Origin of the sequence: Parafrankia discariae, assembly GCF_000373365.1 — a bacterium.
GTDB classification, from domain to species: domain Bacteria; phylum Actinomycetota; class Actinomycetes; order Frankiales; family Frankiaceae; genus Parafrankia; species Parafrankia discariae.
Genome location: NZ_KB891221.1, coordinates 1 through 57,671, shown reverse-complemented (window position 1 = coordinate 57,671; position 57,671 = coordinate 1). Strand labels below are relative to the sequence as shown.

39 protein-coding genes and 3 pseudogenes are annotated in these 57,671 nt (G+C 72.2%); 23 read left to right on the top strand and 19 right to left on the bottom strand.

All coding sequences use genetic code 11. The features are described 5' to 3' along the window. Positions 1–13 precede the first annotated feature (13 nt). Positions 14–1,162: a UDP-glucose--hexose-1-phosphate uridylyltransferase gene (locus B056_RS0119165; RefSeq protein ID WP_051105672.1), complete on the top strand. Its 1,149-nt coding sequence runs from the start codon at positions 14–16 to the stop codon at positions 1,160–1,162. Then, positions 1,159–2,403 (top strand): galactokinase, encoded by a 1,245-nt coding sequence (gene galK / locus B056_RS0119160; RefSeq protein ID WP_018503479.1) that lies wholly within the window; start codon positions 1,159–1,161, stop codon positions 2,401–2,403. Before B056_RS0119165 ends, galK begins: the two co-directional genes overlap by 4 nt. A gap of 9 nt (positions 2,404–2,412) precedes the next feature. Here galK and B056_RS0119155 read toward each other — a convergent pair whose 3' ends face one another. Beyond that, the gene (locus B056_RS0119155; protein WP_020572582.1) at positions 2,413–3,558 is read right to left on the bottom strand and encodes a LacI family DNA-binding transcriptional regulator; all 1,146 of its coding nucleotides are present in this window, start codon (positions 3,556–3,558) and stop codon (positions 2,413–2,415) included. 293 nt (positions 3,559–3,851) lie between these two features. On the opposite strand from B056_RS0119155, the gene B056_RS0119150 reads away from it, so the two are divergent. From B056_RS0119150 to B056_RS0119130, 5 genes are read left to right on the top strand one after another with little or no spacing between them, the layout of a single operon-like run. Continuing rightward, positions 3,852–4,862 carry a U32 family peptidase gene (locus tag B056_RS0119150; protein ID WP_018503477.1) on the top strand — a complete coding sequence of 337 codons (1,011 nt, stop codon included), beginning with the start codon at positions 3,852–3,854 and terminating at the stop codon, positions 4,860–4,862. Next, a complete protein-coding gene (locus B056_RS0119145) occupies positions 4,859–6,022 on the top strand; it encodes a mandelate racemase/muconate lactonizing enzyme family protein (RefSeq protein ID WP_018503476.1) in 1,164 nt (387 codons plus the stop codon). The genes B056_RS0119150 and B056_RS0119145 overlap by 4 nt, the downstream gene beginning before the upstream one ends. Before the next feature lie 2 nt (positions 6,023–6,024). Continuing rightward, positions 6,025–7,068: a zinc-dependent alcohol dehydrogenase gene (locus tag B056_RS0119140; RefSeq protein WP_026239872.1), complete on the top strand. Its 1,044-nt coding sequence runs from the start codon at positions 6,025–6,027 to the stop codon at positions 7,066–7,068. A 20-nt stretch (positions 7,069–7,088) separates the two neighbouring features. Beyond that, entirely contained in the window at positions 7,089–8,531 is a 1,443-nt protein-coding gene (locus B056_RS0119135) for an aldehyde dehydrogenase (NADP(+)) (RefSeq protein WP_020572581.1), read from the top strand. A 3-nt stretch (positions 8,532–8,534) separates the two neighbouring features. Then, positions 8,535–9,446: an SMP-30/gluconolactonase/LRE family protein gene (locus tag B056_RS0119130; RefSeq protein ID WP_018503473.1), complete on the top strand. Its 912-nt coding sequence runs from the start codon at positions 8,535–8,537 to the stop codon at positions 9,444–9,446. 15 nt (positions 9,447–9,461) lie between these two features. Here B056_RS0119130 and B056_RS0119125 read toward each other — a convergent pair whose 3' ends face one another. Beyond that, on the bottom strand, positions 9,462–10,826 hold the full coding sequence (locus tag B056_RS0119125) for a glycoside hydrolase family 43 protein (RefSeq protein WP_018503472.1): 1,365 nt from the start codon (positions 10,824–10,826) through the stop codon (positions 9,462–9,464). Between the two features lie 531 nt (positions 10,827–11,357). Between B056_RS0119125 and B056_RS0119120 the strand changes: the two genes are divergently transcribed. From B056_RS0119120 to B056_RS37160, 7 genes are all read left to right on the top strand, one after another. Further along, a complete protein-coding gene (locus B056_RS0119120; protein WP_018503471.1) occupies positions 11,358–12,119 on the top strand; it encodes a DeoR/GlpR family DNA-binding transcription regulator in 762 nt (253 codons plus the stop codon). Positions 12,120–12,287: 168 nt separating this feature from the next. Continuing rightward, positions 12,288–13,454: an L-rhamnose isomerase gene (gene rhaI, locus B056_RS0119115; protein WP_018503470.1), complete on the top strand. Its 1,167-nt coding sequence runs from the start codon at positions 12,288–12,290 to the stop codon at positions 13,452–13,454. Then, the gene (locus B056_RS0119110) at positions 13,451–15,490 is read left to right on the top strand and encodes a bifunctional rhamnulose-1-phosphate aldolase/short-chain dehydrogenase (RefSeq protein ID WP_026239870.1); all 2,040 of its coding nucleotides are present in this window, start codon (positions 13,451–13,453) and stop codon (positions 15,488–15,490) included. The genes rhaI and B056_RS0119110 overlap by 4 nt, the downstream gene beginning before the upstream one ends. Positions 15,491–15,492: 2 nt before the next feature. Continuing rightward, positions 15,493–16,887 (top strand): rhamnulokinase, encoded by a 1,395-nt coding sequence (locus B056_RS0119105; RefSeq protein WP_018503468.1) that lies wholly within the window; start codon positions 15,493–15,495, stop codon positions 16,885–16,887. Between the two features lie 26 nt (positions 16,888–16,913). Further along, entirely contained in the window at positions 16,914–18,170 is a 1,257-nt protein-coding gene (locus tag B056_RS0119100) for an alpha-hydroxy acid oxidase (protein WP_018503467.1), read from the top strand. Between the two features lie 147 nt (positions 18,171–18,317). Then, on the top strand, positions 18,318–20,720 hold the full coding sequence (locus B056_RS0119095) for a glycoside hydrolase family 78 protein (RefSeq protein ID WP_018503466.1): 2,403 nt from the start codon (positions 18,318–18,320) through the stop codon (positions 20,718–20,720). 355 nt (positions 20,721–21,075) lie between these two features. Further along, positions 21,076–21,498, top strand: a complete 423-nt coding sequence (locus B056_RS37160) for a GntR family transcriptional regulator (protein ID WP_018503465.1) — start codon at positions 21,076–21,078, stop codon at positions 21,496–21,498. Between the two features lie 53 nt (positions 21,499–21,551). Here B056_RS37160 and B056_RS0119085 read toward each other — a convergent pair. The 11 genes and pseudogenes from B056_RS0119085 to B056_RS0119040 all read right to left on the bottom strand — a co-directional run. Further along, positions 21,552–21,812, bottom strand: a pseudogene (locus tag B056_RS0119085) (ABC transporter ATP-binding protein); the annotation flags it as partial. Positions 21,813–21,879: 67 nt separating this feature from the next. Continuing rightward, complete coding sequence (locus tag B056_RS40770; protein WP_084647189.1) at positions 21,880–23,448, bottom strand: ABC transporter substrate-binding protein; 1,569 nt, start codon at positions 23,446–23,448, stop codon at positions 21,880–21,882. A 120-nt stretch (positions 23,449–23,568) separates the two neighbouring features. After that, on the bottom strand, positions 23,569–25,230 hold the full coding sequence (locus tag B056_RS44515; protein ID WP_268258378.1) for a glycoside hydrolase family 3 C-terminal domain-containing protein: 1,662 nt from the start codon (positions 25,228–25,230) through the stop codon (positions 23,569–23,571). Further along, the gene (locus B056_RS45410; RefSeq protein ID WP_268258377.1) at positions 25,200–25,943 is read right to left on the bottom strand and encodes a glycoside hydrolase family 3 N-terminal domain-containing protein; all 744 of its coding nucleotides are present in this window, start codon (positions 25,941–25,943) and stop codon (positions 25,200–25,202) included. The genes B056_RS44515 and B056_RS45410 overlap by 31 nt, the downstream gene beginning before the upstream one ends. Continuing rightward, the gene (locus B056_RS0119070; RefSeq protein ID WP_018503462.1) at positions 25,940–26,998 is read right to left on the bottom strand and encodes a Gfo/Idh/MocA family protein; all 1,059 of its coding nucleotides are present in this window, start codon (positions 26,996–26,998) and stop codon (positions 25,940–25,942) included. The genes B056_RS45410 and B056_RS0119070 overlap by 4 nt, the downstream gene beginning before the upstream one ends. A gap of 14 nt (positions 26,999–27,012) precedes the next feature. Continuing rightward, complete coding sequence (locus tag B056_RS0119065; protein WP_020572580.1) at positions 27,013–28,266, bottom strand: glycoside hydrolase family 1 protein; 1,254 nt, start codon at positions 28,264–28,266, stop codon at positions 27,013–27,015. 51 nt (positions 28,267–28,317) lie between these two features. Next, on the bottom strand, positions 28,318–29,628 hold the full coding sequence (locus tag B056_RS0119060) for an ABC transporter substrate-binding protein (RefSeq protein WP_018503460.1): 1,311 nt from the start codon (positions 29,626–29,628) through the stop codon (positions 28,318–28,320). A 61-nt stretch (positions 29,629–29,689) separates the two neighbouring features. Continuing rightward, complete coding sequence (locus tag B056_RS0119055) at positions 29,690–32,554, bottom strand: ABC transporter permease subunit (RefSeq protein ID WP_018503459.1); 2,865 nt, start codon at positions 32,552–32,554, stop codon at positions 29,690–29,692. 6 nt (positions 32,555–32,560) lie between these two features. Continuing rightward, complete coding sequence (locus tag B056_RS0119050) at positions 32,561–34,843, bottom strand: ATP-binding protein (RefSeq protein WP_018503458.1); 2,283 nt, start codon at positions 34,841–34,843, stop codon at positions 32,561–32,563. A 114-nt stretch (positions 34,844–34,957) separates the two neighbouring features. After that, entirely contained in the window at positions 34,958–37,393 is a 2,436-nt protein-coding gene (locus B056_RS0119045; protein WP_018503457.1) for a glycoside hydrolase family 3 N-terminal domain-containing protein, read from the bottom strand. Positions 37,394–37,445: 52 nt separating this feature from the next. Continuing rightward, positions 37,446–39,929: a glycoside hydrolase family 2 TIM barrel-domain containing protein gene (locus tag B056_RS0119040; RefSeq protein WP_018503456.1), complete on the bottom strand. Its 2,484-nt coding sequence runs from the start codon at positions 39,927–39,929 to the stop codon at positions 37,446–37,448. A gap of 190 nt (positions 39,930–40,119) precedes the next feature. On the opposite strand from B056_RS0119040, the gene B056_RS0119035 reads away from it, so the two are divergent. Both B056_RS0119035 and uidA read left to right on the top strand, forming a co-directional pair. Continuing rightward, positions 40,120–41,115, top strand: coding sequence for a LacI family DNA-binding transcriptional regulator (locus tag B056_RS0119035; protein WP_084647191.1), 996 nt, complete (start codon positions 40,120–40,122; stop codon positions 41,113–41,115). Positions 41,116–41,282: 167 nt separating this feature from the next. Next, on the top strand, positions 41,283–43,070 hold the full coding sequence (gene uidA, locus B056_RS0119030; RefSeq protein WP_026239867.1) for a beta-glucuronidase: 1,788 nt from the start codon (positions 41,283–41,285) through the stop codon (positions 43,068–43,070). 22 nt (positions 43,071–43,092) lie between these two features. On the opposite strand, the gene B056_RS0119025 is transcribed toward uidA, so the two are convergent. Then, positions 43,093–44,412, bottom strand: coding sequence for a lactate racemase domain-containing protein (locus tag B056_RS0119025; protein WP_018503453.1), 1,320 nt, complete (start codon positions 44,410–44,412; stop codon positions 43,093–43,095). A gap of 100 nt (positions 44,413–44,512) precedes the next feature. Here B056_RS0119025 and uxaC point away from each other — a divergent pair, with 100 nt between their 5' ends. Genes uxaC through B056_RS37145 form a run of 3 tightly spaced genes read left to right on the top strand, consistent with a single transcriptional unit; the run spans position 44,513 to position 48,455 of the window. After that, a complete protein-coding gene (uxaC, locus tag B056_RS0119020) occupies positions 44,513–45,970 on the top strand; it encodes a glucuronate isomerase (RefSeq protein WP_018503452.1) in 1,458 nt (485 codons plus the stop codon). A gap of 32 nt (positions 45,971–46,002) precedes the next feature. Continuing rightward, positions 46,003–47,418, top strand: a complete 1,416-nt coding sequence (locus B056_RS0119015; RefSeq protein ID WP_018503451.1) for a mannitol dehydrogenase family protein — start codon at positions 46,003–46,005, stop codon at positions 47,416–47,418. A 41-nt stretch (positions 47,419–47,459) separates the two neighbouring features. Next, positions 47,460–48,455, top strand: a complete 996-nt coding sequence (locus tag B056_RS37145) for a LacI family DNA-binding transcriptional regulator (RefSeq protein WP_018503450.1) — start codon at positions 47,460–47,462, stop codon at positions 48,453–48,455. Positions 48,456–48,498: 43 nt separating this feature from the next. Here B056_RS37145 and B056_RS0119005 read toward each other — a convergent pair whose 3' ends face one another. Next, entirely contained in the window at positions 48,499–50,049 is a 1,551-nt protein-coding gene (locus B056_RS0119005) for a gluconokinase (RefSeq protein ID WP_051105671.1), read from the bottom strand. A gap of 268 nt (positions 50,050–50,317) precedes the next feature. Here B056_RS0119005 and B056_RS42885 point away from each other — a divergent pair, with 268 nt between their 5' ends. Then, positions 50,318–50,482: a hypothetical protein gene (locus tag B056_RS42885; protein ID WP_018503448.1), complete on the top strand. Its 165-nt coding sequence runs from the start codon at positions 50,318–50,320 to the stop codon at positions 50,480–50,482. A gap of 10 nt (positions 50,483–50,492) precedes the next feature. Next, positions 50,493–50,765, top strand: a pseudogene (locus tag B056_RS46075) (hypothetical protein); the annotation flags it as partial. Positions 50,766–50,992: 227 nt separating this feature from the next. Here the strand turns inward: B056_RS46075 and B056_RS0118995 are convergent. Both B056_RS0118995 and B056_RS0118990 read right to left on the bottom strand, forming a co-directional pair. Further along, positions 50,993–52,909, bottom strand: a complete 1,917-nt coding sequence (locus B056_RS0118995) for an ABC transporter ATP-binding protein (protein WP_018503447.1) — start codon at positions 52,907–52,909, stop codon at positions 50,993–50,995. Continuing rightward, positions 52,906–54,675, bottom strand: a complete 1,770-nt coding sequence (locus B056_RS0118990; protein WP_018503446.1) for an ABC transporter ATP-binding protein — start codon at positions 54,673–54,675, stop codon at positions 52,906–52,908. Before B056_RS0118990 ends, B056_RS0118995 begins: the two co-directional genes overlap by 4 nt. 136 nt (positions 54,676–54,811) lie before the next feature. Between B056_RS0118990 and B056_RS0118985 the strand changes: the two genes are divergently transcribed. Together B056_RS0118985 and B056_RS44505 are read left to right on the top strand one after the other, a co-directional pair. Beyond that, positions 54,812–55,282, top strand: a complete 471-nt coding sequence (locus tag B056_RS0118985) for a helix-turn-helix domain-containing protein (RefSeq protein ID WP_018503445.1) — start codon at positions 54,812–54,814, stop codon at positions 55,280–55,282. A 454-nt stretch (positions 55,283–55,736) separates the two neighbouring features. Next, complete coding sequence (locus B056_RS44505; protein WP_018503444.1) at positions 55,737–56,072, top strand: carboxymuconolactone decarboxylase family protein; 336 nt, start codon at positions 55,737–55,739, stop codon at positions 56,070–56,072. A gap of 416 nt (positions 56,073–56,488) precedes the next feature. On the opposite strand, the pseudogene B056_RS41995 reads toward B056_RS44505, so the two are convergent. Both B056_RS41995 and B056_RS0118970 read right to left on the bottom strand, forming a co-directional pair. Further along, a pseudogene (locus B056_RS41995) lies at positions 56,489–56,790 on the bottom strand (nuclear transport factor 2 family protein); the annotation flags it as partial. A 55-nt stretch (positions 56,791–56,845) separates the two neighbouring features. Continuing rightward, positions 56,846–57,661 (bottom strand): mycofactocin-coupled SDR family oxidoreductase, encoded by an 816-nt coding sequence (locus tag B056_RS0118970; RefSeq protein ID WP_018502434.1) that lies wholly within the window; start codon positions 57,659–57,661, stop codon positions 56,846–56,848. Positions 57,662–57,671: the final 10 nt, after the last annotated feature.

Sequence of the window (57,671 nt, the reverse complement as noted above, 5' to 3'; positions counted from 1 at the left end):
TGAGTGGCCCTCGATGAGTGGAACAGCCCGGGGGAGTGGCGTCCCGTCCACTCCCCACCGACGTTTCGATCCGTTGCGGGGGCGGTGGGTTCTGGTGTCGGCTGGTCGGGACCAGCGGCCGTGGTCGGGTGAGAGCCAGGTGGTCAGCCCGGTAGCGGTGGCGCGGCACGACCCGGAGTGCGGGCTGTGTCCCGGCAACCTCAGGGCGGCCGCCGGCCTCGACCGGATCCGAAATCCCGACTATGCCGGGCCGTACGTGTTCGCCAACGACTTCCCGGCGCTGCGACCCCCCTTGTCTGACGAGCGCCTGGAGATGCGGGCCGAGTCAGGAATCCCGCCCGGCCGGGCGGGAGGCGCCGAGGAGCTGCTGCGCGCGGAGCCCGAGGCCGGTGTCTGTCGGGTGCTGTGCTTCGGGCCGCGTCACGACCGGCACCTCGCGTCGATGGGCGACGGGGAGTTGGCGGCCGTTGTCGACCTCTGGATCGGCCAGGCCGCCGAGCTGGGCCGGGTGTGGCGGTGGGTGCAGATCTTCGAGAACCGGGGGGCCGCGATGGGTGCCTCCAGCCCGCATCCGCACGGCCAGGTGTGGGCGAGCGCCTCACTGCCGGACGAGCCGGCCGTGGAGGACGTCCTCCAGCGTGACTACCTGAGCCGGCACGGTCGCCGGTTGCTGGTCGACTACGCCGGAATCGAGCGCGCCGCCGGGGAACGGGTGGTGGCGGCCGACGGCGAGTGGCTCGCGGTCGTGCCCTACTGGGCGGTGTGGCCGTTCGAGACGATGCTGGTGCCCGTGCGCCCGGTCGCCAGCCTCCCCGAGCTGGACGGACCCCTTCGGGAGAGCCTGGTCGGGATGCTGCGGACCCTGCTGACGGCCTATGACGCCCTGTTCGGCGTGCCGTTCCCCTACTCGATGGGCTGGCACGGCGCCCCGGGGCCGGACGGTGCCGGACCGGACGGTGCCACTGCGGTCGCGCCGGCAGGGGCCGGGCACTGGCAGCTGCACGCCCACTTCTACCCGCCGTTGCTGCGTTCGCCGACCGTCCGCAAGTTCCTCGTCGGCTACGAGATGCTGGCCGGCGCGCAGCGTGACATCACCCCGGAGCAGGCTGCGGCGATGCTGCGGGCCCACGTGCCGGTCGTCGGACCGGGCCGGGTCCGATGAGCCGGCCCGGTGAGGATGGCGCGACGGCCGGGGGCATCGGAACGGGCGCGGCGGAGCGGGCCGTCGCGGCGTTCGTCCGGTGCCACGGGGCCCGGCCGGCCTACCTGGTCCGCTCGCCTGGCCGGGTGAATCTGATCGGCGAGCACACCGACTACAACGGCGGGCTCTGCCTGCCGGTGGCGATCGACCTCGAGCTGTGCCTCGCGTTCTCCCCGTCCCCGCTCGCGACTTCGGGCCACGGATTCGTCGAGGTGCTTTCCGAGCATCGCGCGGCACCGGCCCGGATCGGCCTGCCGCCTCCTCCGCCGCCTGAGCCCGGGTCGCCCGGCCGGGCCGGGGCCGCGCAGTCCGGATGGGCCGGGTACGTCGAGGGCGTCGTCGTGATGGCGGCGTCGGTCGCCGGCGCCGCCGCGTCGCGAGGCTGGTACGGGACGCTGGCCAGTGACCTGCCGCTCGGCGCCGGGCTGTCGTCGTCGGCCGCGTTGGAGCTTGCCGTGGCACGGGCCTGCGCGGTGGTGTGGGACACCGGCTGGGATCCGATCGGGGCGGCCCGGCTCGCCCAGCGGGCCGAGAACGGCTGGGTGGGCGCCGCCACCGGTCTGCTCGACCAGATCGCCTGCGCCGCGGCGACGGCCGGCCACGCTCTGGAGATCGACTTCCGTGATCTGACGGTGACCGCGGTCGCCGTCCCGGATTCGGTCGTCGTCGCGGTCGTGGACACCGGCACCCGTCGGGAGCTGGTCACCAGTGCCTACGCCCAGCGCCGGGCCGAATGTGAGCGGGCGGCGGCCGGGCTGGGCGTCGCGAGCCTGCGCGACCTCGGTGACCGGTTGCCCGCCGACGCGGCCCGCCGGCTCGACCCGGTGGCGTTGCGCCGGGCGCGTCACATCGTCACCGAGAACACGCGGGTACGGGAGCTCGCCGACGCGCTGCGCCGCGCGGACCTGCCACGGGCCGGCGCCGTGCTCCTCGACGGCCACCGATCGATCCGGGACGACTTCGAGGTGAGCGGTCCCGAGCTGGACGCCGCGGTCGAGGTCTGCCGGAACACCCCCGGCTGCCACGGCGCGCGGATGACCGGCGGCGGTTTCGCCGGCTGCGTCATCGCCCTGGTCGACGCGGACTCGGCGGCCGGCTTCGCCCGAGCGGTGGTCGGTCCCTACCACCGGAGGACCGGGAGGGATGCCGTGATCCACCTGTGTGTGCCGGTCGGCGGCACCTCGCTGGCGGACCCGCGCTGATGGCGAACGTCAGGGTGGCGGTGCCGTGCTGCGGCGCAGGACCAGCTCCGGCGGGATGACGACGTGAGCCCGGCCGGTCTCGCCGGTCTCGACCTGCTCCAGGAGCGAGCGCAGGCTCTGACGGCCGACCTCGGTGAAGTCCTGCCGGAGCGTGGTCAGCGGCGGTGAGAAGTACGCGGCTTCGGGGATGTCGTCGAATCCGACGACGCTGACGTCCTCGGGTACCCGGCGGCCGCCTTCGCGCAGGGCACGCAGGACGCCGAGGGCCATCTGGTCGTTGGCGACGAAGACGGCGGTCAGGTCGGGTTCGCGGGTGAGCTGGCGGCCGGCGGCGAAGCCGGCGCGGGCGGTCCAGTCACCGGCCAGCGGCGGGTGGACGGCAGCGCCGGCCGCCTCGAGCGCGGCGCGCCAGCCGGCGATCCGTCCGGCGCCCTCGTACCAGTCGGACGGTCCGGCCACGTGCCGGACGGTCGGGTGGCCGGCGGCGAGCAGGTGCTCGGTGGCGGTCCGGGCGCCGTGCTCCTGGTCCACCGAGACGGTGGCGATCTTTCCGTCGGGGCGCCCTTCGACGGCGACGAGCGGCAGGCGGGTCGCGACCGCGCTCAGCGCGTCGGTCGCGTCGAGAAGCGGCGCGATCGCCACGACCCCGTCGATGCCACCGGCGAGCAGACGCCCGAGGGCCTGCCGGACCGCGTCCGGATCGAGGGAGTGCAGACTCACCACCGTGACCTGGTAGTCGGCCGCCCGCGCCGCCTGTTCGACGGCGTACAGCGTGGACGTCGGCCCGTAGAGCGTGCCGGTCAGGGCCAGGACACCGAGGGTCCGGGAGCGGCCGGTGGCGAGCGCCCGGGCGGCCGGGTTCGGCCGGTAGCCGAGCTCGCGCAGGCCCGCCAGGACCCGCTCCCGGGTCCGTGGCCGGACACCCGGGTGGTTGTTGACGACGCGGGACACGGTCTGGTGGGAGACGCCGACGAGGCGGGCCACGTCGGTCAGGGCCGGTGGCCGGCCGGACGCGGGCCTCGTGCTCCCCACCTCGCCCGGCCCGCCCGGCCCGGCCAGCTTGACCTGTCCGCCCTGCTCGCCCTGTCCGCCTGGCTCGGACGCGCCGGGGACCATCTGCGGCGCTGGCTCGCCGCCCCGGTCCGCTCCGTCCAATTCGGTCCACCTTCGTCGCTCTTGACGTGCCGCTCTTCGTATCGCGTCACCGGGCGGATGGCGTCCTCGTCAGCTGCGCCGCGACCGGTCCGCTCGCTCCGTTATAGCCGGCCTGCACCCGCTGGTCGTTGGGCGCCGGGCTGGACGCGTCGCGCCGCCGGGCTTGACCGGCGAAATGTTAGCGCTAACATTTGTCCTCGCGGCCGTTGTCACGCACGGGCGGCCGCGCGCCGGCACCGGATCGCGTCGGTTCCGCCGGCCAACCTGGCCATGCACAGGAACGGGAGGCGCGGGTGCGACAGACGCGTGATTTCCTCCGCTCGCTCGGGCTGCCGGGCGCCGATCCCACCGACCTGCCGTCCAGCGGGAAGCGGTTCCCGGACGGCGCCCAGTACCGGGTGGAGATCCCGAGTGTGGAGGGGCCGGAGGCACTGGCGGCGGTGCTGGCCGAGGCGGACCGCCGGGGCGTCCCGGTCCACCGGGTCTCGCAGGGCAGCGGCGGGCTGCTGCTGACCGGCGGCGAGCTGGCGGCGCTGGCGGCCGCCGGGGCCGCGGCGGCCGTCGAGGTCAGCCTGTTCGCCCGGCCGCTGGCCGGCTGGGACACCGGGGCCGCCGCCCTGGCCCCCGGCAGCGCCGGCCTGGCCGCGCAGGCGCGGGGGACCGAACAGCTCGTGCACGTGCTGGAGGACATCCGCCGGGCCACCGAGGCCGGAATCCGCAGCGTCCTGGTCACCGACGTCGGGGTGCTGTCGGTCGCGGGCCGGATGCGGACGGCGGGTGAGCTGCCACCGGAGCTGATTTTCAAGGTGAGCGTGCAGATGGGCTGCGCCAACCCTGCGTCGATCCGCCTGGTCGAGCAGCTCGGCGCCGACACCTACAACGTGCCGACCGACCTGTCGCTGGCCCAGCTCGCGGCGGTCCGGGCGGCCGTGGACATCCCCATCGACCTCTACGTCGAGGCGCCCGACGACCTCGGTGGCTTCGTGCGCCACTTCGAGATCGCCGAGATCGTCCGGGTCGCCGCGCCGGTCTACCTGAAGTTCGGGCTGCGCAACGCGCCGAACATCTATCCCAGCGGCACCCACCTGACCGCCACCGCCGTGGCCCTCGGGCGGGAACGGGTCCGGCGGGCCGAGATCGGCCTGGAGCTGCTGCGCCGCTACTACCCGGACGCCGTCGGGTCGGGACGGCGTCCGGCCGGGCTGGCCGTCCCGGCGCCACCCGGCGACGCACCGGCCTCGCCGGCCCCACCGGCGACTCCGCCGGTCGCCGCTGTCGAAGGAGCACCGGGGGCACTGTCATGAAGATCGCCGACGTGCGGACGCACGTGTACGGGACCCCGTGGCGGGATCTGACCTACGTCCAGGTCTTCACGGACGATGGCCTGGTCGGCGTGGGGGAGACCCGGATGCTCGGCCACACCCAGGCGCTGCTCGGCTACCTGGCCGAGGCGACCCGCAACCATGTGCTCGGCTCCGATCCGTTCGACATCGAGTCGCTGGTCGACCGGATGAAACGCGGTGACTACGGGCGCGCCGGCGAGATCGTCATGTCCGGTATCGCCTGCGTCGAGATGGCCTGCTGGGACATCGTGGGCAAGGCCCTGGGACAGCCGGTGTGGCGGCTGCTGGGCGGGAAGGTCCGGGACAGGATCAAGGCGTACGCCAACGGCTGGTACACCGTCGAGCGCACCCCCGAGGAGTTCCACACGGCGGCGCGGGCGGTGGTGGACCGGGGCTACCGGGCACTCAAGCTCGACCCGTTCGGCGCCGGCCGGTGGGAGCTGGACCGGGCCGAACGCCGCCACTCCATCTCCCTGGTCGAGGCGGTGCGCGACGCGGTCGGGCCGGACGTGGAGATTCTCGTCGAGATGCACGGGCGGTTCGCGCCGCACGAGGCGATCCGGATCGCCGCCTCGCTGGCCGAGTTCGAGCCGGGCTGGGTGGAGGAGCCGGTGCCACCGGAGAACCTGCGGGCGCTGGCCAAGGCCGCCGCCGGGATCGACGCCCCGGTGGCGACCGGGGAGCGCATCCACGACCGCACCGAGTTCCGGGAGCTGTTCGACCTGGGCGCCGCCGACATCATCCAGCCCGACATCGGCCACCTCGGCGGCATCAGCGAGACCCGCAAGCTCGCCGCGACCGCGGAGACCCACTTCACGCTGGTCGCCCCGCACAACGTCGGCGGCGCGGTGCTCACCGCCGCCAACCTGCACCTGGCCGCCTGCACCCCCAACTTCATGATCCAGGAACACTTCAACGACTTCGCCGACGAGGAGGTCAAGCTCGCGGCCCCGGGCCTGCCGCCGGTCGTCGACGGCTACTTCGCCCTGCCGACCGCACCCGGCCTCGGCGTCGAGCTGGACGTCGACGTCGTGGCCGCCCACCCGTCCCGCGGCGCCCACTTCGACCTCTACACCGACGGCTGGGAGCTGCGCGGCTCCCGCCCGCCCGGCCGCGGCTGACCGTGACCGGACGCGCGGTGTGGATCGACGAGCCGGGACGGCTGGAGATCCGCCCAGCCGAACCGGTCGCTCCCGGGCCGGGTGAGGTGCTGGTCCGGGTGGCCCGGGCGGGCATCTGCGGCTCCGACCGCGAGGTGCTGCGCGGCACCCGGCCCGCCGGATTCGTGCGGTACCCGGTCGTCCCGGGGCACGAGTGGTCCGGGACGGTGGCGGCGGTCGGCCCGGCGGGAGACACGGGTCTCGTGGGCCGGCCGGTGGTGGCCGAGGGCTTCCGCTCCTGCCGGGTCTGCGCCGCCTGCCGGCGCGGCGACACCAACCTGTGCACCGCCCCCTACGAGGAGACCGGCTTCACCTGTCCCGGCGCGTGGTCCGACCACCTGGTCGTGCCGAGCCATCTCCTGCACGTCCTGCCGCCCGGCGCCGACCTGCGCGCCGCCGCCGGCCTGGAGCCGGCCGCCTGCGCCGCGGCGGCCTGCCTGCAGGCCGGTTCCGTTCCCGGCGAGCGGGTCGCCGTGGTCGGCGCGGGCACGCTCGGCCTGCTGGCCACGCAGCTGCTGGCGGCGGGCGGCCCGGCCGAGCTGGTCGCCGTGGACCCCCGCGCGGGCCGCGCCGAGCTCGCCGCACGGTGCGGCGCCGCGACGCTGCTGTCACCGGACGAGGCCGCCGCCGGCCGGTGGTCGCGGCGGTTCGACGTGGTGGTCGAGGCCGCCGGCGCGCCCGGCAGCGCGGCGCTGGCCTGCGGGCTGGCCCGCCGCGGCGGGCGGGTGGTGCTCGCCGGTCTCGCCGCGGACGGCGACCACCCGCTGCGCGCCATCGACCTCGTGCTTCCCCAGCTCACCGTGCACACCGTGTTCGGGGCCCCGTCGCGGGCCTGGACCCACGCGGTACGCGCGTTCGCCGCCGGCCAGCTCGACCCGGCGGCGCTGGTCACGCACGAGCTGCCGCTCGACGACGTCGGCGAGGCGTTCCGGCTCCTCGAAGACGTCGCCGGCACCGCCGTGAAGATCCTGCTGCATCCCGCGTCCCGGAGCGGCACTGACTCGTGAGGAACCTCGTCAACGGAAGGATGGCCGTGCCCACCGTCACGACCGACACCGAAGGGCTGCTCGCCGCCGCCGCGGCGGCGGCCCGGCCGTTCGGCGCGCTCGCGCCGGCCGCGCGAGCGTCGCTGCTGCGCGCGGTGGCCGACGCCCTGGACGCCGCCGCCGAGACCCTGGTCCCGGTCGCGATGCGCGAGACCCGGCTGCCCGAACCGCGCCTGCGCGGTGAGCTGGTCCGCACCACGTTCCAGCTCCGCCTGTTCGCCGGGCTCCTCGACGACGGCCGGTACCTCGAGGCGACGATCGACCCACCCGACCCGGCCTGGCCCACCGGGCCGCGTCCCGACCTGCGCCGGATGCTGATCCCGGTCGGGCCGGTGCTCGTCTTCGCCGCCTCGAACTTTCCCTTCGCGTTCAGCGTCGCCGGTGGGGACACCGCCGCCGCGCTCGCCGCGGGCTGTCCGGTGCTGCTCAAGGCCCACCCCGGCCATCCGGAGCTGTCCCGTCTCACTGCCGCCGTCGTCACGGACGTGCTGGCCGCCGCCGGTGCGCCCGCGGGGACACTGGCCCTGATCGAAGGTGACGAGCCGGCACGGGCCGCTCTCGTCGACCCGCGGGTACGGGCCGGTGCCTTCACCGGCTCGGAGCACGCCGGCCGGCTCCTTTTCAACCTCGCCGCCGCCCGCGACGAGCCGATCCCGTTCTACGCCGAGATGGGCAGCGTCAACCCGGTCTTCGTGACCGAGGCCGCCGCCGCTCGGCGCGGGCCGGAGATCTGGGCCGGCTACGTCGAGTCCTACACGCTGGGCACCGGCCAGTTCTGCACCAAGCCCGGCCTCCTGTTCGCCCCGGCCGGATCAGCCGAAGCGGACCTCGTCCGGCTGGTGTCCGCGCGCCCGGCCACCCCGCTGCTGGGGGAGCGGATCGCGGCCGGCTACCGGGACACCCTCGACGGGCTCACAGGCCATCCCGCGGTTCGGGTGCTGGCCGCCGGCGCCGGGACGACGACCGGCGTGACGCCGACTCTGCTGGCCACCGGTGTCGCCGACTGGCTGCGCGACCCGGGCGCGCTAGCGGTCGAGTGCTTCGGCCCGACGTCGCTGCTCGTCGCCTACGACGATCCATCCGACCTGCTCGCGGTGGCCCGGGCGCTCGGCGGACAGCTCACCGCCACCGTGCACGGCGAGGACACCGACGACGTCCTCGCCGCGGACCTGCTCGCCGAGCTGCGGGAACGGGCCGGGCGGGTGTTGTGGAACGGATGGCCGACCGGCGTGTCGGTCAGCCCGGCCATGACCCACGGCGGCCCGTACCCGGCGACGACGTCCCTGCACACCTCGGTCGGGACGACCTCGATCTCCCGGTTCCTGCGGCCCGTCACGTACCAGTCGCTACCCGAGCGCCTGCTGCCCGAGCCCCTGCGTGACGACAATCCCTGGGGGATCCCCCAGCGCGGCCGCGGCGTCTGACCGGTGGCCACCGACCGCCCCGAGCAGATCACCGACCCGGTGGCCTTCCACGGCGAGGGCCCGGTCTGGAGCCCCGACTGGGGCGGCCTGCGCTGCGTCGACCTGCTGGCCGGTGACGTCCTCGCCGTCGACACCACGAGCGGCGCCGTCCGCCGCGACCATGTCGGCGCCGTGGCTGCGGCGCTGCGACCACGAGCCGCGGGTGGGACGGTGCTCGCGCTGGAACGCGGCTTCGCGCTCATCGACCACGCCGAGCCCGCTGACCCGGCTGATCCGCCTGACCCGGCTGGCCTCACCGCCGGCGTCCGCCGGTATCTCGGAGATCTGTGGGACGCCGGTGCCGGGGTCCGGATGAACGACGGCGGCTGTGACCCGGACGGCCGCTTCTACTGCGGATCCATGGCCTACGCCGAGACGACCGGCGCCGGTTCGCTCTACCGGCTCGCCCCCGACGGCACCGTCAGCGTCGTGCTGACCGGCGTCACCGTCTCCAACGGGCTGGCCTGGAGCCCTGACGGCGCGCGGGCGTACTACGTCGACTCGCCGACGTCACGGGTGGACGTCTTCGACTACGATTCGGAACGGGGGCTGAGCAACCGTCGGACCCTGGTCACCGTCCCTGCCGACGCGGGCGTGCCTGACGGGCTCACCGTCGACGCCGACGGCTACCTGTGGGTGGCGCTGTGGGGCGGCGGCGCGGTCCACCGCTACTCACCCGCCGGCCGCCTCGACGGGATCGTACCGCTGCCCGTGCCCCGGGTGACGGCGTGCACCTTCGGTGGCGACCGCCTCGACACGCTCTTCATCACCACCTCCCAGGTCGATACCGACCTCACCCGGTATCCGGCCGCGGGCGCGGTGTTCGCCTTCGCCCCGGGAGCCCACGGCCAGCCGGTGCAACCGTTCAAGGGCTAGTCGCGCGCCGGCGGGTCACCGGGCCTGGTATTCGAAGCGTGACAGGGTGGCGTCGGCGCCGATCGCCTCGACTCCGACGACGCGCCCGGTGAAACCGCCGGCGACCTCGGTCGAGAGGTAGCGCCCGTCGACCGTGGCGAGCAGGCGGAACTCACCGTCGCTGAGGTGGCCGAGTTCGAGCTGGTCGGGGCCGGCGCGGAAGCTGGCGGCGTCGGCGTGCGTCACGGCGTGGACGGCGAGCGCCTCGCTCGGGCTGATCCCGGTGGTGGTCGCGAGGGTCTGGTCGAGTGGGCCGAGGACCGTCCTGGCCGTCAGCACGTCCCCGCGCCGTTCGGTGGCGACCCAGTGGGCGTCGTCGATCCGGATGGTCAGGCCGGCGTCGCCCTCGGGGATGACCGCGGTGGCCTGCCACTGTGGGTCCTGGGCGCGCACGGCCAGCAGGTGCTTGGCCTGGCCCGCGTCGGGTGCCCGGCCGGCCGCCAGGGCGACTCCGCCGCCGGCTCGATGGCGGGTGAAGGTCCGCGGGTCGGTCCCGGGGGAGATCCAGCGGGGGTGCAGCGTCGGCGTGGGGAACTCGTCGGTGAAGGAGTTGTCCCGGACCGGCACCGGGAATCGATCCTCCACCACCACCGGCCAGCCATCGGCCCAGGTGATGCCGGTCAGGAACGATTCACGGCCGTTGACGTGAAACTTCGGGAACGTGCCGCGTGGGCGTACCCCCAGGTGCACCATCGCCCACTCACCGCCGGGAAGCTCGACGAGATCGGCGTGGCCGGTGCTCTGGACCGGGTGTTCGGTGCCGCCCTCGGCGATGACCAGGTACCACCAGCCGTCCCGGCGGAACAGGTGCGGGTCTTCGGGGTGGGCGAGCCCCGTCCCGCTCCACAGCCCGCGGGGCTCGGAGAGCAGCTTGCCGCTCTCCGGGTCGACGGCGGCCTGCATGATCTGCCCGGGGAAGCACCACGTGAGATGACAGGTGCCGTTCTCGTCCCAGGCCAGGTCGGGGTCGATCCCGACCGTCGCCCCGCCGGTGTGGACGGGGTCGGTCCAGGCGCCGGCCGGATCGGTCGCCTGGACGATGAGGTGGCCCCTGCGGACGTCGGCGAAGTTCGTCGTGATCAGCCAGAACCTGCCGTCATGGTGGCGCAGGGTCGGCGCGAAGATCCCGGTGCTGGCCGAGGCCAGGCCCGGGGTCACGTTCAGCTGGGTGGGGCGGTCGAGCACGTTGCCGATCTGTTCCCAGCCGATGAGATCCGTGCTGTGGAAGATCGGCACCCCGGGAAAGTACTCGAAGCTCGACGTCACGAGGTAGTAGTCATCGCCCACCCGGCAGATCGACGGGTCCGGGTGAAAGCCGGGCAGAATCGGATTGACGTTCATGACTTCCCGGAATCTTCTTGACTCGCGCTCACCCCGCAGGGTGGGAGCTTCCGGGATGGTGACCGCTGGTGCGGGCGAGCACCCGTGTGAGCCAGCGTTCACGGGCCGCGAGAGCGCGGAATTATCTCCTCGGTGATCTCGGGGAGATTGCCGCCGTACTGATTGTCACCAATGAGCTGCCATGCGGAGGAACACTCCTCGTCCATGGCCGGCGTCGGACGGTCCGCTGTCCCCATTCTTGTCCTCGAGTTCCTGACCGTGAACGGCCGTGCGGAGCGCTCGCAGTCGAGGCCGCTGTGCTGGTGCCCTGGAAAAATGGTGCCTTGGAAAACTGATTCCCTAGAAAAACTAGCACGTAATAGTATTAATGAAGATCAAGCTAGCATCAAGTGATTGGTACGCGCAAGTAGCAGGGGTGGGCTGCGAGGGTGGGGGTGGTGGCCGCGGCTCGCGGCCACGGCGGGTGCGTTAGCCTGACGTCGCTTCGCACATCGTTCTCACACACGTAACGCCGCGCCCGGCGAGGTCCCTGTGTCACTGCCCCAGCGGAACGTCCCCGGCGAGGATCGCCTGACCTGGCTGAGTGACCAGCTCAGGGATCAGGGGGCAGTCACCATCACCGCCGCGGCGGCGGCGCTCAACGTCAGCGAGATGACGATCCGCCGGGACCTGTTCCAGCTGGAGGAACGTGGGGTGGCCCGCCGGGTGCGCGGCGGGGCACGCTCCGTCGGCCCGCGCAGCTTCGCCCAGCGGCGGGACCGGATGGCGGCGGCGAAGTCGCGGATCGCGGCGAAACTCACCGGGCTCGTCCCGGACGGCGGCGCGGTCGCGTTCGACGCGTCCTCGACGGTCATGCGGCTCGCCGGTGCTCTGACCGGCGCGGACGACCTGCTCGTCGTCACGAACGGGCCCGACACGTTCGGCGTGCTGCGGGACAGGCCGGGGATCTCGGTGCTGCTGACCGGCGGGCGGCTCGATCCCCGGACCGGCAGCCTGGTCGGCCCGCTGGCGAGCCGGGCGGCGGCGGACATCACCGTGCGGCGGCTGTTCGCCTCGGCGGCGGCCCTCGACGAGCGGGCGGGCCCGCTGGAGGAGACCCCGGAGGAGGCCGACGTCAAGCGCGCGCTGGCCGCCGGCGCCGAGCAGATCGTCCTGGCCGTCGACTCCTCGAAGCTCGGCACGCGGGCCGTCGCGCGCTGGCTCGACTGGGACCGCGTCGACTGGCTGGTGACCGAGCTCGACCCGCAGGACGACCGGCTGGCGCCCTACCGGCGGGTGACGCAGGTCCGGTGACGCGGCTCCGGTGACGCCGCCGCGCCTGCCGGTGTGCGGCTGGGTGCCTCTCCTTCTCGGCTGACGACTGCCTTCTCGGTTCACGATTGCCGGCCGTGCGAGATTGTGTGACAATTTACAAGATCTCACAGCGGCCGGAAGGGCTGGCGACCGGAAGGGCTGGCAGTGATGCGGGCATTCAGCCAGACGACAGAGGATCTCGCTCGGCAGGAGATCGAGCTGCCCTCGTGGGCGTTCGGGAACTCCGGGACCCGGTTCAAGGTGTTCACGCAGCGTGGCATCCCGCGTGATCCGTTCGAGAAGGTCGCCGACGCGGCGCAGGTGCACCGGCTGACCGGGCTCGCGCCGTCGGTCGCGCTGCACATCCCCTGGGACGTCGTCGACGACTTCGGCAAGCTGGGCGAGCACGCGCGGGCCAACGGCGTCCGGCTCGGCACGATCAACACGAACACGTTCCAGGACGACGACTACATGCTCGGCAGCCTCTGCCACGTCGACGAGCGCGTCCGGGCGAAGGCGGTCAGACACGCCCTCGACTGCGTCGACATCATGGACGCGACGGGCAGCCGCGACCTGAAGATCTGGCTGCCCGACGGGCTGAACTACCCCGGCCAGGCCGACCTGCGCGACCGGCAGGACCGGCTCGCCGACGCGCTGCGCCAGATCTACGCCCGGCTGGCGGAGCACCAGCGGCTCGTGCTCGAGTACAAGCTGTTCGAGCCGGCCTTCTACGCGACCGACGTCCCCGACTGGGGCACGGCCTACGTCCACTGCCTCGCGCTCGGCGAGCGTGCCGTGGTGTGTCTGGACACCGGCCACCACGCCCCGCACACCAACATCGAGTTCATCGTGATGCAGCTGCTCCGGCTGGGGCGGCTGGGCGCGTTCGACTTCAACTCCCGTTTCTACGCCGACGACGACCTGATCGTCGGCGCCGCCGACCCCTTCCAGCTGTTCCGGATCATGACCGAGGTCGTCCGGGGTGGTGGCTACGACGAGGGCAGCGAGGTGACCTTCATGCTCGACCAGTGCCACAACATCGAGGCGAAGATCCCGGGCCAGATCCGATCCGTGCTCAACGTCCAGGAGATGACGGCCCGCGCGCTGCTCGTCGACCGGGTCGCGCTCGCCGAGGCTGAGCTCGCCGGCGACGTGCTGGCCGCGAACGCCGTCCTCATGGACGCCTTCTACACCGACGTGCGCGCCGACCTCGCCGGCTGGCGTGAGTCGCGCGGGCTGCCCGCCGACCCCCTGGCGGCCTTCCGGGCCAGCGGTTACGCCCAGCGCGTCGCGGCCGAGCGGGTCGGCGGCACCCAGGCAGGGTGGGGCGCGTGAGCGGGAACCGGACCGTCGCCGAGCTCCTCGCCCGGTCGAACCGGCTCGGAGCCGACCCGCGCAACACCAACTACGCGGGCGGCAACACCTCCGCCAAGGGCGTCGAGACCGATCCGGTCACCGGCCGCGACGTCGAGCTGATGTGGGCCAAGGGGTCGGGCGGCGACCTCGGCACGCTGACCGAGTCCGGCCTCGCCGTGCTCCGGCTGGACCGGCTGCGCGCCCTCGCGGACGTCTACCCCGGCGCGGACCGCGAGGACGAGATGGTCGCCGCCTTCGACTTCTGCCTGCACGGCCGGGGCGGTGCCGCGCCCTCGATCGACACCGCCATGCACGGGCTCGTCGAGGCCGCGCACGTCGACCATCTGCACCCGGACAGCGGCATCGCCCTCGCGACCGCCGCCGACGGTGAACGGCTCACGAAGGACGTGTTCGGCACGAAGGTCGTGTGGGTGCCGTGGCGGCGGCCGGGCTTCCAGCTCGGCCTCGACATCGCGGCCGTGCGGCGGGACAACCCCGGCGCCGTCGGCTGCATCCTCGGCGGGCACGGCATCACCGCGTGGGGCGACACCAGCGAGGAGTCCGAGCGCAACTCCACCTGGATCATCGAGCGGGCGCGGCTCCACCTCGAGCGGCACGGGCGGCCGCGGCCCTTCGGCGCCGTGGTCGACGCCCGGCGCGCGCTGCCGGCCGAGCGACGGCGCGCCCGGGCCGCCGCGCTCGCGCCCCACCTGCGCGCGGTGGCGTCCCGCGACCACCGCATGGTCGGCCACTTCACCGACAGCGACGCCGTCCTGGAGTTCCTGGCGAGCGAGAAGCTGTTCGCGCTGGCCCGGCTCGGGACGTCCTGCCCCGACCACTTCCTGCGGACGAAGGTCCGCCCGCTGGTGCTCGACCTGCCGGCCTCGGCGTCACCCGAGGAGTGCGTCGAGCGGCTCGCGGAGCTGCACGAGGCCTACCGCGACGACTACCGCTCCTACTACGAGCGGCACGCCACCGGCGACTCGCCGCCGATGCGCGGCGCCGACCCGGCGATCATCCTCGTGCCGGGCGTGGGCATGTTCTCCTACGGCCGGGACAAGCAGACGGCCCGGGTCGCCGGCGAGTTCTACGTCAACGCGATCAATGTGATGCGCGGCGCCGAGGCGGTCTCGTCCTACGCCCCGATCCCGGAGAGCGAGAAGTTCCGGATCGAGTACTGGGCGCTGGAGGAGGCGAAACTGCGCCGCCTGCCGTCCCCGAAGCGGCACGCGGGCCGGGTCGCGCTGGTCACCGGCGCGGCCAGTGGCATCGGCCAGGCCACCGCGGCCCGGCTCGCCGCCGACGGCGCCTGTGTGGTCGTCGCCGACCTAGACCCGGACAGGGCCGTGTCGGCGGCAGCCGATCTCGGCGGCGCCGATGTCGCGGTCGGCGTAGGTGCCGACGTGACGAAGGCGGACGAGGTCGAGGCCGCCGTCGAGGCGACACTTCTCGCCTTCGGCGGGATCGACCTCGTCGTCAACAACGCGGGCCTGTCCATCTCCAAGCCGCTGCTGGAGACCACCGAGCGGGACTGGGACCTGCAGCACGACGTCATGGCGAAGGGGAGCTTCCTCGTCGCGCGGGCCGCGGCGCGAGCCATGATCGACCAGCGGCTCGGCGGTGACATCGTCTACATCGTGTCCAAGAACGCGCTGTTCGCCGGGCCGAACAACGTCGCCTACGGCGCCGCGAAGGCCGACCAGGCGCACCAGGTCCGGCTGCTGGCCGCCGAGCTCGGCGGCCACGGGATCCGGGTCAACGGCGTCAACCCGGACGGCGTCGTGCGCGGCAGCGGCATCTTCGCCGGCGGGTGGGGCGCACAGCGCGCGGCGGTCTACGGCATCCCCGAGGAGGAGCTCGGCGCCTTCTACGCCCGGCGGACCCTGCTCGGGCGGGAGGTGCTGCCCGAGCATGTGGCCAACGCGGTCGCGGCCGTGTGCTCGGGCGAGCTCAGCCACACGACCGGCCTGCTCATCCCCGTCGACGCCGGCGTCGCGGCCGCCTTCCTGCGCTGACGATGGCCGCCCGGGTGTTCGCCGCCGTCGACATCGGCGCGTCCGGCGGCCGGGTGATGGCCGGGCTGGTCGAGGGCGCGGCGGTGTCCCTGCGCCCGGTCCACCGGTTCACCAACCCGCTCGTCGAGACCGCGGGATCACTGCGCTGGGACTTCGACCACCTGCACCGCGAGATGCTCCGCGGGCTGCGCAGACTGGCCCGGGAGTGGCCCGCGCTGGAGTCGATCGGCATCGACACCTGGGCGGTCGACTTCGGCCTGCTCGACGGTGCCGGCGAGCTGCTCGCGCCACCCGTCGCCTACCGGGACGGCCGCGCCGCGCGGTTCGTCGACGACGTGCACGCCGCGGTGCCACCGGAGGAGCTGTTCGCCGTCAACGGGCTGCAGTTCCTGCCGTTCACGACGCTGTACCAGCTCGCCGCGCAGCGGCGCGGCCCTCTGTGGGACCGGGCCGCGCACGTCGTCCTGGTACCCGACCTGCTGGCCTACCGGCTCACCGGCCAGCTGCGCACCGAGCTCACGAACGCCTCGACGACCGGCCTGCTCGACGTCCGGACGCTCCAGTGGTCCGACGAGCTGCTGCGGCGCCTCGACCTCCCGCGCCGGCTCCTGCCGGACCTCGAGACGCCCGGTACCGTCCGCGGCGTCACTCACGCGCTCGGGCCGCCGGTCCCGGTGACGACGGTGGGCTCGCACGACACCGCCTCCGCCGTCGTCGGAGTCCCGGCGACGACCGACAGCTTCGGCTACGTCTCGTGCGGAACCTGGTCGCTGGTGGGCCTGGAGCTGCCGGCGCCGGTGCTCACCCCGGACGCCCGCGCGGCGAACTTCACCAACGAGATCGGCGTCGACGGCCGGGTGCGGTTCCTGCGCAACGTCGGCGGGCTGTGGCTGCTGCAGGAATGCCTGCGGGAATGGAACAACCCCGACCTCGAGGATCTCCTCGCCGCCGCCGCGGCGCTGCCGCGCGGCGGCCCGGTGATCGACGTCGACGACCCCGCGCTCATCGCGCCGGGAAACATGCCGGCCCGGATCGCGGCGGCCGTGCGCGACGGCGACGGCGACGGCCGGGTGCCCCGGACGCCGGCCGCGCTCGCGCGCTGCGTCGTCGACTCCCTCGCCCTCGCCTACGCGCAGACCCTGCGGCGGGCCGCGGACCTGACCGGGCGAAAGGTCGAGGTCATCCACCTCGTCGGTGGCGGCTCCCGCGGCGAGCTACTGTGCCGGCTCACCGCGACCGCGGCGGGGGTGCCGGTCGTCGCCGGGCCGGTCGAGGCGACCGCGCTCGGCAACGTCCTCGTCCAGGCACGGGCGTACGGCGCCGCGCCGGCCACCCTGGAAGACCTGCGCGAACAGCTCGCGCGCGCATCGACCCTCCGGAGGTACGAGCCGTCATGAGGCCCCTGGCGACACTGCGTTCCGTAATGCGGTTCGGACCCGTCGAGACCGACCCGACCGAGCGGCGGCTGGCCCGGGCGGCCTCGGTGCACGACCTGCGGCGGCTGGCGCGCCGGCGGCTGCCCGGCGGAGTCTTCGACTACATCGACGGCGCCGCGGAGGACGAACGCACCCTCGCCGCGAACGAGCGGGCCTACGCCGCCACGACGTTCCGCCCGCGGGTGCTGCGCGGCCTGCCCGAGGTCTCGATCGGCACGGAGATCCTCGGCGCGCCGGCGGCGTACCCGCTCGTGCTCGCGCCCACGGGCTTCACCCGCATCGCCGATCCGCAGGGGGAGCTGGCGGTGGCCCGCGCCGCCGCCCGCGCCGGCCTTCCCTACACGTTGTCGACCCTGAGCACGCGTTCGATCGAGGAGGTCCGCGCGGTCAGCGCCGGGCGGCTGTGGTTCCAGGTCTACGCCTGGCGCGACCGCGGCCTGGTCAAGGAGATGATCGACCGCGCCGCCGCGGCCCGCTACGAGGCGATCGTGCTCACCGTCGACACCGCCGTCTTCGGCCGCCGCGAGCGCGACGTCCGCCGAGGCTTCTCCCTGCCGCCGACCATCGGCCCGGGCACGATCCTCGACGGCCTGCTGCATCCCGGCTGGACCTGGCAGTTCGTCCGCAGCGAACCGATCCGGTTCAGCAACGTCGCGGGCCGCGAGGTGGGCGACGGCGCGTCACCGGTGACGCTGTCCGACTACATCAACACCCAGTTCGACCCCGGCCTGTCCTGGGCGGACCTGACCTGGCTGCGCTCGGTCTGGGACGGCCGCGTGATCGTCAAGGGCATCCAGACCGTCGCGGACGCGAAGCTCGCCGCCGAGGCCGGCGTCGACGCGATCGTGCTGTCGAACCACGGCGGCCGGCAGCTGGACGGCGCACCGGCCACCCTGCCCCTCGTCGCTCCGGTGGCCGACGCGGTCGGCGGTCGCACCGAGATCATCTGTGACGGCGGGGTCCGGCGCGGCAGCGACATCGTCAAGGCGGTCGCGGCCGGCGCGACGGCGGCCATGGCGGGCCGGGCCTACCTCTACGCGCTCGGTGCCGCCGGGGAACGCGGAGTCGACCGGCTGCTCGCCTGGTTCGCCGCCGACGTCCACCGCACCCTGGCCCTCCTGGGCGCGGCCGGAGTCACGGACCTCGAGCGCGGCCACATCGACGTGCCTTTCGAGCCGGCAGACCCGGCCGCACCGTCCCGCATCGCCCCGCCCCGCGCCACACCGCCCCGCCCGCCTGCCTGACCGGCCCCGGCCCGCCGTCGGTCGCCGGTTCCGCCAGAGATCGAGGTCCCATGCCCCCTCACTGGAACGCCGCCTTCATCGCCGCCCCGTCCGACCCGGGGCGGGCGGGATCCCGTACCGGCGCCGTATCTGCGCCGGGAGTTCACCGTGGGCGCCGGCCTGCGCTCCGCCACCCTGCACGTCACCGCGGTGGGACTGATCGAGGCCCACCTGAACGGGGCCCCGGTGGGAGACGAGGTTCTCGCTCCGGGCTGGACGTCCTACCGGCATCGCCTGGTCGTGAGCAGTCACGAGGTCACCGGCCTGGTGGTGGAAGGCGTCAACGCTCTCGGCGCCGTCCTCGGTGAGGGCTGGGCGGTGGGCAGGCTCACCTGGGAGGAGGGCAAGCGGGCCGTCTGGGCGGACCGCCCGGCAGGGTTCCTGCAACTCGATCTCGACTACGGCGACCGCGTGGAGGTGATCGTGAGTGGTGCCGACTGGCGTGCCGGTACCGGGGCGACCCTGGCGGACAGCATCTACGACGGCGAGACCCACGACGCGCGACGGGAACCGGCGGGCTGGGCCGAGCCCGGCTTCGACGACGCGGAATGGTCGCCGGTCGAGGTCGTCCCACGCGACCTGAACACCCTGATCGCGCCGAGCGCGCCGCCGATCCGGCGGGTGCAGGAGCTGCCCGCCGTCGACATCCTGACGACGCCGGAAGGTCGGACGGTCGTCGACTTCGGGCAGAACCTCTCGGGCTGGGTCCGCCTCACCGTCCGCGGGGAGGCCGGTACCACGATCGTCCTGCGGCACACCGAGACCCTGATCGACGGTGAGGCGGACTTCCGGCCCAACCGGACGGCGCTCGCGACCGACCGCTACGTTCTGCGTGGCGGTGGCCCGGAGACGTGGGAGCCGCGGTTCACCTTCCACGGTTTCCGCTACGTCGAGGTGGAAGGGTGGCCCGGTCGCCTCGACACCGAGGCGATGACCGCGGTGGTGGTGCACAGCGACATGCGCCGGACCGGTTGGTTCGAGACCTCCGACGAGCTGGTGAACCAGCTGCACCGCAACGTCGTCTGGTCGATGCGCGGCAACTTCGTCGGCGTGCCCACCGACTGCCCGCAGCGCGACGAGCGGCTCGGCTGGACCGGTGACATCAACGCCTTCGGCCCCACCGCCGCGTTCCTCTACGACGTGCGCGGGGTGCTGGGCTCGTGGCTCACCGACCTCGTCGCCGAGCAGCGCGAGCAGGGTCACGTGCCACTGGTCGTCCCGGATGTGGGGGCAATGCCGATCACGACGCCCACCGCGCTGTGGGGAGACGTCGCTGTCAGCCTGCCGTGGACGCTCTACCAGCAGTACGGCGAGCGGGAGCTTCTCGCCGCCCAGTACGAGTCCATGACGGCCTTCATCGACAGCGTGGAGGCCAGGCTGGACGAGCGGGGACTGTGGAGCTCCGGCTTCCAGCTCGGCGACTGGCTTGATCCCGACGCGCCCCCGAAGAACCCGGCCGGCGGGAAGACGGACGCCTACCTGGTCGCCTGCGCCTACCTGTGCCACACCACCCACCAGCTGGCGCGGACCGCCGCTGTTCTGGGCCACGCCGGCGACGCCGCCCGGTACACGGCACTGCACCAGCGGGTCCGCGTGGCCTTCCGCGACGAATGGGTCACCCCGTCCGGCCTGGTCGCCAACGACACGGCCACCGCCTACGCCCTGGCCATCTGCTTCGACATCCTCGACCCGGCCCAACAGGCGCGCGCCGGCCGCCGGCTCGCCGAGCTGGTCGACAAGGCCGGACACCGGATCAGCACGGGCTTCGCCGGCACGCCGCTGGTCGCACACGCGCTGAGCCGCACCGACCAGCTCGACACCGCCTACCGGCTGCTGCTGCAGACCGAATGCCCTTCGTTCCTCTACCCGGTGACGCGGGGCGCGACGACGATCTGGGAGCGGTGGGACGCGATCCGTCCCGACGGATCGCTGCACGACACCGGCATGACGTCGCTCAACCACTACGCCCTGGGCGCCATCGCGGACTGGCTGCACCGCGTCGTCGGTGGCCTCGAACCCGTCGAGCCCGGCTACCGGCGGATGCGGATCGCGCCGCGGCCCGGGGGCTGCCTCACCCACGCCACGCTCACCCACGACACCCCGCACGGCCGGGTGCGAGTCGCCTGGCGCCAGGAACCCGACGGCCATCTCACCGTCGACGTCGCCGTCCCGCCAGGCGCCACCGCGGACGTCGTCCTGCCGGGCCACCCCGACGAGCTGACCGTCCAGGCAGGGCCGGGCAGCCACCGGTGGGAGTACGACGTCCCGATGCCGGAACGGCCCGTCCACACCCTCGACACCCCGCTCAAGGAACTCTTTCGCGACTCCGCGCTGTGGGCCGCGCTCCAACCGGTCCTCCGCAGGCACCTTCCCCAGTTCGCCGACGCCGACAGCGGGACGGAACCGTCCCTGCCGAGCCTGCGTGTCCTGCTGGGGTACTTCCCGGCGCAGGCCCCAGCTCTCGAGGCCGACCTGGTCGCGGTGCTCCAGGAGCGAACCGTCGCCGGCTGACGAAAGGCCGCGCAGGCAGTCCGGTCGTAGTACGGGCAGCACCTCATGGACGGCAGAACAGGGCTGGACGACAGGCGGGGACCCTGGGCCATCCTCGGCGATCGCCAAACTCGCCTACCTTGACGCAGATTCTATTGAATGCAGAGTGCGCAAGAGTTCGGTCGAAGGGGATCGTGAGTGGATCAACATGTCACCGAGATCCCAGCCGGTCGGGCCGGGCCCGCGGCTGATCCGGCCGAGCCGCCAGCCGGCCCGAGCGCGGCGGGCATCTCGGCACAGCTGGGACGGATGCATCACCTCGTCTACGTGGTGCGGGCCCAGGAGGCGACCCGGCACTTCCGTCCACGAGGGCATCATGGTGGCCCAGTTCAAGTCCGGCGACTTCGTGCGGACCGAGCACCTGGCCGCCGAGCTCGGGGTGAGCCAGACTCCCGTGCGGGAAGCGATGATGATCCTGCAGAGCGAGGGATCGGTGCGCTGGGAGCCGCGGCGCGGCTACCGCGTCGCGCCGATCACCCGGCAGGACGTGAGCGACCTCTTCCAGGTCCAGGCCTTCGTCGCCGGTGAGCTCGCGGCTCGGGCCGCCGAGCTGCTCGACGACGAGGCGCTCAGCCGGATCGAGGGGTGGGCGGCCGCGTCGGCGCACGACCACACGCCCGTCCTCGCCGCCCTGCGCGAGCGTGACCCCGACGGTGCCCGCACCGCGATGACGGAGCACATCCGCCACGTCGGCGAGCAGCTCGTCGACCACCTCCGCGGGCAGGGCACACTGCACTGAGCGGCTGAACCCGCGCCGCGGGCGGACGGCGCGGGCGCGTGACCGCACGGGACTCAGGCGACCGACTGCTCACGGCAGTACGAGCGGTACGTCGCCGAGGACTGGAGCAGCGAGGCGTGGGTGCCGGCGTCGGCGACCCGGCCGCGGTCCATCACGACGATCTGGTCGCAGTGGCGGATGGTGGCGATCCGGTGCGCGATGATCAGCGACGTCCGCCCGGACAGCAGCCGGTCCAAGGCGTCGAGCACGGCACGTTCGCTGCCGGCGTCGAGCGCGCTGGTCGCCTCGTCGAGCACGATGACGGGGGGATCCTTCCCTGGCCGGTGCACCCACCGCGGGACGGATGAAGCCTAACGTGGAGTTACTAGTGCGCGCAAGTGGCTAATCGGATGCCGGCGGCCCCCGCCGGCTCCCGACCGTGGCCGCGACGGCCGCCGCCGCCTCCCGGTACCGGCGCAGGACGAGGGGGAGCGGCTGCGCCGTGCGGGTGACGGCGTCGGCGCGGGGCCACGACGGTGGCGCGCCGCCGTTCGAGCGGGCCAGGACCCTCGCCGCCTGCCGGGCGGCGCCGTCGGCGACGTACTCGCCGGGCACGGGCACGGCGACGGGCACGCCGAGGATCGCGGGCGCGATCTCCTGGACGGCGCGGGACCGGGCGCCGCCGCCGACGAGCACCACCCGGTCGACACGTACGCCCTGGTCGCGCAGGGCGTCGAGGCAGCCCGCCAGCAGGCAGAGCACGCCCTCGACGGCGGCGCGGGCGAGGTTGGCCGGGGTCATCGACGCCGGCGTGAGGCCATACAGGGAGCCGGTGGCGGTGGGCAGGTTCGGGGTGCGCTCACCCTCGAGGTAGGGCACGAACACCAGGCCCGCGGCACCCGGCCGGGCACTCAGGGCGAGCCGGCTGAGCTCGTCGTGGTCGACGCCGAGCAGGGCTCCCGTCGCGTCGAGGACGCGGCTGGCGTTGAGCGTGCAGGCGAGCGGCAGGTGGTGGCCGGTAGCGTCGGCGAAGCCGGCCACGGTGCCGGTGGCGTCGCGGGTGGCGGCGGTGGCGACCGCGGCGACGACGCCGGAGGTCCCCAGGGACATCAGCGCCTCGCCCGGCCGCAGGTCCAGCCCGAGGGCCGCCCCGGCGTTGTCGCCGCACCCCGGCCCCAGAAGCAGGTGGCCCCAGCCGGCGGCGGCGTCGCCCCGCCCCGCGACCGCCTCGGGGTCGGTGACGGTCGGGAGCATGATCCGTTCGACGTCGCCGGGCTCGCGGCGCAGCGCCAGGGCCAGCAGATCCCGTCGGTAGGCGCCGCTGGCGGCGGAGTAGGGGATCACCGCGACGGCCGTGAGCCCCAGGGCCTGCAGGTCCCGCGAGTAGGTCGCCACGATGTCGGAGCTGAAGGCCGACTGCCCCGAGGTCACCAGGGCGACCTTCCGGCCGCCGCCGGCCTGGATGTACCGGCCGATGATCTTCGGTGAGGCCGAGTACATGTAGGAGAACATGTTCGTGTGCCCGGCCCAGGCCGGTTCGGCCGCGAGCCCGGTGACGGGCACCCCCTCGCGGGTCAGGTAGTCCAGCGACCCGCCTGTGACAGCGCTGCTCAGCACCAGCCCGAAGACGGAACCGGCGCGGATCAGGCTTTCGGTGACGTTCGTGTTGACCGTGTCCGAGCTCTCATCGTCGCGCCACTGGTAGGCGATCCGGCGGCCGTGAACGCCGCCCTCGGCGTTGGCCAGGCTGATTCTCGCGTCGAAACCGGCGCGGGCGGAGGAGAAGGCACTGCCCGCCCCGCCGGAGTCGGAGTACACGAACCCGAGCGTGATCCGGTCGGGTGTCACCCCGGGGGCGTCGCAGGTCGCGACCGCGTCGGGCCGGGATCCGGACGTGGAACAGGCGGTGCCGGAGAGGAGGATCGCGGCCGCCGCCGCCACTGCCGATCTGGCCAGGGTGGGTGAACGCATGCGGGTTTCCTTCAACTGTGCTCGGTGCGGACTGCGGAGATCCCGGGTGGTCGCCAGGCCAGGGCGACGCCGGCTCTTCCTCCGCGGTCGGGATACGGGACGGGGATCCGCCGGGCGCCGTCAGGCGCGGCGGGCGGACAGCGGGACGGTCCGCGAGCAGCGGATGTCGTCGCTGCTGAGCGCGGCCAGCACGGTGACGTCGCCGGCCTCGAGGCCGCGGGCGCCGTCGGCCATCGTGTAGAACAGCCGCTCGACCGGGGCTTCGAGGAGAACGCGCCGTGTCTCCCCCGCGGCCAGGGCGAGACGGGTGAACCCGAGGAGCTGGCGGACGGGGCGGACGACCGTCGCCGCCTCGTCCCGGGCGTAGAGCTGTACGACGGTCTCGCCGTCGACGGTGCCGGTGTTCGCCACGAGGAGCCGCGCCCGCAGCAGGCCGTCGCTCTCCTCGACCGCCGGTTCGGCCGACTCGTCGAGGGTGACGTCGAAGGTGCTGTAGGACAGACCGTGCCCGAAGGCGTAGCGCGGGGTGTCGTCGTCGAGGTCGTTGTAGCCGTGCCGGGTGCCGGTGGGGTGGTCGTAGCCGCTGCCGAAGTGGTGCCCGTGGTAGGTCGGGATCTGGCCCAGGTGCCGGGGGAAGGTGCTCGGGAGCTTTCCGCTCGGGTTGATCGTCCCGAACACGGCTCCGGCGATCGCCGGGCCGGCTTCCTCGCCGAGCAGTGGCGCGAGCAGGACCGCGCGGGAGGCCCGAGCCACGGTGTCGAGCAGGAGGGGACGTCCGGAGACCACCACGGTCACCAGGGGCTTGCCGGTCGCGGCGAGCAGAGCGACGAGCTCGTCCTGGTCGCCGGGCAGGCCGGGGGACGCGGTGGACCGGCCCTCACCGGCGGTGTTGTTCCCGACCCAGCCGGTCCGCTCGCCGACGAGGGCGATCACCACGTCGGCGCCGGCGACCGCCGCTGTCACCGCAGCCTGGTCCAGCACCGGCCCGGGGTCGGCCTCGAAGTGGCCGAGCGGGACGAACGCGACGGTCGGATCGAAGCCCCGCAGCGCGTCGAGCGCGGTGGGCGCGTCGGGGTGGATCCGCCGGGCCTCCGCCTCGAACCTCTCGTCGAACCCGGGCATCCGGGGCTGGAAGATGTCGGTGAACATGAAGGTGGCCGGATCGACGCCGGGCACCTGCCCCGTCATCACCGCCGTCATTCCCAGCGGCATCTCGGCGTTGGCGACGGAGGTGTAGGCGCCGAAGTGGACGCGCAGCTCGTCGGCGGCCGGGCCCACGACGACGACGCGCCCACCGCGGGGCGTCAGGGGCAGGGTGCCGTCGTTGGCGAGCAGGACCAGGCCGCGGGCGGCGATGGCACGGCGCACCTCGGCCGCCTCCGCCCGGTCGGGGGGCGCACCGGCGGCCGATCGCGCCGCCATCCCCGGGATGAGCCCGACGCGGGCCTTCACGGTGAGGACCCGGGTGACCGCCGTGTCGAGGACACCCTCGTCGAGGTGGCCACCGGTGACCTCGTCGGCCAGGTGGGAGAAGTTCACGTCGCCGGGGAGCTCGACGTCCAGGCCCGCGCTGATCGCCTGGACGGCGGCCTGCCCTTCCGACGATGCGGTGTGGTAGATCGTCCGCAGCATGTCCACGGCGTCGTAGTCGCTGACCACGATGCCGTCGAAGCCGAGTTGGTCACGGAGCAGTTCGGTGAGCAGCCAGCGGTCGGCGGCGCAGGGGACACCGTCGAGCTCGTTGTAGGAGTTCATGACGGCGGCCAGGCCGGCTTCGGTGATCGCCCGACGGAACGGCTCGGCGTACTCGTCGACCAGGGCGCGGCGCCCCAGCTGGGTGATCGCTGGTTGAGGCCGCCCTCGGAGGCGCCGTACCCGGCGAAGTGCTTCCCCGTCGCGAGCAGACCGGAGCCGCCCCCGGGGCCCTGGACGCCCCGGACGAAGGCGACCGAGAACTGGGCGGCGAGCTCGGGGTCCTCGCCGTAGGTCTCGTGCACCCGGCCCCAGCGGGGGTCCCGCGCGAGGTCCATCACCGGGGAGAGGGCGAGGTGGATGCCGGTCTGCCGCATGTGGGCGGCGCTCACGGCCGCCGCGCGGGTCACCAGCGCCGGGTCCCAGGTCGCCGCCTGCGCCCAGGCGGTCGGGAACTGCGACCCCGAGACGTGCAGGAAGCCGTGGACGGCCTCGTTGTGCGCGAGGGCCCCGATGCCGAAGGGGGCGACCTCGCGCACCGCCGACTGGATCCGGTCGAGCGCGGACCGCAGGTTCGCCGCGTCATGGCCGAGGAACCAGGCCAGGGACAGATGGCCCGCCCCGTGCGGGCGCAGCGCCGGCACCCGGCTCACGTCGATCTCGGGACTGGCCGGGCGCGGCCCCTCGCCGCGGACGATGAGGTCGGTGACCGCGAACCCGGTCAGCTGGGCGATCTTCTGCTCCAGCGTCAGCCGGGACACCGGGTCCGGGACCGTGCCGGGGCTCAGCGTGCCGCGGGTCACCTCGGGGTTCCTTCTTCTTCGGTCGGGTAGCGCAGGCCGATCTGGGCCCGGGCGGCGTCGAGGGTGCGCATGACCGACACGGACTCCGCGAGCGGCATGACGTCGCTTTCCGGTTGCCCGGCGCGCAGCCGGTCATGGACGTGCCGGGCCTGGTGGTGCAGGCCGCCACCGGCCCTGTCACCGGGGTCCCCGTAGCCGGGGCCCGTTCCGGTGCGGACAGGAGGGTCGAGGGCGGCGGGCAGGCTCAGGTGCTCGGTGCCGAACGGGCCGCGCACGACCAGGTCGTCCGGGCAGTGCATCATCGCGGGCAGCTCGATGCTGCCCGTGGTGCCGGTCACGCGGCCGGTGCAGGCGAGGCCCGCCCGCAGCGATGCCTTGGCGAGCGCCACCGCGCCCGTGTCGTAGCCCGTCAGGACGGCGGTGTGCTCGTCGACGCCGGTCTCGCCGAGCTGGGCGAACGCGGCGACCCGGTTCGGTTCGCCGAGCAGCATGCTGGCCAGCGACAGGGGATAGACGCCCAGATCGAGCAGGGCGCCGCCGCCCTGGGCGGGGTCGAACAGCCGGTGGGACGGGTCCAGCGGGAGCCGGAAGCCGAAGTCGCCGTCGACGGCGAGGACGGTGCCGATCGCGCCGTCGGCGACCAGCTCCCGGATCCGCACGTAGGCGGGCAGGAAGCGGCTCCACATCGCCTCCATCAGGAACTGCCCGTGGGCGCGGGCGGTGGCCACCATGTCGGCGGCCTGGTCCGCGTCGAGGGCGAACGGCTTCTCGCACAGCACGCCCCGCCCGGCGGTCAGGAACAGCAGGGTGTGCCGGTGGTGGTGCGAGTGCGGGGAGGCCACGTAGACGACGTCGACGCCGTCGTCGGCGGCGAGCTCCTCATACGACCCGTACCTGCGTTGGCGGGGCACCCCGAACTTCTCGCCGAACTCCTCGGCCGTCCGCCGCTGCCGGGAGCCGACGGCCACCAGCTCGGCGTCGGGCAGCCGGCCGAGCGCCTGCGCGAAACCGTTCGCGATGGAGCCGGTGCCCGCGATCGCCCAGCGAAACGACATGAGACGTCCTCGATTCAGGCGGGTCCGCCGGCGCGGGCGACCTTGCCCAGCCAGTGAGCGGAGGGTTTGACGGTGCGGGCGAAGGTGGTGCGTTCGACGGCGACGAGCCCGAAGGTCATCTGGTAGCCGGAGGTCCACTCGAAGTTGTCGAGCAGCGTCCAGTGCAGGTAGCCGCGGACGTCGACGCCGTCGGCGATGGCGCCGGCGAGTCCGTCGAGGGCGGCGGTGGTGTAGGCGATCCGGGCGGCGTCGTCGTCGGTGGCCATGCCGTTCTCGGTGACCAGCACCGGCACACCGGCGTGTTCGGCGGCGAGGCGGACGGTGTGGCCCAGCGCCTGCGGGTAGATCTCCCAGCCGGTCTGCGTGGTGGGGGCTCCGGTGGGAACGGGCAGGACACCGTCGGGGCCGACGCGCTCCCGGGTGTAGGTCTGGACGCCGACGAAATCGTCGTCGCGGGAGACGTCGAGCCAGTCGAGCAGGGCCGCCTGGCGTACCGCCTGCCAGCGTTCCTCCCCGCCGTCGGCGGGCTGGAGGTCGATGAGGGCCAGTGTCCAGCCGACGGCCGGGTTCCCGGGACCGGACTTGATGGCCTCCACGGCCTTGCGGTGCGCCCTCGCCATCACCTCGACACTGGGGGCGGCCCACGCCGCGCCCGACCGTGCCTCACCCGACCCCGCCTCGCCGGACCCGGCCGCGCCGGGCTCCTGGCGCTCGTTGTCCGTCGACAGGCCGAGGACCTCGTCGCGGGACGCGGCCGGGACGACACCGAGATGCACCATCAGGGAGATGACGTTCGGCTCGTTGAACGTGCACACCCAGGGCACGAGGTCACCGATGTGTTCGGTCACCCGGCCGGCGTACCGGGCGAACCGGTCCGCCGCCTCCGGGTTCCCCCACCCTCCCGCGTCGGCGAACCACCGCGGGGTCGAGAAGTGGCTGTAGGTCACGACCGGGGTGACCCCGTGTTCGAGGCAGGTGCCGACCATGCGGCGGTAGTGGTCGAGGGCGGCCCGGGAGAAATAGCCCTCCTCCGGTTCGATCCTCGCCCACTCGACCCCGAACCGGTAGGCGTTGAGGCCGAGACCGGCCAGGGTCGCGATGTCCTCGGGATACCGGTGGTAGTGGTCGCAGGCGTCTCCCGACGGCTCGGTGAACGTCGAGTTCCTCGCCCATTCGCTGCGCCACATGTCGGAGTTGACGTTGCCGCCCTCCACCTGGTGCGCCGCGGTCGACGCACCCCAGAGGAAGTTTTCGGGGAATGTGCTCATGGTCGTTGCATCTCCTGGGCCAGGCACTGTCGTGGGGCGAGAGGACGGCCGTCAGCCCGCGGCGGGGAAGAAGTTCTTCTTCGCGGGATCGAACGCGAAGAGGCGGGGCGGGATGGCGCCGTGCGGTGTCTCGCGGCCGTAGGTCGCCTTGTCCCGGTAGGTGGGAACCTGGAGGGAGCCGAGGGAGAACGCGGCCTGCTGGAAGGACTGGTAGGTGAGGTCCTTGCCGGCCTTCTCCGCGATCGCCTGGAACAGGGTCAGGTAGCGGCAGGCGGCGCTTTCGGATGTTCCGGGGCTGGGCTGACCGGAGGGCACGGTCGCCGGGTCGACCAGCTTGCCTCTGAGCGCCGGCAGCGCGGCCTCGAGGGTGGCGACGCACGCGGCGTTGACCGGCTCGCGGTAGTCAACGACCAGTCCGAGAGCGGTGGCACCGGCCATGATCGCTGGGTCGTGCTCGCCCGGGCTCGCCAGGTACGCCCCGGCCTGACTGGTGCCGGCGAACATCAGCCTGGGGCGGTAGTCGGTCTTCTGGAGCTCTGCGGGGAACTGCAGCTGGGAGCCGCCGACCAGGAGCACGGTGTCGACGCCCGCGGCCCGGAACTTCTGGATGAACACGTTGAACTGCTGGGAGACCGCGGCCGCGTCACTGATGTCGGCGTCGAGGATGCCCGTCTCGGTCACCGGGATCTGGAGCCGCTTCAGGGCGGGCAGGACGACCTTGTCCACGGAGGCCTGGTCGTCCCGGTAGGCGACGACCGCGAGCTTCTTGCCGGCCAGGGCGTTGTCGGCGGTGAACTGCTCGATGCCGTCGGCCAGCTCGTCGCCGCCGCGCAGGTCGGAGACCCACGGCGCCTGCGCCTTGGCGTAGCGCTCCGCGGTGAGGTCACCGCCGACGAGCGCCGTCCTGTGGGTCTGGACGTAGCACATCGCGTCCTCGGCGTTGAGGCTGCCGAGCACCGCGAAGACCTTCTCGTCCTGGGTCAGCTTGACGCAGGTCTCCTGGGCGCCGGCGGGGGAGATGACGTCGACCGCGCCGTACACCGGGATGATCCTGCGGCCGTTGATGCCGCCCGCGGCGTTGACCTTGTCGACCAGGGCCTTGAAGGTGGCCTGGTAGTCACCGTGGTCGATGTCGACGTACTGCCTGACGACCTCGAGGTCGGGGTAGACGAAGCCGATCTTGATGCTGTCGGCGGTGACACCGGGCGCGGTCGCCGGCGCCGGCGGGGCCGGGAACGCGTCCGAGGTGGGGCTGCTGCTGGCCGGGGGGTCGTCCGACTCGACACTGCAGCCGGCTAAGACGAGCGCGACTCCCGCGGCGATCAGTGCGAGCGGACGGCGCCAGCGATAATGCGAGGTCATTTCAGGCACTCCGTGTTCCTGGAGACAGGGATCCGGTGAAAACGGTCCGAGACCGGATGGGTTACGAGGGCACGACCGCGTCGGTCGGCGTGTGGTGTTCCTCGGGGGGCGCCGCGGCTTTTCCGCTGCGTTCGATGGCGCGTTCGTCCGTACCGAGATAGCTGGCGACGACCCTCGGGTCGTCGCGGACGGCGTCCGGTGTTCCGCTGGCGATGATCTGGCCGGTTTCGAGGCAGTAGACGCGATCGCTGATGCTCATGATCAGCGGCATGTCGTGTTCGATGACGAGCATGGCGGCGCCGAGCTCGCGGCGGATCTCCTGGATGAGCGGGCCGAACGCCTCGGTCTCGCGTTGCGCGACGCCGGCGGTGGGTTCGTCGAGGCAGAGAACTTGGGCGTCGAGGGCGAGCAGGCCGGCGAGCTCGACGATGCGGCGGGTGCCGGTGGACAGGTCGGCGATGAAGGCGTCGGCGTAGCGGCCGAGGCCGAGGAACCCGATGAGGTCGTCGGCGTCGGAGCGTTTCGCGCGTTCGGCGCGGAAGGTGTGTGGCAGGTGCAGGGCGGTGGAGGGCAGCCCGGTGCGCCCGCGGGCCTCCAGCGCGATCTGGACCGTCTCGCGGACGGTGAGCTCGGGGAACAGCGCGGCGGCCTGGAAGGTGCGGCCGACTCCGCCGCGGGCCCGGGCCGCCGGGCTGGCGGTGGAGACGTCCCGGCCGAGCAGGGTGACGGTGCCGGTGGCGGGGACGAAGCCGCCGATGGCGTTCATCAGGGTGGACTTGCCGGCGCCGTTGGTGCCGATGAGGCCGACGATCTCGCCGGGCAGGACGGTGAGCGAGACGCCGTCGACGGCGGCCCGCCCGCCGAAGCGTACCCGGATGTCGCTGGTCTCGAGGACGGGGGTGTTCTCCGGGAGCGGCTCGCGGGTGGTGCGGGTGAGCGCCGGGGGCACGGCCGGGACGCTCTTCGCCGGCGGGGTGGCGCCGAGCCTTCCGTCCGCCCAGGCGAGGAGGGCGTCGCGGGCGCTGTAGCCGATCTGGACCAGGCCGCCGGGGAAGTAGAGCAGCAGGATCAGCAGACCCAGGCTGGACGTCAGCAGCGGGACGATCTCGTTGTCGGGGAAGAACGACGGCAGGCCGATGACCCACAGCGAGCCGAGCAGCGGGCCGGTGACCGAGCCGAGGCCGCCGATCACCACGATGGAGACCAGGATCAGCGAGTCGGGGCTGAGGAAGTACCTGTCGGCGTAGGGCACGTTCTGGACGGCGCCGGCCAGCAGGCTGCCGCCGAGGCCGGCGATCCCGCCGGCGAGCGCGAACGCGCGCAGTTTCACCCGGGTGGGGGCCACGGTGTACGCGGCGGCGGTGGCGGGGTTGTCGCGGACCCCGATGGTGGTCCGCCCGACCCCGGACCTGCGCAGCCGGGCCACCACCAGCAGGACCAGCACCAGGACGACCAGGACCAGGTAGTAGTAGGCCCGTTGGCTGACGATGTCGATCCCGAAGGCGGTGTCGCGGGGGAACGAGGCGGTGTTGACGCCCTCGTCGTGGAACACGTCGCGGCGGTAGAGGTACTGCTCGGCGGCGATCCCGAACGCGAAGGTGCTGACGGCCAGCAGCAGCCCGCGCACCCGCAGCGCGCCCGCTCCGACCACGGCCGCCAGGGCCGCGGTGAACACCGTGGCGATCGCGACGGCCGCCGGGAACGGCAGGGCGTTCAGCGCCACGACCGAGCCGCCGACCTGCAGGCGCAGGCCGCGGTTGAGCGCGGCGGCGAGCAGCGCCCCCAGCCCGGCGAACGCCATCTGGCCGAGGGAGAGCTGCCCGGCCCAGCCGGTGAGGATCGTGATCGAGGCGGCGCAGATCGCGTACCCGAGGATCACGGTGTAGAGCAGGTGCCGCGACGGCTGGGTGACGAGCAGCGGAAGGACGACGGCGACCAGGCCGAGCAGGATCAGGGGGGCGCGTTCGAGGTTGCGGACCCACCACAGCCCGCGCAGCCGGTCGGGCACGGGCCGGATCTTCGGCGCGAAGGAGAACGACGAGGTCTCGGTGTCCCGGCCGCGGCTGACGAAGAACACCGCGGCCAGCACCACGACGAAGATCGTCATATCGGTGAGGCCGGGCTGGTCGAGCCAGTTGAACTGGATGAACGACTGGCCGAGCCCCAGCGCGACCCCGGCGAGCAGCGCGACGCGGAACGACGTCATCCGGGCGATCACCGCCGCGGCCAGGGCCCGGAGCAGGGTGGTGGGGCCGAGGGTCGTGATCTGGGTCAGGGACTGGTTCTGCGCCGAGACCAGGATCAGGCACAGCGTCCCGATCAGCCCCGCCACCGCCCAGACCGCCGTCGACACGGTCTTGGGGCTGATGCCCTGCAGGCGGGCGAGCTCGGGGTTGTCCGCGGCGGCCTTGACCGTCCGCCCGAGCACGGTCCGGCCCAGGAACAGGCTGAGCGCGAGCGCGACGAGCGGCACCGTGACCAGGACGCTGAGCTGCGCCCCGCTGATCGTGAGGCCGCCGACCGGGGACCAGCTCCCCGACCAGGGCACCGGGTAGGACTCGCGCGGGTAGTCGTCGAGGTCGGGCAGGGAGGTGACGACGGTCAGCGCGAGCTGGGCGACACCGATGGTCGCGACCAGCAGGATCACCCGTGGCGCGGCGAACAGCCGGCGGATCACGGTGAGATCCACCAGGGCGCCGAACAGCACGCCCACGAGCAGTGCGATGGCCAGCGAGATCCAGTACGGCACGTTGTAACGCACCGTGAGCAGCGCGAAGAGAACCGAGCCGACCAGGCCCATGTTCGCCACCGCGAAGTTGATGACGCGGGTGGAACGGTGGACCAGCACGATGCCGACCGCGAGCAGGCCGATGACCAGGCCGGTGACCGCGCCGTCGAAGAGCAGTTGGGTGGTGGGCAGTTCCATGGCGTCTCAGCCGCCTTCCCGGCCGAGGAACACCGCGCGGGCGAGATCGTCGCGTTCGGCGAGTTCGCGGGCCGGCCCGGTGAACCGGACCTGGCCCTTCTCCAGGAACACGGCCCGGTCGGCGATGGCGAGGGCGATGTTCAGCGACTGTTCGACGACGATGATCGTCAGTCCGTCCTGTTTGAGGCGTTCGAGGATCGCCAGCAGGTCCTGCACCACCACCGGGGCCAGCCCGAGGGAGAGCTCGTCGATGAGCAGGACCTCGGGGTCGTGCAGCAGCACCATCGCCAGCGCCAGCATCTGCTGCTGCCCACCCGACAGCGACCCCGCCCGCTGGCCCTGCCGGCTCTCGAGGTCGGGGAACAGGCCGAGCACGTAGCCGAAACGCCGGTCCCGGCCGGCGGCGTCGCGGCGCATCCGGAACGCGGCCATCTCCAGGTTCTCCCGCACCGTCATCCCGGGGAAGACACCCTTGCCGCCGGGAAGCAGGTGCACGCCGTACTTCCCGCGCTGTTCCGGGGAGACGTAGGTGATGGTCCGCCCGCCGAGGCGGACCACCCCGCGGGACGGGGTTCCCAGGCCGCAGATGACTTTCAGAATGGTGGACTTGCCCGCGCCGTTCGTGCCCAGCAGCGCCAGGGTCTCGCCCTTCTTCACGTCGAAGGCGACGTCGAACAGGACCTGGACCGGCCCGTAGGAGAAGTCGATGTTGTTTACCTGCAGCACGGGGACGGTGTCCGGGTTCTCGCGCTGCCGGTCGCGTTCGGCGAGCTCCTCGCGCAGGTCCGCCACGACCAGGGACAGGTCGTTCTTCACGAACGACGCGCTGCGGATCATCATGAGGCCGCCGACCGCGGTGGCGGGGATGCCGATCACCAGCACGGCGACCCGTGGGTCGTAGGCGTTGCTGATCAGTCCGGAGAGGATCGCGCCGCCGGTCGCGCCGATGAAGAACATGTAGACCGCTGCCAGCGCCAGGCCGAGCCCGCGCAGCCGGTAGGGCGTCACCGACTGCATCACCGGGCCCACCATCGAGAACGCCACCGAGGCGAACACCGCGCCCGGGATGCTGGCCAGCATGAATCCGACCCAGTTCGGCATGAACCACTGGACCGGCAGCAGCACCGCACCCGGCAGGATGCACAGCCCCAGCAGCGCCACCGCCCGGGCCGGGTCCCGGTGGTAGAGCCGGTCGTAGCGCGGCCCGACGATCGGCAGGGCCACCAGCAGCGCGGCGCCGCCGAGCGAGCCCATCAGGCCCCGCTGGAACGTCGACATCCCGTAGTGGTCCTCGGCCCACAGGTTCGCCAGCACGCTCGTGGTGAACAGGCTGAAACCCAGCGCGGAGAACGCGACGATCGCGGTCTTGACCGTGCGGATCCGCAGCAGCCGGGCGAACGCCGCCTCGACCGAGATCGGCATCGGCTCGGTGTCCTCGACCACCTCGCCCAGCACCGACTTCATCTCGTGCTGGCCGCGCGGCGGTTCCGGCAGGCGGAACGCGAAGACCGCCACCGCCAGGGCCGGCAGGCCGAGGGTCAGGAACGGCCAACGCCAGCCGTCCGCCCCGCCCGCCAGCGTGGCGATGCCCGCGACCACCAGGGGACTGAGCGCGCCCGTGGTACGCGCCGCGCCGAAGTTCGCCGCGGAGATCCGCCCGCGGACGCCGATCGGATATGTGTCGGCGAGCAACGAGCCGTGCACCGAGTTGTTGCTCGACTTCGCCACCCCGACACCGAACCGGGCCAGGAAGAACAGGAACGCGTTCGCCGCCAGTCCGCTCGCCAGGACCATCACCGAGAAGACGACCCCGGCCCAGCCGATGACCCGGGAGCGCCGGCATCTGTCCGCCAGCCAGCCCATCGGCAGCGCGCCGAGCACGAGGAACGCCCCGGCGGCCGCGGAGATGAACACGATCGCGCCGTCGCTCAGCCCGAACGCGTCCCGGATGTCGGGCGCCAGCGTCGTCAGCGCCGCCGACTCCAGCTCGTCCAGCGCCGACAGTGTCATCAACGTCAGGAACGTCACCGAACCACCGGCGGCCAGCCCCTGCCGCAATGACAGCCGCTCACCGCCCACACCCGGCAGCAGCTCGTCCGCGAACAACACCTCACGTTGCGAGTCCGCCTGCCGCGTCCGCCGCTCCGCTTCCGCCTCGATCAGCCCCGCTGCCAGCCCTGCCGCCACCCCCGCCGCCGGCGCCACCCCCGCCGGCGCCGACTCCGTCGCCGGATCGGTGGGGGTGCTCACGACGACCACCGGCCAGTCAACGGTGAACAGGTAATGCATGTGAGCATGGAAATCTCCGTAAGAATCCGCTGACCTCGGTCAGCGACTGGCACCCGGCGAGAACCCGGCCCGGAAAGGTGGCGGTCGGGTTTCCTGGTAGGTGCGGCCGGTGGTTCAAGGGCGTGTGTCGCTGACGGTGACGTCCGAGAGGAAGGAACGGCGGCCGTCCAGCTCGGCGACTTTTCCGACGACGTCGAAACTGCCGTGCAGGCGGATGTCGTCGGAGGAGCTGCCGGCGAGAACCTGGACGGGGCCGGGTTCGAGAACGAATCCGCCGTCGAGAGCGACGTAGCCGAGCTGGCTCATGGGCACGGTGAACGTCACGGTCGCCGCCGCGCCGGCGTCCAGGCTGATCCGGGTGAAGCCGACGAGCTCCCGGGCCGGTCGGGTGACCCCGGTGGCCTGGTCGGAGAAGTAGAGCTGCACGATCTCGTCGCCGGCCCGCGGGCCGGTGTTGCGGACGGTCAGCCGCACGGTGACCGCGCCCTCGCTGTCGACCTCGGGCGAGCTGACCGCGAGGTCGGTGTAGTCGAAGGTCGTGTAGCTCAACCCGTGGCCGAACGGGAACAGCGGGCGGGATGGCAGGTCGAGGTAGCCCTGGTGCATGTCCTGGTCGGTGCGCCGGTAGCCGGTGCCGGTCGGCTGGCCGGAGTACACGGGCACCTGCCCGGAGTGCCGCGGGATGGAGACCGGGAGCCTGCCGGCCGGGTTGACGTCGCCGAACAGGACGTCGGCCATGGCGGTGCTGGCGTGCTGACCGCCGTAGTAGCCGTAGAGCAGCGCCGGGAGCAGGCCGACGATCGGGGTCAGGGCCATCGGCCGGCCGGTGTACACGATGCCCACGCACGGGGTTCCGGTGCCGGCGACCGCTTCGACGAGCGCGACCTGGTTCGCCGGCAGGTCGATGTTCGCGGTGTCGCAGCCCTCGCCCTCGGTGATCCGGGGGGTGAACCAGCCGGCCCGCCCGCCGAGGGCGAGGATCACCACGTCGGCGTCCGCGGCGGCGGCGACCGCGGCCGGGAGGTCGGCCGGCTCCTCGTCGAGGACCCCGCAGCCGGTAACCACGCTCACCCGCGCGCCGGGGGCGGCCCGCCGGACGGCGTCGGCGAGGGACAGCGCGCCGTAGGCGTCGCGGATGTAGTCGTCGATCGGTGTTCCTATGGGGCCGGCGAGTTCCTCGCGCATCAGCGCGGTCGCCTCGGGGGTGACGTCAGCGGTGATGTTCTCGGTGCCGGGTATGTGCGCCCGTTCACCGGTGAACCGGGCCCGGAGCATCTCGAGGGCGGCGGGGTAGGTATAGGGCGGGAACGCGAAGGAGATCCCGTCGGCGTGCGGGCCGACGACCGCGATCCGGCGCAGGTCCCGGGACAGCGGCAGGGTGCCGTCGTTCGCCAGCAGGGTCACCGACTGCTGGGCGAGCCGGTAGGACAGGTCGACACCCTGGCGGGCGACCTCGTTGACCACGACGGGGTCCTCGTCGGAGTAGGGCCGGTCGAACAGGCCGAGCGCGAACTTGTCCCGCAGGACCCGCCACACGGCCTGGTCCAGCTGGTCGACGGGAACCGTCCCGGCGTGGACCGCCCGCGCGAGCGTGGGGCCGTAGCCGTCGGCGACGGGCAGTTCGACGTCGAGGCCCGCGGCGAGGGCGAGCCGGCCGGCATCCTCGGCGTCCCGCGCGACACCGAGCCGCTTGTACAGGTGACGGATGGTCTCGTAGTCGGAGACGACGGTGCCGGTGAAGCCGAGGCGGTCCCGCAGCAGGCCGGTGAGGATCTCCCGGTTGGCGCCGACCGGGACGCCGTCGACGGTGCTGTAGGAGTTCATCACCGCCCCGAGGCCGGCGAGCCTGATCGCGGCCTCGAACGGGCGGGTGTACACCTCGTACAGCTCCCGGGCCCCGACGGCGGTGCGGGCCATGTTCTGCCCGGCTTCGGTGAGGGCGTAGCCGAGGAAGTGCTTCCCGGTCGCGATCACGCCCTCGCGCGGGTCGTCGCCCTGGATGCCGCGGACGAACGCGACGCTCATCGCGGACACCAGGTACGGGTCCTCGCCGTAGGTCTCGTGCACCCGCCCCCAGCGGGCGTCGCGGGCGACATCCATCACCGGGGACAGGACCAGCGGGTGGCCGATGGCCCGGGCCTGCCGTCGCAGGACGTCCGCCATCTCCGCCACCCCCGCCGGGTTCCACGTGGCCGCGAGCCCGATCGCGGTCGGGAACGTGGTCAGCCCGGGGGACACCACACCGTTCAGCGCTTCCACGTGGAAGAGCGCGGGAATGCCCAGGCGGGTCCGGGTGACGAGGAAACGCTGGATCTCGTTGACAGCCTTCGCCAGGTTCGCGGGCGTGCGGTGGCTGAGCATCCCGAGCGGCGCGATGTGGCCGATCCCGGTGCCCAGGAGACGCTCGGCCTGCGCCTGGACCAGGCCGTCCACGCCGAGAAGCCCGATCGGCATCAGCCCGGTGACCTGCTGCGCTTTCTCCTCCACCGTCATGGTCCGCAGCAGCGCGTCCGCTCGGGCCTCAGGTGTCAGCGTGGCGTCGTACGTCATCGTGGATTCCTTACTGATGTGATCGGCACTGATGTGATCGGCACTGACGCGATCAGTGGCTTTCGGCGGAGGGACCCGCGGGTTCGGCTTCGATGCGCACGGTGGACGGCTCGCAGCCCTCCGCCGTGGCGGTGACGGTGATCGGGCCGGGTGCCGTCGGGCGGATGACGGCGAGCGCCCGGCCGTCGAAGGTCGTGCGGACCGTGTCGAAGAAGTTCTCGGTCGGCCTGGGGTCCGCGCTGCCGAAGCCCTGGAGCACGGCGGGTCCCGTCACTTCGACGGCCACCTTGCGGTCGGCGGTGTTGTGGAGGTTGCCGGCCGCGTCGACGAGCGTGAGGGTGACGTAGGCGAGGTCGGTGTCGTCGGCGGTGATGCGGGTGCGGTCGGCCGCCGCCTCGAGACGGACCTCGCCCGTCGCGGACCGCAGCGAGGTGCGGCCGGTCTCGTGGCCGCCGGTGTAGGCGACGGCCACGATCTCGCCGGGCTCGTAGACGGTCTCGAACTCCGCCCTGAACCGGTTCTTCTCACCCGCCGGGGCCGTTCCGACCCGCCGGCCGTTGACCAGGAGCTCGATCTCGTCCGCCGCGGAGTACACCTCGAGCCGCACGGGCCTGTCCTCGTGGCCGTTCCAGCTCCAGCTGGAGACCGAGTCGCTCCACGACCACCACATCGCCAGCCTGACCGCCCGCCCGAAATGCTCGGGACGGTGGACGGCGATGTAGGGCTTGCCGCGCAGGCCGAACACGATCTCGCGGTAGTAGGAGGCAGGACGGCGGTGGCCGGTGATGTCGATGTCACCGCACCACGCCGTCAGCCACGGGTAGCCGCCCTGGTGGTTCAGTGCGGAATTCGTGGTCTCGCTGTCGCCTTCGTATTCGATCCGGCCGGTCCCCGGCTCGCCGAGGTAGTCCCAGCCGGTCCAGGTGAAGTCACCGATGACGTGGCTGTGGTCCTGGACGAGCCGCCAGTTCGTGTCGATGTCGGCGGGATAGGTCTCGGTTCCGACGATCACCCGGTTGGGGAACTGCGCCCCGTCCTGCTCGTACCGTGACTCCAGGTAGTTGTAGCCGGCGACATCGAGGCAGGCCATCGACTCGGCGGTCTTGGAACCGACAATGTCGGAGCTCATGAGGATCGGCATGAACTCGCGGAACCGCGTCATGAAGCCGTTGACGTCGAGGCTCTCGCTGTCCTTCTTCCGGGATTCGCCGGCGAAGGAGGCGAGCAGGTCGGGGCCGCCGGCGAGGAGGCCGTTGACACCGTTCGTGACGAACCTGGTGCTGTCGATCGAGCGGATCTTCTCGGCGAGCCGGCGGCTGATCGCCGCGCCGGCGGCGGTGCCCGTCTCCGGGATCTCGTTCCCGATCGAGTAGAGGATGACGCTGGGATGGTTGAAGTCCTTGTCGACCATCGCCTGCACGTCGGACTCCCACCAGGTGGTGAAGTCGAGGGCGTAGTCCTGGCTCACCTTCGAGCGGGTCCACGCGTCGAACAGCTCGTCGATCACGAGAACGCCGAGCTGGTCGCAGGCATCGAGCAGCGCCTTGCTCATCGGATGGTGGGAGCTGCGGATGGCGTTGAAGCCGGCCTGCTTGAGGATCTCGACCCGGCGCTGTTCGGCGCGGTCGATGGTCGCGGCGCCGATCACTCCGTTGTCGTGGTGGACGCAGGCGCCGCGCAGGTTCACCGCCTCGCCGTTGACGCGCAGGCCCCGCCGCGGATCGACGGTGAGCGTGCGGATACCGAAGCGCGTGGTCTCCTGGTCCAGGAGCACGCCGTCCGCCATGACGCTGGTCCGGCAGAGGTAGAGGTAGGGCCGCTCCACTCCCCACAGTTCCGGTCGTGGCACGGGCAGCCGCTGGCGCAGGGTGAGTGTGTCGCCGATGAACGTGGTGACCGGAGCGGTGTCCCTGGCGACGACCGTGCCGTCGGCGTCCACGATCTCGGTGACCACCTCGAGGGCCCGCGTGACCGGGGATTCGTTCTGGATCTCGGTCGCCACCGCGACCACCGCGAGGTCGTCGTCCACGGCCGGAGTCGTGATCCTCACCCCGTCAAGTGCGAGGTGCACCAGATCGCCGACGATCAGCTTCGTGTTGCGGTAGACCCCGCCACCCGAGTACCAGCGGGTGTCGTTCCCACTGCGCGCCTCCACGACGATCTCGTTGTCGCTGCCGTACTTCAGCAGGTGATCGGTGCGGACGTAGAAGTTGGAGTAGCCGTAGGCGCACTGCGCCGCTAAATCACCGTTGATGAAGACCCTGGCATTTCGGTAAACACCCTCGAACTCGAGGGTGACCCGTCGGTTCCGGTACTCCTCCGGCACGAAGAACGTCTTTCTGTACTGGTATTCCCCGCTCGGGTAGTAGCCGCGCTGACCCGCTTCGGTATCGGCCCCGTCGCGCTCGAGCCCCACCATCGCGTCGTGGGGCAGCCGGACGTCCTGCCAGGGGGCGTCGGCCCGGCCGAGGATCTCCAGGAACGCGTCGGTCTTCCGGCGGAAGGACCAGCCGTCATTGAAGGATGAACGGATCAACCGAGCTCTCCCTGGCAACGCAGTCTTTGTTCGTCGTGGATTCGGGTGGATGGCACCTGCGCGCGAAAGGTGACCCGGGGTCGCGAAGGTAGGTGCCCCAGGCCACTAGCACGTACTAGCGTCGTGGGTAGACAAGCTAACATCGTGCTGTTAGCGCGCGCAAGTGGGCTTGAGCGAGGGGGCGGTGGCCGTGTCAGAGGCGACGGCGAAGCGACGGGTCACCGCCACGGATGTCGCTGCGGCCGCAGGGGTTTCGCGGGCGACGGTGGGCTTCGTCCTCAACCGGACCCGCGGGCAGACGATCTCGGAGGGCACCCGGGAACGGGTGCTCGAAGCGGCGCTGCGCCTCGGCTACCGGCCGAACAGCGCCGCCCAGGCCCTCGCCAGCGGCCGCAGCAGGATCGTCCTGTTCGTCCTGCCGGACTGGCCCGTCGAGTACAGCTTCCGGATCTACCTCGACGAGGCGTCCCGCGTGCTGGACGAGGCCGGTTACTCTCTGGTCACCTACACCCGCCGGTCGCACGGCGAGACCCGTCCCCTCTGGGAGCTCCTGACCCCGGACAGCGTCTTCGGCTTCACCACCTTCAGCCCGGCCGAGATCGTCTCGATGCGCGGCTGCGGGATCCGCCGGATCTTCCCGGACCCCGCCCGGCGGGAACCCCTCGACCTCTCCCTGGCCGTCAGCGCGGGACCCCGCATCCAGGTGGAGCACCTGCACGAACACGGCCGCCGCCAGCTCGCCTACGCCGCCTTCGCCGACCCCCTCCCGTCCTCTCTCGTCGGGGCCCGCCACGAGGCGGCCCGGGAACGGGCCCGCGCCCTCGACCTGCCACCCGTCGACATCAGGTACGTCGACTACCGCGACGGATCCGCCGACGACGCGGTCCGTGCCTGGCACGGCGCCGGAGTGACCGGCGTCGTCGCCTTCAACGACGACGTCGCCGCCACCGTCGTCAGCGCCGCGATCCGCCTTGGGATACGGATACCCGACGACCTCGCCGTCATCGGTCACGACGACAGCCCCATAGCGACAATGTTCGTCCCCGCGCTTTCCACTGTCCGGTTCGACACCGCCACTCTCGGCCGTGGATTCGCCGAATACGCCATCAACCAGACCGAAGGCCGGCCCCTGTCGGACTGGCGGCCCCCGGTGAGCGTCACCCTCGTCCGCCGCGAATCAACCTAGCTTTCAGGCGACAGGATATCGGCCTGTCGTTCAGCCGTGCCCGGCCCGGGGATGGTGCGCGGCAACAAGTGGCAACCGCTTGCTCGGCTCGTCCGCCGGCGGCTGAATGTCTCCGTACATCGCGGAAACGCCGGCGTTGCCGCCGCGTATCTTCAGGGAGCCTGAGAATGCTTCGTCCCCAGGACGGTTCGACACGGGAGCGACGATCTCTGGGCGGGCTGTGGGCCTTCCGTCTCGACCCCGCGGGTACCGGTCGGAACGCGGGCTGGTGGCGTGCGCGCCTGCCCGGGGCCCGGGAGATGCCGGTGCCGGCCAGCTACAACGACATCGTGCCCGACCTCGCCGTGCGTGATCATGTGGGTGACGCCTGGTACCAGACGGTCGTCCGCATCCCGGCCGGCTGGTCCGCGCGGCGGGTCGTGCTGCGTTTCGACGCCGCGACCCACCGCGCGGTCGTCTGGGTGAACGACACGCTCGTCGCCAGGCACGAGGGTGGCTACACGCCGTTCGAGGCCGACCTCACCGACGTCGTGGCACCCGGGGACGAGGCCCGGGTCACCGTGGTCGTCAACAACGAGCTTACGTTGACCTCCATACCGCCGGGCATCGTGGAGGACACCCCGCAGGGCCGCCGCCAGAAGTACTTCCACGACTTCTTCAACTACGCGGGTCTGCACCGCTCGGTCTGGCTGTACACCACACCGCACACGCGGATCAGCGACATCACGGTGGAGACCGGTCTCGACGGCGCCGCGGGCACGGTGCACTACGCGGTGGAGACCGAGGGCGCCCAGGGTGCTGCCGCCACCCGGGTCGTGCTCCGCGACGCGCAGGGGCAGGAGGTCGCCTCCGCCGACGGCGCCGAGGGGGTGCTGAGCGTGCCGGCCGTGCATCCCTGGGCACCGGGCGACGGCTACCTGTACGAGCTCGAAGCCCGCCTGCTCGGTGCCGGCGGCGAGGCTGCCGGCGGGGAGGTGGCCGACAGCTATGTCCTGCCGGTCGGTGTGCGTACCGTCGAGGTACACGGCACCCAGTTCCTGATCAACGGGGAGCCCTTCTACTTCCGGGGCTTCGGCAAGCACGAGGACGCGCCGGTGCGCGGCAAGGGCCATGACGACGCGCTCATGGTCCATGACTTCGAGCTGATGGAGTGGATCGGGGCGAACTCCTTCCGCACCTCCCACTATCCGTATGCGGAGGAAGTGCTGGAGTACGCCGACCGGCGCGGCATCGTCGTGATCGACGAGACCGCTGCCGTCGGTCTGAACCTGAAGACCTCCCTTGCCTTCGGCAGCAGGCCGACGGTGAGCACATTCAACGAGGAAGGCATCAGCTCCGTCACCCAGCGCACGCACCTCCAGGCCGTGCGGGAACTGGTCATCCGGGACCGGAACCATCCGAGCGTGGTGCTGTGGAGCATCGCGAACGAACCGGATTCCAGTACCTCCGCCGCCCGGGAGTACTTCGCACCGCTGTTCGCCGAGGCGCGCAAGCTCGACCCCACCCGTCCGGTGGGCTTCGTCAACTCGTTCGACCAGTGCCAGGTCACCGAGCTGGCCGACGTCGTCATGATCAACCGTTACTACGGCTGGTACGTCAACAACGGGGAGCTCGAGGCCGCCGAGGTCGCGCTGGAGGCCGAGCTGAACAGGTGGGCCGCGCACGGCAAGCCGGTGATCGTGACCGAGTACGGCGCGGACACCATGGCCGGCCTGCACGCCGTGGTCGACACGCCCTGGTCCGAGGAGTACCAGGTGCGGTTCCTCGAGATGCACCACCGGGTGTTCGACCGGGTCGATGCCGTGATCGGCGAGCACATCTGGAACTTCGCCGACTTCGGTACCAGCCCGCACATCATCCGGGTCGACGGCAACAAGAAGGGTGTGTTCACCCGCGACCGGCACCCCAAGAGCGCCGCGTTCTCCGTCCGCCGGCGCTGGCGCCCGGAGGCCTGAGGCGGCGCCGGCCGGTGCCGCCTCAGGCCGGCCGGCGAAGTCGGTACAGGACCTCACCGGCGTGCGGCACGACCAGCGTGTCCGGGTCGGCGGCGAGGGTCTCGACGTCGACCCGCGCCGGGTCCAGGTAGTTCAGGTTCGCCGCGCGCACGACGTCCTCCGGGATGGCGGTGGCCAGGGTCACGGTCACCCGGCAGCGTTCCCCGTGCACCTCGTCGTAGGTGCCGGCCCCGCGCAGGTGGGTGGAATGCGCGAGCACCCCCCAGGACAGATGGCTGAACCGGTCCCACTGCCGGGTGAAATAGTCGCGGCAGTGGTATCCGATCCGCTCGATCTCCGGGTGCATCGGGGCCAGGTGGCGTACGTGCGGCGCGTGCAGGATGACCTCGCCTCCGTCGGCGACCACGGGTTCGAGCTTGTAGAAGCCCTTGGCGGCCGTCCAGATGTCGGCGTAGCGGGCGGGTATCAGCGACACCACCCGGGCCACCGGCGCGTCGAGGTGGCGCACGTGGGTCTCGGCCGAGATGTCGGCGGCCGCGGCCCAGGCCTCCTCCGGCGCGCCGAAGGACACGGCGTGCAGTGAGCCCGCGCGCTCCTCGCCGGATCGGACGACGACACAGAGCGCCAGGCGCCGGCTGGGGATCAGTGCTGCGGCCTCGTCGATCAGGGCGCGGACGGGAGTGATCCCCCGGGTGCCGATGATCTCGGCGCTGGTGATGAGCGCGCCGAGCCAGTGCGACAGGTTGATGACCTCCGGCCCCGAGACGCCGGGGAAGAAGTACTTGTTGCCGCCGGAGAAGCCCACCACCTCGTGCGGGAACACGGGCCCGACGACGAGGGCGACGTCGTGCTCCACCACCGCGCGGTTGAGCCGTACGCGCACCTCCCGACGCAGCAGCCCGCCGGAGAGCTCACCGACCCGGGTGGCCGGGATCGTGCCCACCGAGGCGAAGTCCGCGGGTTCCCACCAGCGGTGGTTGAGGACCGTCAGACCGGGATAACGCTCGGCGACGGCTCCGGGCCGGTAGCCGAGGTGGGCCGCGAGGGCCTGCTCGTCCATCGCCGCGTGGGTACCGAGCGCGACAAGCGCCGTGAGGCGGCGCACCCGTCCGTGCAGGGCGCGGTGGACGGCGGAGAGCAGCAGCGGCAGTGGGCAGCTGCGGGTGCCATCCGGGATCACCAGGCAGACGCTGCGCCCGTCCAGATCCGCGGCGGCGAGCTGCTCGGAGACGAAGCGCGTCACCTCGTCGTCGGTCAGCAGGCCGCGCGGTCCTCCGGCTGTGGGGACCGGTACAGCCGTGGTGATTGGTCCGGTCGAGGTGGCTGTCGCGGACACCGTCATGGCGGACAGCCGAGCACAGCGGGTGCCGGTTCCGCAACGACGCGGACAACTTGTGGCAACCGATTGCCGTCGGGTCGCCGCACCGCCGACGCTCCACTTTGTGTCAGGCAACTTCGTCGTGTCAGGTGACGTCACCGCGCCGGGTGGCGTTGTCCCGCTCCGTCCGCACCCCGATCGCCTGTTCCCGGTCGACCCGGGGGTGCGGGCGCTCGCCCGGCGGCTGTACGAAACCGTGCGTGACCTGCCGATCCTTTCCCCGCACGGTCACGTCGACCCCTTCCTGCTGGTACACGACGAGGCGTTCGCGGACCCGGCCAGCCTGCTGATCACTCCGGACCATTACGTGACCCGGCTGCTGCACGCCAGCGGGGTGCCGCTGGCGGAGCTGGGCGTCGGACGCGGCCCGCTGTCCGAGGAACAGGCGCGAGCGGTGTGGCGCACGTTCTGCGAGCACTGGGCCGTGTTCCGCGGCACCCCGGTGCGTTACTGGCTGGAATCCCAGCTGGCCGAGATCTTCGGTGTCACCGAACGGCCCGGTCCCGACAGCGCGGACCGGATCTACGACCAGGTCGCCGAGCGGCTCGCCGACGAGGCGTATCGACCTCGAGCGCTGTTCCGCCGGTTCGACATCGAGGTTCTGGCCACCACCGACGACCCCTGCAGCGATCTCGCGGCGCACCGCGCTCTCGCCGCGGATCCGGACTGGCCCGGCCGGGTCATCCCCACCTTCCGCCCCGACCGGTACCTGGAGCCCACCCGAGCGGGTTGGGACGAGGAGGTGCGGCGTCTCGGCGAGGCGGCCGACACCGACGTCGGTGACTACGACGGCTACGTGCGCGCGCTGGAGGCCCGTCGCCGCTACTTCGCCGAGCACGGTGCCACGTCCTGCGACCACGGCCATCCGGATGTCCGGACCGATCCGCTGCCGCTCGCCGAGGCCGCCAGGATCTTCCGTGCCGCTCTGGCCGGGGAGGCGAGCGAGGCCGAGGCCACCGCGTTCCGTCGGCACATGATCTGCGAGTCGGCGCGGATGTCCTGCGAGGACGGGCTGGTGATGACGCTGCATCCGAGCGTGCGGCGCAACCACCACACCCCGACTTCACGCCGGTACGGCCCGGACACCGGGCACGACATCCCGCTGCGAACCGAGTTCACTCAGGCGCTGCAGCCGCTCCTCGATCGCCACGGCACCGATCCCGACTTCCGCCTGGTGCTGTTCACCGTCGACGAGACGGTCTTCTCGCGGGAGATCGCCCCGCTCGCGGGCTTCTACCCGGCGGTGTACGTCGGCGCCCCCTGGTGGTTCCTCGACGCGCCGGACTCCATCCGCCGCTTCCGGCGGGCGGTGACCGAGACCGCGGGTTTCACGCGCACCTCCGGCTTCGTGGACGACACGCGTGCCTTCTGCTCCGTGCCGGTCCGCCACGACATGTCCCGTCGGCTCGACTGCGGCGTGCTCGCCGAGCTCGTCGCCGAGCACCGGCTGGAGGAGGACGAGGCCTTCGAGACCGCCGTCGAGCTGGTGGTGGTCAGGCCGCGAGAGGCCTTCCGTCTGTGACCCGCCCCGCGGCCGTGCCTGCTAGCAGCCCCGTGCCCCCGCCGCCGTCGAGTCGTCCTGCGGCTGTCGCCCAGCCGCTGTCGCGGTCCGGTGGCGACGGGCGGCCGGCGGCTCCGGTACGCATCCTCCATCTCGGGCTCGGCAGCTTCTTCCGGGCCCATCAGGCCTGGTACACCGACCGGGCGCCGGACGCCCGGCAGTGGGGGATCGCGGCGTTCTCCCACCGCCGCCAGGACCTCGCGCACGCGCTGACCGCCCAGGACGGGCTCTACACCCTGCTGACGCGCGGTGCCGAAGGCGACCGCTTCGACGTGATCAGCTCGCTCGCCGCGGCGCACGCGGGCAGCGACCACGACGCCTGGCTGGCGTACTGGCGGCAGCCGGCCCTCGCCGTCGTCACCCTGACGGTCACGGAGGCCGGTTACGCCCGTGACCCCGACGGGGGTCTCGACCTGGCGCGCGGGGACGTCGCCGCCGACATCGCGGCGCTGCGCACCGATCCCGGCGCCCCGGTGATGACGGCTCCCGCCCGCCTGCTCGCCGGACTGCACGCGCGGGCCCGGGCCGGCCGCAGTCCGGTCGCGACAGTGCCGTGCGACAACCTGGCGGGCAACGGCGCTGTGGCCGGGCACGCGGTACGCGAGCTGGCCGCGGCGACCGGACGACCGGAGCTCGTCGCCGCCGCGGACGGCGCCTCGTGGGTGACCACGATGGTCGACCGCATCACCCCGGGCACCACCGACGCCGACGCCGACGGCGCCGCGGTGCGCGCCGCGACCGGCCACGACGACGCCGTGCCGGTGGTCACCGAGCCGTTCTCGGAATGGGTGCTCAGCGGTGACTTCCCGGGTGGGCGGCCCGAGTGGGAACACGCGGGCGCCCGGTTCGTCGCCGACCTGACGCCGTTCGAGAACCGCAAGCTGTGGCTGCTCAACGGCGCGCATTCACTGCTGGCCTACGCCGGTCCCCGCCGCGGGCACGTCACGGTCGCGCAGGCTGTCGCCGACCCACGCTGTCGCGGATGGTTGATCGAGTGGTGGGCCGAGGCGTCCCGCCACCTGGGCCTGCCCGGAACCGAGCTCGACTCCTACCGACAGGCGTTGCTGGGTCGCTTCGAGAACCCGCGCATCCGGCACCTGCTCGCGCAGATCGCCGTCGACGGCTCCCAGAAGCTTCCGGTGCGCATCCTGCCGGTCCTGCGCGCCGAACGCGCCCGCGGCGTGGTGGCGCGGGGCGGAGCCCGGGTGATCGCCGCCTGGATGCTGCACCTGCGGGAGGGGACGGCATCGGTACGCGACGCCGAGGCGGGCCGGGCGGTCGCCGCGGCCCGGGCCCCGCTGCCCGAGGCCGCCCGCCTGGTGCTCGACCTTCTCGGTCCCGGGCTGGGCCGGGACGGCGAGCTGGTGGCGGCAGTGGTCGCGCAGGTGACCGAGCTGGGCGGTCCCTGAGCGTGCGCGCCGCCCCGGACGTGGCGCCTTACCCTGCATCAGTGCAGCAGCGTCCGACGATCTACGACGTGGCCCGCGAGGCGGGGGTCGCAGCGTCCACGGTCTCGCGCGCCTACGCCCGGCCAGGCCGGGTCGCCGCCGAGACCGCGCGCCAGATCTTCGAGGCGGCCGAGCGTGTCGGCTACCGGGCCGGCCGGCTGGACGGACGCGCCCCCGACCCCGTGCGCACGAGGACGATCGGGCTGGTCATCTCCGACGTCACGAACCCGTACTACGGCGAGATCATCAAGGGGGCCTACGCGGCGGCCGACGAGGCGGGCTACCTGCTCACCCTGTCCCACACGCGCGAATCGGCCGCCGTGGAACGACGAACCGTCGACCAGGAGCTTCCCCGGGTGGACGGTTTCGTGATCGCCAGCTCGCGGATGAGTGACTCGGCGTTGCGCATGACGGCCAAACAGAAGGTCGTCGTCCTGCTCAACCGCACGATCCCCGAGGTCAGCTGTGTTGTGACGGACAACGTCCACGGGATGCGCCAGGCCGCGGCGCACCTGGCGGCGCTCGGCCACGAGGGCGTTCTCTACGTGGCCGGTCCCGAGGCGAGCTGGTCGGACGGGACCCGATGGCGGGCGCTGCGGGAGCTGGGACCGGAGCTCGGCCTCGACATCCGCCGGATCGGACCTCAGGTCCCCACGGTGCGCTCGGGCTTCGCGGCCGCCCGTCGCGTCGCGGAGGCCGGGGTGACGGCGGTGATCTCCTACAACGACCAGCTCGCCATCGGCGTCATGAAAGGGCTGCGCAGCCTCGGGCTCGCCGTTCCCCGGGATGTGAGCGTCGTCGGCTTCGACAACATCGTCTATGACGAGATCATCGACCCGGGCCTGACGACCGTCGCGGCACCGCTGCACCAGATGGGTGCGACGGGCGTCCGTAACTGCCTCGCCGTCATCCGTGGGGTGCGCTCGTCGGGTTCCCCCCTGGTACTGCCGGTCACCCTCGTCAGGCGCGGCTCGACCGCCTCGCGCCGTCACGCCTGATCGCGATCTGAGGGGTGGCGACCCGTTTCGGCGCTGGCCGTGGTCAGTGGGTGTCGCGGCCGGGCCGGCCGAGGTCCCGCAGCGTGCGGAACGCCGGGACGAGGGCCTCGTGGAGCGACTCGAAGACCGGGAGCAGCGCGCGGTAGGTGGCAGTGGACGCCGCCTCGGGGCGGTGGCTCTCACCGGCCCGCACGAGGTCGGCCGCGACGTCGAGGTTCTCGACCATGCCGAGGGCGTACATGCCCAGCAGCGCCGCGCCGAAGCTCGTGCCCTCACGGGTCGAGGGGAAGCCAACGTCCATGCCGAGGGCGTCGGTGAGGATCTGCCGCCACAGCGCGCTGCGGGCGAAACCGCCGGTGGCCCGCGTCTCGCGCACCTCGATCCCGGTGGCCCGGATGGACTTCGCGACCAGTGCGAGCTGCAGACAGACCCCTTCGAGTGCCGCCCGGACGAGGTGCTCGCGGCGGTGTCCCCGGGTCAGCCCGACGTAGGCCCCGCGGGAGAGCGAGTCCCAGTGCGGCGCCCGCTCCCCGGTCAGGTACGGCAGCATCAGCAGCCCGTCGGACCCCGCCGGGGCCCGGGCCGCGACGTCCAGCACGGCTGGCTCGTCCTCCAGGTCGGGTGCCAGTGCGTCACGTGCCCACCGCAGCACCAGCCCGCCGTTGTTGATGGCCCCGCCGACCACCCAGCGCTCCGGTGCGAGGGCGTAGCAGAAGAGGTGCCCGGACGGGTCGACGGTCGGCCGGTCGACCATCACCCGGATCGCGGCGCTCGTCCCGATCGAGCAGGACGCGACCCCGCTGTGCACCGCTCCCACCCCGAGCGACGCCAGCGCCCCGTCGCTCGCGCCGACGACCACCGGCGTCGCGGCCGGCAGCCCGAGCGCCCCGGCCGCGGCCGGGGTGAGGCGGGGGAGGACCTCGATCGTCGCGGCGAGGCGGGACAGCCGGGCCGGGTCGATGCCGGCGACGTCCAGTGCCTCGCCGTCCCAGTCGAGGGCGGCCAGGTCGAGCAGCCCGGTGGCGGATGCCACCGAGTGGTCGACGAGCCACTCGCCGCACAGGTCGGCGAGGACGTACTCCTTGATCCCCACCCAGCGGCGCACCGCCGCGAAGGTCTCCGGGTCCTGCTCGCGGAACCACACGAGCTTGGCCAACGGGGACATCGGGTGCGTAGGCGTGCCGGTCCGGCGGTGCAGCTCCAGGCCGTAGGCGGCGCGCAGCCGTTCGGCCTGTGCCGCCGCCCGGGCATCCGCCCAGGTGAGTGACGGGGTCAGTGGCCGGCCGGCGTCGCCGATGCCGATGAGCGTGTGCATCGCGGCGGAGAAGGAGAGGCCGCTGACCCGGTGACCGGCGTCCTGGGCCTGCCGCGCCGCCCCTCTGATCGCCTCGGTCACCGCCCCCCTGATGACGTCGGGGTCCTGCACGGCCTCGCCGGGGTGAGGCTCGAGCAGGGGATAGCCGACCCTCGCACTGGCGTGCTCGCGACCGTCCGGGTCGAAGGCCACGACCTTCGTGGCGGTCGTGCCGACGTCGACGCCGAGGATCACGTCAACCCCGGTGCCGGATGAGGCCGCTGTGGAAGGCCGTCTCATATTCTCCCTGTACCAGAGTAGAAGATCCGGGCGCGGAGGGGTTGCTCCTCATGGTGGACGGCGGGAGGGTCCCTGGCGGTGCCGCGCCGCCTCCTGGGTTCGGACAGCTTGCACGCGCTAAGGCACCAATATAGCGTGTCCTTTGAAAACTAGCGCGAGCTAGTGTCGACGGGTCGCGCGCCTGGGGCCCGCGATTGGGTTTGCATGGGCGGAAAGGCTGAGCAGGATTGACCGAGAGGCTGTCGTCCGCCGTCACAACGTCGAGCTGGTGCGGGCGGACGGGGCGGCGGCGATCACGGTCGGCAACGGCGATTTCGCCTTCACCGCCGACATCACCGGCATGCAGACCTTCCCGGCCTTTCACGACCAGGCCGCCGCCCACCCGGAGAAACGCCTGGCCGTGAACACCGCGACGATGCCGACGTGGGGCTGACCCGCCGTAGGAAACCGGGTTGGTCACCAACTCCTGGCAGGGCAAGTTCCACCTCTAGATGCACTGGTGGCATGCCGCGCACTTCGCCGCGTGGGGCCGTCCCGATCTCCTGGAACGCAGCCTGGACTGGTATCTGTCAATCCTGGATTCGGCCTGCGCGACCGCACAGCGACAGAGTTACGCCGGGGCGCGCTGGCCGAAGCAGGTAGGTCCGGACGGCAGGGAGAGCCCCTCCGGGATCGGGGCGCTGCTCATCTGGCAGCAGCCTCATCTCCTCTACCTCCTCCCCGTCTATCTTCCTTCCCGCCAACGGCGGCCTGCTCGCGGCCGTGTCGCTCATGGTCGCTGGCTGGGAGGGCGCCGGCGCTGACCCCGGGCTTCCCCCGTGACGGAAGCTGGACCATCCGCCACGAAGGCTTCATCGCCTGGCCCTGAACCAGGCGTGGTGTGTGCCGTACTGGCAGCCTGCTGGCACGGACCACTGGCTCCAGCGGCCGGTAGGGCCCCAGGTCAGTCCGACCCGACCCGGGCCGCCGCATCGGCGAACTGCGCGGCGTACAGGCGGGTGTAGGCGCCGTCGGCGTGGAGGAGGTGATCGTGCGTGCCCTGCTCGACGATGGCGCCGTCCTCCATGACGACGATCGTGTCCGCGTCACGGATGGTGGACAGCCGGTGGGCGATGACGAAGGCCGTGCGCCCTTCCCGCAGCCGGGCCATGGCTTCCTGGATGAGAACTTCGGTTCGGGTGTCGACGGAGCTGGTGGCTTCGTCGAGGATGAGGATCGCGGGTCTGGCGAGGAAAGCCCGGGCGATGGTGAGGAGCTGCTTCTCACCGGCGCTGAGCCCGGAGTCCTCATCCTCGATCATCGTGTCGTAGCCGTCGGGCAGGGTTCGGATGAACCGGTCGGCGTGGGCGGCCGTCGCCGCGGCGACGATCTCGTCGCGGGTGGCGCCCCGCGCGCCGTAGGCGATGTTCTCGGCGATGGTTCCGCTGAACAGCCAGGTGTCCTGCAGGACCATGCCGACTCTGGAACGCAGGCGGGCCCGCGCCATCGTGGCGATGTCGACGCCGTCCAGGGTGATGTGACCCTCGCCGACGTCGTAGAAGCGCATGAGCAGGTTGACCAGCGTGGTCTTGCCCGCGCCGGTCGGGCCCACGATGGCGATGGTGTGACCGGGCTCGGCGGTCAGCGACAGGTTCTCGATGAGTGGCTTGTCCGGGGTGTACCGGAAGGATACGTTCTCGAATGCGACCTGACCCGTGACGGTCGATGCCGGCTGGTTCGCCTCGACTGGGTCCGGTGACTCCTCGGGCGCGTCGAGGATCTCGAAGACCCGTTCGGCCGAGGCGGCGCCGGACTGCACGGTGCCGGCCATGCTGGCGAGGAACGCCAGCGGCTGGCTGTACTGGCGGGAGTACTGGATGAACGCCTGGATGTCGCCGATCGTCAGTGCGCCGGCGGCGACCCGCACCCCGCCGACGACCGCGATGAGGACGTAGTTCAGGTTGCTCATGAACATCATGGCCGGCTGGATGGCGCTCGACACCGCCTGCGCCCGGTAGGTCGCCCCGGTCAGCTCGTCGTTGCTCTCCATGAAGACGTCCATCGCCTGCTGGTCGCGCCCGAAGGCCTTGACCAGGGCGTGGCCGGTGTACATCTCCTCGACGTGGCTGTTGAGACGGCCGGTCTGTTTCCACTGCTCCAGGAAGAAGGGCTGGGCCCGTTTGCCGAGCGCCGCCACGGCGACGAGGGACAGCGGGGCGGTGACGAGTGAGATCAGCGCCAGCAGCCATGAGATCCAGAACATCGCGGCCAGCATTCCCGCGATGCTGAACAGCGGGATGACGAACTGCCCGAACACCTGCTGGAGGCTCTGACCGAGGTTGTCGATGTCGTTGGTGACCCGGCTGAGGATCTCGCCGCGGCGCTGGCGGTCGAAATAGGAGACAGGCACCCGGGAAATCTTGATGGCGACGTCCTCGCGCAGTTGCCGGGTGACCCGCTGCACGGCGAGGTTGGCCGTCCACGCCTGCACCACGGCGCACAGCCCAGCGGCCACGTACACCGCGGTCGCGCACAGCAGCACCCGTCCGACCGCGTCGAAGTCGATGCCGGAACCGGCTGCCGCGGCGCCGTCGGTGACACCGGCCGGAGGCCGCGCCGCGTCGGGCTGGCGGCCCAGCGTGCCTTCGACGACAAGGTTGGTGGCGCGGCCGAGCAGCCATGGGCCGGACGCGGTCAGGATGACACTGGCGACACCGGAGACGGTCGTGCCCACGAGCAGTCCTCGCTGCCGGGATATCGTCTGCCACACCCGGCGCACGGTGCCGCGGGAGTCCGCGGACCTGTCGGGCCGGCGCGGGCCGCCCGCCGCGGCGCCGAGGCCCCGGGTGGCGCGATTCCGGGTGGCGCGATTCCGGCTCACGCCGCCTCCGCCTCGGTCATCTGTGACAGCACGATCTCGCGGTAGGTCGCGTTCCCTGCGAGCAGCGCGTGGTGGGTGCCGACGCCGACCACCCGTCCCTCGTCGAGCACGACGATGCGGTCGGCACCGCGGATCGTGTTCACCCGCTGGGCCACGATGACGACCACCGACTCCGCCGTCTCGCGAGCCAGCGCCGCCCGCAGCCGCGCGTCGGTCGCGTTGTCGAGGGCGGAGAAGGAGTCGTCGAACAGGTACACCTCCGGCCGCCCGACCAGGGCGCGTGCGATGGCGAGCCGCTGGCGCTGGCCGCCGGAGAGATTCGTGCCGCCCTGCGAGACCGGCGCGTCCAGACCTTCGGGGAGCGCGTCGACGAACGCCCGGGCCTGGGCGATGTCGAGGGCCCGCCACAGCTCGTCGTCGGTGGCCTCGGGGTCGCCGTAACGCAGATTCGTGGCGACGGTTCCGGAGAACAGGAAGGGCCGCTGCGGGACATAGCCGATCATCCGGCTCAGCAGCGCCCGGTCGAGCGCGCGTACGTCGACGCCGCCCACCAGGACCGTGCCCTCGGACGTGTCGGCCAGCCGGGGGATCAGGCTGAGCAGGGTGCTCTTGCCGCTGCCGGTGCTGCCGATGATCGCGACTGTCTCGCCGGGGCCCGCGGTGATGTTCACATCACTGAGCACGGTCGCCTCCGCGCCCGGATACCGGAATTCCACGCCACGCAGCTCGACGTGCGTGCGCCGGGTGAGAGCCGGCACCGCTGTGGCGGGCGGGAGGGCTGTGGCGGGCGGCACGGCTCTGGCGGGTGGGACGACGGTGCTCGCGGTGCCGAGCACCTCGCGGACGCGTCCGGCGCAGACCTCCGCCCGGGGGAGCATGCGCAGCAGGTAGGTGGCCATGATGGCCGCTCCGAGGATCTGCATGACGTAGCCGAGGAACGCCGACAGCGTCCCGACGCCGATCGCCCCGGAGTCGATGCGCAACGCGCCGAACCACACGACGGCGACGCCGGCGAGGCTCGCGACCGCGGTCGCCAGCGGGTACATCAGAGCCATGAGCTGGCCGGCCCGTACGGACACGTCGGTGAGCAGGGTGTTGACCGCGGCGAAGCGCGCGTGTTCGTGGTCCTCCTGGACGAAGGCCCGGACGACACGCAGCCCCGTGATCTGCTCACGCATGATGCGGTTCACCGAGTCCGTCGTGCTCTGCTGCGTGGCTGACAGCGGTGTCATGCGGCGCAGGATGACCAGGATCGCCGCGCCCAGCAGCGGGGCGATCACGACGAGCAGGAGCGACAGCGGGACGTCCTGGCCGAGTGCGAAGACGACGCCGCCGACGCACATGATCGGTGCTGTGATCATGAACGCGAGGGTGATCTGCACGAGGACCTGGATCTGCGTGATGTCGTTGGTTGTCCGGACGATCAGCGACGGAGCGCCGAAGAGGTGCAGTTCGGTCGAGGAGAAGGACTGCACGTGGCCGAACAGCGAGGCGCGCATGTCACGCGCCAGGTACGTCGCCACCCGGGCCGCCAGCACCGCGGCGGCGATCGCGCACAGGAGCTGCACCAGGGACACCGCGATCATGACACCGCCGACCCGCCAGATGTGGCCGGTGTCGCCGGTCAGGACACCCTTGTCGATCACGTCGGCGCTCAGGTCGGGAAGGTGGAGCGCCGCCGCGGTCTGGACGAGTTGGAGGATGGCCACCAGAGCTGTGGCCCGTCGGTACGGACGCGCGTAGCGCAGCAGCAGGCGAATCAGCACGAAGACTCACAGAGGCGGTCGGGTGGCCCGCGGGACCGTACGCGGACTGAGCGGCTGTAACACTAGCCGGACAGTTCCACTTCCATCAAGGTAGATGCATCTCTGAGGGATGCATCGCTGTTGCTGTAAGGTTGCCATGGACGGATTCGAGCTCTTCCAGTTGGGTCGCAGGCTGATGAAGCTTGGCGAGCAGGCGATCCCGGAGATGGGGCTCCACCGGATGTCCGGTCCGACGCGCGCGGTCGTGTTCGACGTCTTCGGGAACCCCGACAGCTCGATCTCGGAGATCACCGCGCGGGTCAGGTTCCCGCAGAGCCAGGTCTCGGCGTGCGTCGCCCGGTTGCGCGAGGTCGGGGCCCTGGAGACCGTCAGCGACCCCCGCGACCGTCGCAGGACACTCGTCCGTCCCTCGGCCGAGGCGCTGCGCCGTGCCCAGGACCGGCCCTCGGCGCCCATCGACGACACCCTCGCCGCCGCGATCGGCAGCACCGACCCGGCCGACATCCGGCGGGTGAGAGACGCGCTCGAGGTCCTGGCCGGGCTCCTCGACCGGCGCGGACCCGCCGCCGGTGTGCCCTCCGACCCCGGCGCCGCGGGCACGCCCTGACGCGTCGGGCCTGGCGACCATCTGTGCTCAACGGTCGTGGTGCGTGGTGCGCGGCGTGTGCGTGTGGTTCGTGGCGTCGGAAGCGGGCCGGCCGTTGACCGGCTGACGGTCACCGAAAGACTGTGCTAAATAGTAGTTCAGCGGGGCGGCCCGGAGGGTCGTTGTCGCGAAGGGGGATCTGCCGGCGATCGGTGTGAAGGAGTGGTGCTGTGGCGCGTGTCCCACTCCCGTCAGCGCGGACATGGCCAGCCGAGATGCGTGCGGCTGTGGTTCCGCTGTCCGCGGAGGCGCATGGCAGGCCCAGACCGGATCTCGACAACCGGCCGAACGGGCGCGACGTGCTCGCCGCGTTCGCGAACCATCCCGCCCTCGCCCACGCCTACAACACCTTCAACGGATATGTGCAGTACGACAGCACGCTCACTCCGCGGCAGATGGGAATCCCGCGCTGCGGGTGGCGGCACGCCGTGAGTGTGGCTACCTGTGGGCGCAGCATCTGTTCGCGGGCCGGGCCGCGGGGCTCACCGATGAGGCGACGGCACGCGTGGCCTACGGCCCGACGGCTCCCTTCCTCACCCCGGTGGAGAACGCGCTGATCCGGGCCTCCGACGAGGTGCTCGACAGTGGCGTCGTCGCCCGTGCGACCTGGGATGCGCTCACCGCCGAGCTGGATGTGAAGCAGCTGCTTGATGTCATCTTCACGGTGGGTTGTTTCGCGACCATCAAAGCCTTCATGAACTCGGTCGAGATCGACGTCGACCCGAAGATCCCGGACCTGCTGGCCCGATGAGGGTGGCGCATTTCGCCCGAAGCGGTTGACGCGAGTCGGCGTGATGACGTGAACGAGCGGTGCCCCACCACACGGCCACATGCGGCGATGATCGCGGGGGTAGTCGATGAGTGACCCGTCCCGCCCCGTCCGCGGGGCCTTTTCCGCCGGGCGAAACCTGGCGGGGTCCGGTCCGGCAGTGACCGGACGGCAGTCCGGACCGGCATCTGACCGCGGTCCGGACTGCCGCCCGGACCGCGGGCGTGGCGGCGCGCACGGCCCGGGCCGGACCCCGGTCCTCGGCGGGCGTCGCGGTACCGAATCGCTGACTGAGGTGATCCCTGGTGCGTGACGTGCTCAACGATCTCGAGCGGTGGTGGTCGGGGGGAGACACCGTCGGGCTGGCCACCGTCGTCAGCACGTGGAAGTCGGCACCTGGAGGAGAGCAGCGACGTGTCGCCGTTCATCGTCCACTCGAGGGTGCACCGGCGCAGCGCGATCCGCCACACTCCGTCCCGCCGCTCGAGGCGGTCTTGGAGTACTCGCCGTACTCGGGGCCGATCTTCACGACGGGCCCGTGCTCGTCGATCCCGTCCCCGTGGTAGACGCTCGTCATCAACTCGAGATCGTGGCGGTCATGACCGCGGGACTGGTTCATGACGCAGTCGAGGACGGCGATGCGGTCCTTGACGTACTGGACGTCGCGGCGGAGCTCCTTGCGCTCGTCCTCGATGGACATCGTGGTCCTCCCTGAGGTGGCCCGGAGGGCCACCTCACCCGTGGAGCCGTGGGTGTTACCGCTTGTTGAGCTGGCCGGCGTCGACCGGGACGACGGTGCCGGTCACGTACCGGGCGTCGTCCGAGACCAGCCAGGCGATGGCGTTCGAGACGTCCAGCGGGTCCACCGCGTCGACCGGCATCGCGTTGGCCAGCACCCGGGCCAGCTCCGGGGACCCCGCCGTGATCACCGACAGATCCCCGTTCGCGGCCATCGGCGTCTTCACCGTGGTCGGGGCGACACTGTTCACCCGGATGCTGTGCGGCGCCAGATAGTTCGCCCACGACCGCATCAGCCCGACGACACCGTGCTTGGCCGCGGTGTACCCCAAAAACCCCGCCGTCGGGATACCCACCCCGACCAGCCCACCCGTCGAACTGGTCAGCACGATCGCCCCACCCCGGCCCCGCTCGACCATCGACGGGATCGCCACCCGCCCGGTGTTCCACACCCCCGTCAGGTTGACCCCGACGACGTCCGCCCACTGCTCTTCCTCGCTCGCCGCCCCACCCGGCCCGATACCGGCGTTCGCCAGCACGATGTCGACCGGACCCAGCTCGGCGACACCATCCTGAAACGCCTTCCCCAGCGCCACCACGTCACGGACGTCGGCCTGCCGCGCCACGATCCGCCGCCCCGTCTCCCCGACCTCCTTCACGGTCTGCTCGAGGTCGTCCGGAGTCGCCATCGGGTAGGGCACCGAATCCATCTGGGCACACAGGTCCACCGCGATGATGTCAGCGCCCTCCCGCGCTAACCGCAACGCATGACTGCGACCCTGGCCCCGCGCCGCGCCGGTGATGAACGCGACCTTGCCGTCAAGCTTTCCCATCTACGTCTCC

What these genes read in the sequence shown, in the direction of transcription:
- B056_RS0119145 (WP_018503476.1), top strand. Translation starts at nt 4,859, where the DNA reads ATGAAGATCGCCGACGTGCGGACGCACGTGTACGGGACCCCGTGGCGG.
- rhaI (WP_018503470.1), top strand. Translation starts at nt 12,288, where the DNA reads ATGCGGGCATTCAGCCAGACGACAGAGGATCTCGCTCGGCAGGAGATC.
- B056_RS0118970 (WP_018502434.1), bottom strand. Translation starts at nt 57,661, where the DNA reads ATGGGAAAGCTTGACGGCAAGGTCGCGTTCATCACCGGCGCGGCGCGG.
- B056_RS0119065 (WP_020572580.1), bottom strand. Translation starts at nt 28,266, where the DNA reads ATGAGCACATTCCCCGAAAACTTCCTCTGGGGTGCGTCGACCGCGGCG.
- uidA (WP_026239867.1), top strand. Translation starts at nt 41,283, where the DNA reads ATGCTTCGTCCCCAGGACGGTTCGACACGGGAGCGACGATCTCTGGGC.
- B056_RS0119100 (WP_018503467.1), top strand. Translation starts at nt 16,914, where the DNA reads ATGCGGTTCGGACCCGTCGAGACCGACCCGACCGAGCGGCGGCTGGCC.
- B056_RS0119055 (WP_018503459.1), bottom strand. Translation starts at nt 32,554, where the DNA reads ATGGAACTGCCCACCACCCAACTGCTCTTCGACGGCGCGGTCACCGGC.
- B056_RS0119060 (WP_018503460.1), bottom strand. Translation starts at nt 29,628, where the DNA reads ATGACCTCGCATTATCGCTGGCGCCGTCCGCTCGCACTGATCGCCGCG.
- B056_RS37160 (WP_018503465.1), top strand. Translation starts at nt 21,076, where the DNA reads ATGGTGGCCCAGTTCAAGTCCGGCGACTTCGTGCGGACCGAGCACCTG.
- B056_RS40770 (WP_084647189.1), bottom strand. Translation starts at nt 23,448, where the DNA reads ATGCGTTCACCCACCCTGGCCAGATCGGCAGTGGCGGCGGCGGCCGCG.
- B056_RS0119125 (WP_018503472.1), bottom strand. Translation starts at nt 10,826, where the DNA reads ATGAACGTCAATCCGATTCTGCCCGGCTTTCACCCGGACCCGTCGATC.
- B056_RS0119050 (WP_018503458.1), bottom strand. Translation starts at nt 34,843, where the DNA reads ATGCATTACCTGTTCACCGTTGACTGGCCGGTGGTCGTCGTGAGCACC.
- B056_RS0118985 (WP_018503445.1), top strand. Translation starts at nt 54,812, where the DNA reads ATGGACGGATTCGAGCTCTTCCAGTTGGGTCGCAGGCTGATGAAGCTT.
- galK (WP_018503479.1), top strand. Translation starts at nt 1,159, where the DNA reads ATGAGCCGGCCCGGTGAGGATGGCGCGACGGCCGGGGGCATCGGAACG.
- B056_RS0119025 (WP_018503453.1), bottom strand. Translation starts at nt 44,412, where the DNA reads ATGACGGTGTCCGCGACAGCCACCTCGACCGGACCAATCACCACGGCT.
- B056_RS0119005 (WP_051105671.1), bottom strand. Translation starts at nt 50,049, where the DNA reads ATGAGACGGCCTTCCACAGCGGCCTCATCCGGCACCGGGGTTGACGTG.
- B056_RS0119045 (WP_018503457.1), bottom strand. Translation starts at nt 37,393, where the DNA reads ATGACGTACGACGCCACGCTGACACCTGAGGCCCGAGCGGACGCGCTG.
- B056_RS0119135 (WP_020572581.1), top strand. Translation starts at nt 7,089, where the DNA reads ATGGCCGTGCCCACCGTCACGACCGACACCGAAGGGCTGCTCGCCGCC.
- B056_RS0119070 (WP_018503462.1), bottom strand. Translation starts at nt 26,998, where the DNA reads ATGTCGTTTCGCTGGGCGATCGCGGGCACCGGCTCCATCGCGAACGGT.
- B056_RS0119105 (WP_018503468.1), top strand. Translation starts at nt 15,493, where the DNA reads ATGGCCGCCCGGGTGTTCGCCGCCGTCGACATCGGCGCGTCCGGCGGC.
- B056_RS0119165 (WP_051105672.1), top strand. Translation starts at nt 14, where the DNA reads ATGAGTGGAACAGCCCGGGGGAGTGGCGTCCCGTCCACTCCCCACCGA.